The 57,671-nt window shown below is 44.8% G+C and carries 47 protein-coding genes and 1 other RNA gene (1 of these 48 running past the window's edge); 18 read left to right on the forward strand and 30 right to left on the reverse strand.

The window, feature by feature from the left end; genetic code table 11:
• From ribBA to NL645_RS12245, 10 genes are all read right to left on the reverse strand, one after another.
• On the reverse strand, window positions 1-844 hold the 5' portion of the coding sequence (ribBA, locus tag NL645_RS12200) for a bifunctional 3,4-dihydroxy-2-butanone-4-phosphate synthase/GTP cyclohydrolase II (RefSeq protein ID WP_164666669.1). Its footprint begins 266 nt before the window's first position; only the first 844 of its 1,110 coding nucleotides appear in the window; it begins with the start codon at window positions 842-844; its stop codon lies off the left edge, out of view.
• Between the two features lie 174 nt (window positions 845-1,018).
• Window positions 1,019-1,672 carry a riboflavin synthase gene (locus tag NL645_RS12205; protein ID WP_253651762.1) on the reverse strand — a complete coding sequence of 218 codons (654 nt, stop codon included), beginning with the start codon at window positions 1,670-1,672 and terminating at the stop codon, window positions 1,019-1,021.
• Window positions 1,673-1,680: 8 nt separating this feature from the next.
• Window positions 1,681-2,808 (reverse strand): bifunctional diaminohydroxyphosphoribosylaminopyrimidine deaminase/5-amino-6-(5-phosphoribosylamino)uracil reductase RibD, encoded by a 1,128-nt coding sequence (ribD, locus tag NL645_RS12210; RefSeq protein ID WP_253651763.1) that lies wholly within the window; start codon window positions 2,806-2,808, stop codon window positions 1,681-1,683.
• Window positions 2,809-2,815: 7 nt separating this feature from the next.
• On the reverse strand, window positions 2,816-3,265 hold the full coding sequence (nrdR, locus tag NL645_RS12215) for a transcriptional regulator NrdR (RefSeq protein ID WP_005381578.1): 450 nt from the start codon (window positions 3,263-3,265) through the stop codon (window positions 2,816-2,818).
• A 206-nt stretch (window positions 3,266-3,471) separates the two neighbouring features.
• Window positions 3,472-4,722, reverse strand: coding sequence for a glutamate-5-semialdehyde dehydrogenase (locus NL645_RS12220; RefSeq protein ID WP_253651764.1), 1,251 nt, complete (start codon window positions 4,720-4,722; stop codon window positions 3,472-3,474).
• Between the two features lie 17 nt (window positions 4,723-4,739).
• A complete protein-coding gene (gene proB / locus NL645_RS12225) occupies window positions 4,740-5,879 on the reverse strand; it encodes a glutamate 5-kinase (RefSeq protein WP_005391413.1) in 1,140 nt (379 codons plus the stop codon).
• A gap of 121 nt (window positions 5,880-6,000) precedes the next feature.
• Window positions 6,001-6,390 (reverse strand): sigma factor-binding protein Crl, encoded by a 390-nt coding sequence (gene crl, locus NL645_RS12230; RefSeq protein ID WP_005391414.1) that lies wholly within the window; start codon window positions 6,388-6,390, stop codon window positions 6,001-6,003.
• Window positions 6,391-6,506: 116 nt separating this feature from the next.
• Window positions 6,507-7,754: an esterase FrsA gene (gene frsA, locus NL645_RS12235; RefSeq protein ID WP_005391416.1), complete on the reverse strand. Its 1,248-nt coding sequence runs from the start codon at window positions 7,752-7,754 to the stop codon at window positions 6,507-6,509.
• A gap of 91 nt (window positions 7,755-7,845) precedes the next feature.
• Window positions 7,846-8,310 (reverse strand): oxytetracycline resistance phosphoribosyltransferase domain-containing protein Tet(34), encoded by a 465-nt coding sequence (tet(34), locus tag NL645_RS12240; RefSeq protein ID WP_005391418.1) that lies wholly within the window; start codon window positions 8,308-8,310, stop codon window positions 7,846-7,848.
• A gap of 264 nt (window positions 8,311-8,574) precedes the next feature.
• Window positions 8,575-9,864, reverse strand: coding sequence for an NCS2 family permease (locus tag NL645_RS12245; RefSeq protein ID WP_253651765.1), 1,290 nt, complete (start codon window positions 9,862-9,864; stop codon window positions 8,575-8,577).
• A 1,025-nt stretch (window positions 9,865-10,889) separates the two neighbouring features.
• Between NL645_RS12245 and NL645_RS12250 the strand changes: the two genes are divergently transcribed.
• Window positions 10,890-12,362: an aminoacyl-histidine dipeptidase gene (locus tag NL645_RS12250; protein WP_253651766.1), complete on the forward strand. Its 1,473-nt coding sequence runs from the start codon at window positions 10,890-10,892 to the stop codon at window positions 12,360-12,362.
• A 62-nt stretch (window positions 12,363-12,424) separates the two neighbouring features.
• On the opposite strand, the gene NL645_RS12255 is transcribed toward NL645_RS12250, so the two are convergent.
• On the reverse strand, window positions 12,425-12,964 hold the full coding sequence (locus tag NL645_RS12255; RefSeq protein ID WP_104969122.1) for a DUF3332 domain-containing protein: 540 nt from the start codon (window positions 12,962-12,964) through the stop codon (window positions 12,425-12,427).
• A 329-nt stretch (window positions 12,965-13,293) separates the two neighbouring features.
• On the opposite strand from NL645_RS12255, the gene NL645_RS12260 reads away from it, so the two are divergent.
• From NL645_RS12260 to NL645_RS12270, 3 genes are all read left to right on the forward strand, one after another.
• Complete coding sequence (locus tag NL645_RS12260; protein WP_005391426.1) at window positions 13,294-14,361, forward strand: succinylglutamate desuccinylase/aspartoacylase family protein; 1,068 nt, start codon at window positions 13,294-13,296, stop codon at window positions 14,359-14,361.
• Window positions 14,362-14,615: 254 nt separating this feature from the next.
• Window positions 14,616-16,808 (forward strand): TonB-dependent receptor, encoded by a 2,193-nt coding sequence (locus NL645_RS12265; protein ID WP_253651767.1) that lies wholly within the window; start codon window positions 14,616-14,618, stop codon window positions 16,806-16,808.
• Window positions 16,809-16,926: 118 nt separating this feature from the next.
• Window positions 16,927-17,370 (forward strand): DNA-directed RNA polymerase subunit beta, encoded by a 444-nt coding sequence (locus NL645_RS12270; RefSeq protein WP_253651768.1) that lies wholly within the window; start codon window positions 16,927-16,929, stop codon window positions 17,368-17,370.
• Between the two features lie 90 nt (window positions 17,371-17,460).
• On the opposite strand, the gene NL645_RS12275 is transcribed toward NL645_RS12270, so the two are convergent.
• Both NL645_RS12275 and purL read right to left on the reverse strand, forming a co-directional pair.
• Window positions 17,461-17,769, reverse strand: a complete 309-nt coding sequence (locus NL645_RS12275) for a DUF3622 domain-containing protein (protein WP_005391432.1) — start codon at window positions 17,767-17,769, stop codon at window positions 17,461-17,463.
• Window positions 17,770-18,063: 294 nt separating this feature from the next.
• On the reverse strand, window positions 18,064-21,957 hold the full coding sequence (gene purL, locus NL645_RS12280) for a phosphoribosylformylglycinamidine synthase (RefSeq protein ID WP_253651769.1): 3,894 nt from the start codon (window positions 21,955-21,957) through the stop codon (window positions 18,064-18,066).
• A gap of 299 nt (window positions 21,958-22,256) precedes the next feature.
• Here purL and mltF point away from each other — a divergent pair, with 299 nt between their 5' ends.
• Window positions 22,257-23,834 carry a membrane-bound lytic murein transglycosylase MltF gene (mltF, locus tag NL645_RS12285; protein ID WP_253651797.1) on the forward strand — a complete coding sequence of 526 codons (1,578 nt, stop codon included), beginning with the start codon at window positions 22,257-22,259 and terminating at the stop codon, window positions 23,832-23,834.
• A 582-nt stretch (window positions 23,835-24,416) separates the two neighbouring features.
• On the opposite strand, the gene tadA is transcribed toward mltF, so the two are convergent.
• The 6 genes from tadA to NL645_RS12315 all read right to left on the reverse strand — a co-directional run bounded on the left by tadA (window position 24,417) and on the right by NL645_RS12315 (window position 29,927).
• Window positions 24,417-24,965 (reverse strand): tRNA adenosine(34) deaminase TadA, encoded by a 549-nt coding sequence (gene tadA, locus NL645_RS12290; RefSeq protein ID WP_182036875.1) that lies wholly within the window; start codon window positions 24,963-24,965, stop codon window positions 24,417-24,419.
• 213 nt (window positions 24,966-25,178) lie between these two features.
• Window positions 25,179-26,738 (reverse strand): AbgT family transporter, encoded by a 1,560-nt coding sequence (locus NL645_RS12295; RefSeq protein ID WP_253651770.1) that lies wholly within the window; start codon window positions 26,736-26,738, stop codon window positions 25,179-25,181.
• Window positions 26,739-27,139: 401 nt separating this feature from the next.
• Window positions 27,140-27,553, reverse strand: a complete 414-nt coding sequence (locus NL645_RS12300; protein WP_012842085.1) for a prepilin-type N-terminal cleavage/methylation domain-containing protein — start codon at window positions 27,551-27,553, stop codon at window positions 27,140-27,142.
• The gene (locus tag NL645_RS12305; protein ID WP_053807643.1) at window positions 27,543-28,853 is read right to left on the reverse strand and encodes a hypothetical protein; all 1,311 of its coding nucleotides are present in this window, start codon (window positions 28,851-28,853) and stop codon (window positions 27,543-27,545) included. The genes NL645_RS12300 and NL645_RS12305 overlap by 11 nt, the downstream gene beginning before the upstream one ends.
• Complete coding sequence (locus tag NL645_RS12310; RefSeq protein WP_005391448.1) at window positions 28,850-29,440, reverse strand: PilW family protein; 591 nt, start codon at window positions 29,438-29,440, stop codon at window positions 28,850-28,852. The genes NL645_RS12305 and NL645_RS12310 overlap by 4 nt, the downstream gene beginning before the upstream one ends.
• A complete protein-coding gene (locus tag NL645_RS12315; protein ID WP_005391449.1) occupies window positions 29,421-29,927 on the reverse strand; it encodes a Tfp pilus assembly protein FimT/FimU in 507 nt (168 codons plus the stop codon). Before NL645_RS12315 ends, NL645_RS12310 begins: the two co-directional genes overlap by 20 nt.
• 103 nt (window positions 29,928-30,030) lie before the next feature.
• On the opposite strand from NL645_RS12315, the gene NL645_RS12320 reads away from it, so the two are divergent.
• The gene (locus tag NL645_RS12320) at window positions 30,031-30,462 is read left to right on the forward strand and encodes a type IV pilin protein (protein WP_047010170.1); all 432 of its coding nucleotides are present in this window, start codon (window positions 30,031-30,033) and stop codon (window positions 30,460-30,462) included.
• 69 nt (window positions 30,463-30,531) lie between these two features.
• Here NL645_RS12320 and dnaJ read toward each other — a convergent pair whose 3' ends face one another.
• The 4 genes from dnaJ to grpE all read right to left on the reverse strand — a co-directional run bounded on the left by dnaJ (window position 30,532) and on the right by grpE (window position 36,434).
• Window positions 30,532-31,680, reverse strand: coding sequence for a molecular chaperone DnaJ (gene dnaJ, locus NL645_RS12325; protein ID WP_017635700.1), 1,149 nt, complete (start codon window positions 31,678-31,680; stop codon window positions 30,532-30,534).
• A gap of 204 nt (window positions 31,681-31,884) precedes the next feature.
• Window positions 31,885-33,798 carry a molecular chaperone DnaK gene (gene dnaK / locus NL645_RS12330; RefSeq protein WP_048626076.1) on the reverse strand — a complete coding sequence of 638 codons (1,914 nt, stop codon included), beginning with the start codon at window positions 33,796-33,798 and terminating at the stop codon, window positions 31,885-31,887.
• A gap of 347 nt (window positions 33,799-34,145) precedes the next feature.
• Window positions 34,146-35,420 carry a dicarboxylate/amino acid:cation symporter gene (locus tag NL645_RS12335; protein ID WP_134647893.1) on the reverse strand — a complete coding sequence of 425 codons (1,275 nt, stop codon included), beginning with the start codon at window positions 35,418-35,420 and terminating at the stop codon, window positions 34,146-34,148.
• 417 nt (window positions 35,421-35,837) lie between these two features.
• The gene (grpE, locus tag NL645_RS12340; protein WP_012842091.1) at window positions 35,838-36,434 is read right to left on the reverse strand and encodes a nucleotide exchange factor GrpE; all 597 of its coding nucleotides are present in this window, start codon (window positions 36,432-36,434) and stop codon (window positions 35,838-35,840) included.
• A 146-nt stretch (window positions 36,435-36,580) separates the two neighbouring features.
• Here grpE and nadK point away from each other — a divergent pair, with 146 nt between their 5' ends.
• The 4 genes from nadK (at window position 36,581) to bamE (ending at window position 41,444) form a co-directional block, all read left to right on the forward strand.
• Complete coding sequence (nadK, locus tag NL645_RS12345) at window positions 36,581-37,465, forward strand: NAD(+) kinase (protein WP_005391462.1); 885 nt, start codon at window positions 36,581-36,583, stop codon at window positions 37,463-37,465.
• A gap of 265 nt (window positions 37,466-37,730) precedes the next feature.
• The gene (locus tag NL645_RS12350; protein WP_253651771.1) at window positions 37,731-38,921 is read left to right on the forward strand and encodes a DUF3103 domain-containing protein; all 1,191 of its coding nucleotides are present in this window, start codon (window positions 37,731-37,733) and stop codon (window positions 38,919-38,921) included.
• A 168-nt stretch (window positions 38,922-39,089) separates the two neighbouring features.
• On the forward strand, window positions 39,090-40,754 hold the full coding sequence (gene recN, locus NL645_RS12355) for a DNA repair protein RecN (protein WP_253651772.1): 1,665 nt from the start codon (window positions 39,090-39,092) through the stop codon (window positions 40,752-40,754).
• Between the two features lie 330 nt (window positions 40,755-41,084).
• The gene (gene bamE / locus NL645_RS12360) at window positions 41,085-41,444 is read left to right on the forward strand and encodes an outer membrane protein assembly factor BamE (protein WP_005391468.1); all 360 of its coding nucleotides are present in this window, start codon (window positions 41,085-41,087) and stop codon (window positions 41,442-41,444) included.
• A 106-nt stretch (window positions 41,445-41,550) separates the two neighbouring features.
• Here the strand turns inward: bamE and NL645_RS12365 are convergent, their stop codons facing one another.
• Window positions 41,551-41,904, reverse strand: coding sequence for an RnfH family protein (locus NL645_RS12365; RefSeq protein WP_005391471.1), 354 nt, complete (start codon window positions 41,902-41,904; stop codon window positions 41,551-41,553).
• Window positions 41,894-42,337, reverse strand: a complete 444-nt coding sequence (locus NL645_RS12370; protein WP_253651773.1) for an SRPBCC family protein — start codon at window positions 42,335-42,337, stop codon at window positions 41,894-41,896. Before NL645_RS12370 ends, NL645_RS12365 begins: the two co-directional genes overlap by 11 nt.
• Before the next feature lie 118 nt (window positions 42,338-42,455).
• On the opposite strand from NL645_RS12370, the gene smpB reads away from it, so the two are divergent.
• Window positions 42,456-42,941: an SsrA-binding protein SmpB gene (gene smpB / locus NL645_RS12375; protein WP_005391476.1), complete on the forward strand. Its 486-nt coding sequence runs from the start codon at window positions 42,456-42,458 to the stop codon at window positions 42,939-42,941.
• 66 nt (window positions 42,942-43,007) lie between these two features.
• Window positions 43,008-43,375, forward strand: a transfer-messenger RNA (tmRNA) gene (gene ssrA, locus NL645_RS12380).
• A 285-nt stretch (window positions 43,376-43,660) separates the two neighbouring features.
• On the opposite strand, the gene NL645_RS12385 is transcribed toward ssrA, so the two are convergent.
• A complete protein-coding gene (locus tag NL645_RS12385) occupies window positions 43,661-44,224 on the reverse strand; it encodes a porin family protein (RefSeq protein WP_012842100.1) in 564 nt (187 codons plus the stop codon).
• 426 nt (window positions 44,225-44,650) lie between these two features.
• On the opposite strand from NL645_RS12385, the gene NL645_RS12390 reads away from it, so the two are divergent.
• The 4 genes from NL645_RS12390 (at window position 44,651) to NL645_RS12405 (ending at window position 49,528) form a co-directional block, all read left to right on the forward strand.
• The gene (locus NL645_RS12390; protein WP_253651774.1) at window positions 44,651-45,532 is read left to right on the forward strand and encodes a LysR family transcriptional regulator; all 882 of its coding nucleotides are present in this window, start codon (window positions 44,651-44,653) and stop codon (window positions 45,530-45,532) included.
• 120 nt (window positions 45,533-45,652) lie between these two features.
• Window positions 45,653-47,188, forward strand: coding sequence for a bifunctional GNAT family N-acetyltransferase/carbon-nitrogen hydrolase family protein (locus tag NL645_RS12395; RefSeq protein WP_005391488.1), 1,536 nt, complete (start codon window positions 45,653-45,655; stop codon window positions 47,186-47,188).
• A 204-nt stretch (window positions 47,189-47,392) separates the two neighbouring features.
• Window positions 47,393-47,980: a DedA family protein gene (locus NL645_RS12400; RefSeq protein ID WP_005391489.1), complete on the forward strand. Its 588-nt coding sequence runs from the start codon at window positions 47,393-47,395 to the stop codon at window positions 47,978-47,980.
• 180 nt (window positions 47,981-48,160) lie between these two features.
• Complete coding sequence (locus NL645_RS12405; RefSeq protein ID WP_253651798.1) at window positions 48,161-49,528, forward strand: Na+/H+ antiporter NhaC family protein; 1,368 nt, start codon at window positions 48,161-48,163, stop codon at window positions 49,526-49,528.
• Window positions 49,529-49,598: 70 nt separating this feature from the next.
• On the opposite strand, the gene NL645_RS12410 is transcribed toward NL645_RS12405, so the two are convergent.
• The 3 genes from NL645_RS12410 to NL645_RS12420 all read right to left on the reverse strand — a co-directional run bounded on the left by NL645_RS12410 (window position 49,599) and on the right by NL645_RS12420 (window position 53,237).
• Window positions 49,599-50,438 (reverse strand): 3-keto-5-aminohexanoate cleavage protein, encoded by an 840-nt coding sequence (locus NL645_RS12410; RefSeq protein ID WP_253651775.1) that lies wholly within the window; start codon window positions 50,436-50,438, stop codon window positions 49,599-49,601.
• Window positions 50,429-51,760, reverse strand: a complete 1,332-nt coding sequence (locus tag NL645_RS12415; protein WP_253651776.1) for an aspartate aminotransferase family protein — start codon at window positions 51,758-51,760, stop codon at window positions 50,429-50,431. The genes NL645_RS12410 and NL645_RS12415 overlap by 10 nt, the downstream gene beginning before the upstream one ends.
• 208 nt (window positions 51,761-51,968) lie before the next feature.
• Complete coding sequence (locus NL645_RS12420) at window positions 51,969-53,237, reverse strand: O-acetylhomoserine aminocarboxypropyltransferase/cysteine synthase family protein (RefSeq protein WP_253651777.1); 1,269 nt, start codon at window positions 53,235-53,237, stop codon at window positions 51,969-51,971.
• A gap of 289 nt (window positions 53,238-53,526) precedes the next feature.
• On the opposite strand from NL645_RS12420, the gene NL645_RS12425 reads away from it, so the two are divergent.
• Entirely contained in the window at window positions 53,527-55,272 is a 1,746-nt protein-coding gene (locus NL645_RS12425; protein ID WP_253651778.1) for an amidohydrolase, read from the forward strand.
• A 63-nt stretch (window positions 55,273-55,335) separates the two neighbouring features.
• Here the strand turns inward: NL645_RS12425 and NL645_RS12430 are convergent, their stop codons facing one another.
• On the reverse strand, window positions 55,336-56,253 hold the full coding sequence (locus NL645_RS12430) for a LysR substrate-binding domain-containing protein (RefSeq protein WP_253651779.1): 918 nt from the start codon (window positions 56,251-56,253) through the stop codon (window positions 55,336-55,338).
• Between the two features lie 106 nt (window positions 56,254-56,359).
• Between NL645_RS12430 and NL645_RS12435 the strand changes: the two genes are divergently transcribed.
• Complete coding sequence (locus tag NL645_RS12435) at window positions 56,360-57,616, forward strand: D-amino acid dehydrogenase (protein ID WP_048626052.1); 1,257 nt, start codon at window positions 56,360-56,362, stop codon at window positions 57,614-57,616.
• Window positions 57,617-57,671: the final 55 nt, after the last annotated feature.

Genomic DNA, 57,671 nt, shown 5'->3' on the forward strand with positions numbered 1-57,671 from the left:
CAATGCGTTTCATTGCCTTATCTAGTGTCCAGCTGCGCTCTGCATTACGGTCGCTACGTAGTAAGTCGGTAAAAACGTCTTGAAGATGTACGCGAACCAGTGGCGCTTTTTCTTTCAAATCGCCCTTGCACATTGCGTAGTGCACTTGGTTATCAATGGTGTCCTTGTACGTGACTAACGTGAACTCGCCAAACTCTGTCGGTAACTTGCACTCTGCCACACGTTCAATCGTTGTCTCAGTGTTATTGCGGTACTCAATTAGGTCGGCAATAGTGCCCAATTTAATACCGTGCTTCTCTGCAAAGACCTCTAGATCAGGGCGACGAGCCATGGTGCCGTCGTCATTTAAGATCTCAACAATCACCGATGCAGGCTCTAAACCAGCAAGGCGAGCCAAATCACAGCCAGCTTCAGTGTGACCAGCGCGAGTCAGTACGCCGCCATCTTGGGCCGCGAGCGGGAAGATATGACCAGGCTGCACCAAATCCGCAGCTTTGGCGTTTGGCGCGACTGCCGCTTGAACCGTACGTGCGCGATCCGCGGCTGAAATACCCGTCGTTACTCCTTCTGCCGCCTCAATAGAAACGGTAAAGTTGGTTGTGTATTGCGCATTATTGTCTTGCACCATTGGTGGCAGACCTAGGCTTTCGCAACGATCTTTGGTCATGGTTAAACAAATCAGGCCACGGCCATAGGTTGCCATAAAGTTGATGGCTTCCGGCGTAATATGCTCGGCAGCCATGATCAAGTCACCTTCATTCTCGCGGTCTTCATCATCCATTAGGATGACCATTTTGCCTGCGCGAATATCATCAATAATTTCTTGTGGCGTACTGATTGGCATAGTCTGTTTTCCCGTTATTCTAAATTTGTTATTGCGGCAGCAATGAAAAAATCATGTTGCAGTGAATGCTGGTGAGGTCAATAGTTTGAGCTTTGCACCAAGCAAGTCAATGAATCTCGCGGTGTTCTGTGAGTCTGCTCTTTATCGCACGCCTCACGCAGCCACTCCCAAGACTTATGCAAAACCGTTTTGCTGTAAAAAGTCCATCGAAATACGAGACTCGGCCTTATCTTCTTGCTGCCCTTGCAGTAAACGCTCCATATAACGCGCAAGTACATCAACTTCTAAGTTGACTTTGCGCCCCACTTGAAACTGGTCAATCGTAGTTTCTTCACTCGTATGAGGAACGATCGTCAGCTTAAAAGCATTTTTACGTAAGTCGTTGACGGTTAGGCTAATACCATCAACAGTAATCGAGCCTTTCTCTGCAACGTACTTGCTAATTTCCGCTGGCATTGCAACCCAAAACTCTATCGCACGGCCAACTGAATTGCGTTCGACAATTTCACCAACCCCATCGACATGGCCAGAAACGATATGTCCACCCAATCGCGTTGTTGGTAACATGGCTTTTTCTAGATTCACCTTATCGCCCACTTGGTACTCGGCAAACCCAGTTTTCTTCAAGGTTTCTAATGACAGATCAGCACTGTAATAGTGGCTTCCGAAGTCAACTACCGTTAAGCAAACACCATTGGTCGCAATGCTATCGCCTAACTTAACGTCTGACATATCAAGCGTACCCGTTTCAATCGTGACAGTGATATCTTCGCCCTTCGGCGTAATCGCAGCTAACTTGCCAACTGCTTCTACTATTCCTGTAAACATACTATTTCTTATCTAAGTTCATTACGTTTTATGGTGGCGGTGATGCGAATGTCTACCCCAACCATACGAACGTCTGTAATGTTTAAATCTATGACGTCAGCCATAGCGCTTAACCCTAAAGCACCGATAAGCCCCCGACCATCGCTGCCCATGAGTTTTGGCGCAAGGTAAACAATGAGCTCATCTACAAGGTTAGCCTTTATCATCGCACTCGCTAGCGTAGCTCCAGCTTCAACCCATAAGTGATTGATGTGGTGCTCATCCGAGATACGCTTTAATGTTGTTGATAAGTCAATCTGGTCAGCGCTGTCCAATAGAGGGATACAGTCTCCATCTGGGCTAACAATAACTCGCTCTCCATCGGTATGGAACAGCTTGAGCGCATCCGTTAAATGGTTCTGACGGTCTAAGATTACACGTACTGGTTGACGAAGTTCTTCTCGTAAATACTGCGCTTGAACACTGGTAGGTAAGTCATCCCAACGCACATTGAGTGACGCATTATCATCAATCACCGTTTTGCTGGTAGAGAGAATGCCACCACTCATCGCTCGATAATGCTGCACATCTTGGCGGGCCGCTGGGGAGGTGATCCATTGGCTCTGCCCATTGCTGAGCGCGCTTTGCCCATCCAAACTGGCAGCCATTTTTAATTGAACAAACGGCATGCCTGTACGCATGTACTTTATAAACCCTGGATTAAGGGCAAGAGCATCTCGCTCTAACAAGCCGATTTGTACTTCAACTCCGGCATCACGCAACATCTGGATGCCCCGCCCCGCAACTTTAGGGTTTGGGTCTACCATTGCGCAAACCACACGTGCCACTTTGGCTTTGATTAGCCCTTCAGCACATGGCGGTGTACGGCCGTAATGAGAGCAAGGTTCGAGCGTCACATAAGCGGTTGCACCAACTGCTTTTTCACCCGCCATGCGCATCGCGTGCACTTCCGCATGCGGCTCACCAGCGCGGTGGTGATAGCCCTCACCAACAATTTCTTCATCACGAACGATGACGCACCCCACATTTGGATTTGGGGCGGTGGTATAAATGCCACATCTCGCTAACTTAATAGCTCGTGACATCATGGCGAAATCTAAATCAGAAAACGCTCTTTCAGGAGTGTGTTGAGTCATGAGCTACTCAGTCTTCTAGGCGGGCAATCTCTTCGCCAAACTCGCGAATGTCTTCAAAGCTGCGGTAAACTGAGGCGAAACGGATATAAGCGACCTTGTCGAGCTCTTTGAGTTGGTCCATGACTAAATTACCAATCATTTCACTCGGAACCTCTCGTTCACCCGTCGCACGCAGTTGTGATTTGATCATACTGATCGCTAACTCTATAGAATCGGCACTCACTGGGCGTTTCTCTAATGCGCGCTGAATACCGCCAACCATTTTATCTTCATCAAATGGTTCACGGTTGCCATTCGATTTGATCACTTTAGGCATCACTAACTCTGCGCTTTCAAACGTAGTAAAACGCTCGCTACACGCCAAGCACTGACGACGACGTCGAACTTGATGGCCATCAGCCACTAAGCGGGAATCAATAACTTTGGTATCGTTCTCGGAACAAAAAGGACAATGCATATCACCTCCATATCTATACCAAAATAACCTCATGAGCAATCACGAATAACCACGCGTTCATGGTTATACGGACTCTATTAAAGCTATTTGGGTATAACGCTTTCAAACCGAAATAAAAGCTCATGTAGTGTAGCGGAATTGGTATGTTAGACAAAACAAAAAGGGGCCCAAAGGCCCCTTTTTCACTCAAGATCTCGTCGAATGTGTTAACTGCGTGCTAAGTAGTTCGCTTTACCAACCCACTTGTAGCTAGTTAGCTCTTCTAAGCCCATTGGACCACGGGCATGTAGCTTTTGCGTGGATACTGCGACTTCTGCGCCAAGGCCAAATTGCGCACCGTCTGTAAAGCGCGTTGAAGCATTCACATAAACCGCCGCGGAACCAGCAGAATTGATGAACAGTTCTGAGTTTTCCAAACTATTGGTCATGATCGCATCTGAGTGGCTCGCGTTATGAACACGCATATGATCAATTGCATCTTTCACATCAGACACGACTTTTACACCAAGGGTGTAGCTCAACCATTCCGTATCAAAGTCACCTTCAACAGCATCGCGAACTTGTTTCGCTTGCTCCATGAGTTCTTTTGCTTTTGGCTCTGCCACGAACGTCACTTTTTCGTCCATACGCTCAACGATCATTGGCAGAAACTGTGCTGCAATTTTTTCATGCACGAGCAGCGTATCTAGTGAGTTACACGCAGATGGACGTTGAACTTTAGAGTTCTCAACCACATTCAGAGCTTTCTCTAGATCAGCGGATTCGTCGACAAAGATATGGCTGATACCAAAGCCGCCAATAATCACCGGAATCGTGCTGTTTTCTTTACACATTTTGTGTAGGCCAGCACCACCGCGTGGAATGATCATGTCGACGTAATCGTCCAGTTTAAGCAGTTGAGAGACTAGCTCACGATCTGGCTTTTCAATGTACTGAACCGAAGCGGCAGGAAGGTTCGCCTTTGCTAGCGCAGACTGAATAACCTTTACCAATTCCATATTCGAGAAAAATGTCTCTTTGCCGCCACGCAAAATGCTTGCGTTGCCGGTTTTCAAGCACAGCGCCGCAATATCAATAGTCACGTTAGGACGCGCTTCATAAATTACGCCTACAACACCCAGTGGTACGCGGCGACGGGACAGTGACATCCCATTTTCCAGTACCTTACTGTCGATTTCGCTGCCTACAGGATCGTTCAAGCTAATAACGTTGCGGACATCATTCGCAATTGCAGTCAATCGTTCTTCATTCAGCAAAAGGCGATCAAGCAGTGCATCGGTTAAACCCGCTTCACGGCCAAGTTCGATGTCTTTAGCGTTTGCCGCCAAAATAGCAACGGAGTTTGCTTCTAGCTCATCAGCAATGAGCGCTAAAGCTTGGTTCTTTTGCGCAGTTGACGCTGTCGCTAATTCGAAAGCTGCATCTTTAGCAGCTTTACCCATATTCGTTAAATCCACTTTGCTTCCCTCTAATTCTATTCCTGAATGACAACCAAATCATCGCGATGAATCACCTCAGAGCCATAATCATGCCCCAAAATAGAGATGATATCTTTACTGTGCTTACCAGTAATTTTAGTTAGGTCATCACTTGAGTAGGCGCTGATGCCACGAGCCACCAACTTACCGTGAGAATTTGTTACACGCGCCACTTCGCCTCGAGCAAAGTCACCACTTACTTTGATTACCCCTTTAGCAAGTAGGCTACTGCCCTTACCGACCACAGCATTTACCGCACCGTCATCAATAATGATGTCGCCCGATGCCGCAGGTCCCGCCAGAATCCAGCGTTTACGGTTTTCTAAAGCTTCAGCGCAAGGTAGGAAGCGTGTGCCTTGTGGCTCTGCACTCAAAGAGTCAAAGATAACATTCGGTGCACTACCGGCAGCAATAATAACCTCGATACCAGCGCGGCGAGCGATGTCTGCGGCTTGCAGCTTCGTTGCCATACCGCCTGTACCCAATGTTGTACCACTTCCTCCTGCGATTTTACGCAGCGTATCGTCGATGGTTTTTACTTCCTTGATCAGCTCTGCGTTCGGGTCTTTACGAGGGTCAGCAGTAAACAGACCTTTTTGGTCAGTTAAAAGCAAGAGCTTATCTGCGCCACACAAAATGCCCACCAAAGCGGAAAGGTTGTCGTTATCGCCCACTTTAATCTCACTGGTCGCAACGGCATCATTTTCGTTTACGATAGGAATAATATCGTTCGCAACGAGCGCATTGATGGTGTCACGTGCGTTTAGGAATCGCTCGCGATCTTCTAAATCAGCACGAGTTAGTAGCATTTGGCCGATCTTGATACCGTAAATACCAAACAAAGACTCCCATGTTTGAATCAAGCGACTTTGCCCCACCGCCGCAAGTAATTGTTTACTCGCCATCTCGTTGGGCAATGCGGGGTAACCAAGATGCTCACGGCCTGCTGCAATAGCACCAGACGAAACCATTACCACTGAATGGCCTTGTTTTTTAAGCTCAGCACACTGGCGCGCTAACTCAACCATGTGAGCACGGTCGAGTGCCAGAGTGCCGCCTGTCAGCACACTTGTACCCAGTTTCACAACGACAGTTTGTGGTTGTGAAACAACTGCATTTTGTTGATTCGTTGTCATGATGTCTTCTGAAGTGAAAAACAAATAAAGAGAGGATGTTTTAACAATCAAAGAGGGAATTAACAAGAGAAAAGGTGCGTTTTCGCACCTTTTTGTTTGGTATTAAATGAAAACAACCAAATTAAGCGAAATCGAAAGACTCCGTGTGATATTCGACTTCTAATTTGAAGTGTTCTTCTAAAGTATCAACCAGCTTTTGATGGAATGTGCTCTGCGTCAGATACACTTCCTCTACCGCTTTTTTAGGCAGGGCTTCAGATACCCATTGCCCTTCTTTGTTGTACTTGCCGATATGATATTTGGCAGTAAAGCCTCCTTCGATGGATTCTAAATCCATCCACCAGCCCCAAAATTCACGCTTCTCAGGCGATTTTTTGTCGTCTACACAAACAGATAGACAATCAAAATAATAGCGCCCTTCTTGCGATTGTGGTTCGCGCAGGTAAGGCCCTATCGCCTTCAACTTTGACATCAAGCGAAAGTGAGTCGGGCCCTGAGTCGTCTCTGACATATGAATCTCCGTTTTCATAGTTAAAAGTAAACACCCAAGAATGATTATTATTTTTAATTATCATGAGCTTATTTTTTTGCTCAGATATATCACTTTTAACTAATTTAGGAGAATTGTCACCCTAATAATTCATCTTCTAGCCACTTTATGGCTAAATCGAGGGATTGCTCATATCCTTTTGTAATCGTTTTGGAACTGATTTTTTTCGCTCTGCCATACTGGCTAAACAGCGCGACGAGTTGGTTATCACTGTGTGGAGACACCGGATCGCCTTCAAGGCTCAAAGCTAAAATAGGTACTTTGGTTTTTCTACTGCTCAAGAAGCCCTGAACCTTCAATGACCAGGCCATCATCTGGCCCGCCATGCTATTAATATCAACCGCGCTTTTCCCTAAGCGAGAAGCCAAAAGATCTAAGTACATCTTCGGCATTTTTTGCAGCTTCTCAGGGGAAGTAAAAATATCATGTACGGGTGCGCCGAGGGCTACACAAGCTTTGATCTTCTCTTGCTCAACAAAAGAGAGTCGGATCATGGCATTACCACCAAAACGAAATCCAACTAACCCCACTTTGTGATGATCCACCCAAGGCAATGAATACAGCTCATTTAGTACCGCTTGGTGCAGACAGCTTGAGTTCTCAGTCAAAGGCCAGTGAGAACTGTGCCCCACCGAAGGCATGTCGACCGTCAACATTGCAATATCTCGTGGTGCAAGATGATTGCGGAACAAACGCCACATGTCGGTTTGTAACGTATCGAGACCAGCGCTCACCATCACCACAGGCAGTTGTTTGTCGGTTCTTGGCAAATGAAGGTTCGCGATGATTTTGCGATTTTGGTAAGGCACTTCAATTTGCTTGATAGTGTACTTGGTCTTCTCTGCGCCGTCAGAGTACGCTTTGTTTGCCAGCACTTGAGCCTGCAAGGCCAAATTATCATTCTTCAGATGTGGGTAGCCTGCGATACTAAAACATAGAGATGCAGTGAAGAGTTCATCGGCGGCCTCCTCACCTTGCATTTCATTTGAACGCTTCTGATGCTCCATGCCGAGCTTAATCCACTCAAATGTCCAGTTGCCGTTGTGGTATCCCATTACGGTGTCTAACCAATCATCATTGGTTCGAGAGTGGGAAGAAGAAGCGATTTTAGAAAGCACACCTTCCATCTCTATCGGAGACAACCCTTGCCAAGCCCATTGCAAGCGGCGCAAATGACGATACCAAGCACGATCACCCTGCGCTTCTCGCTCATCAAGTATTTTTTGACTGGTCGGCATGTACTGGGTAAGCGCAGAGGTTTCTTTTGCTTGCTTATGTTTCACGAACAAAGTTTCGGAAAGATTTTTACTGACGTCTTCAGACATAGGAAGAACCTTAGGCTATTAGCATGAGTTGTTATGATAATAAAAAAAATGCCCCTATACAGGGGCATTTCTCAATATTCTTTAATAGCGTTTATTTTTGCTTGCGGTTTACAGGCTCAGCGTACTGGATTGACATATCCCAAGGTTGTTCAATCCAAGTGTCTTGCGCGATATCTACCACATAATCATCTAGCAACGCTTTGCCTGAAGGTTTTGCACACACAGCGATCATCTTCGCTTTTGGATACATCTCACGTAGTTTGCGCGCCGTATCACCACTGTCTACTAGGTCTTCAACGATTAGGTAACCTTCACCATCGCCTTCAGGTGCTTTTAGTACCGTCATATCGCGCTGATGATCATGGTCGTAGCTTGAAATACAGATTGTATCAACGTAACGAATACCCAGTTCACGAGCCAAGATAGCGCCGGGAACTAAACCACCGCGGCTTACCGCCCAAATTCCTTTCCATTGCTCAGCTGGCATTTGTTTTTCAGCCAGTTCACGGCAGTAAGTCTGCATTGCATCCCAAGTGATAATGAATTTTTTACTCATTGTAATAACCTAATAATTTGAAAATATGCATCCTCAAAATCTAGCGAACTCACTCAAAAGCGGAATGCTCACTGACCTCTCCAAAACGTATGGAGATGAGGATTTCAAGCTGCGCAAACGATTATTCTACCGAAACACACCGCTAATACCAACGGTGATATCAAAATTCTCTGCCTATTCCGCAGAAAAACCGTCTGAAGTGAACAACGTGAAAAAAGAAAAAGCCAGCGTGAATAAATCCACACTGGCTTTTTGCTCGAGAAATTAACCGACGAGGTATTTGACGATGAAGATGGCAGACATCACCCACACACTCATCGACACTTCACGGCCCTTGCCGCTGAATAATTTGATCGCCGCGTACGCGATAAAGCCTAACGTAATACCCTCTGCAATCGAGAACGTTAATGGCATCACCAAACAAGTCACAACAACTGGTGATGCTTCCGTTAGGTCACGCCAATCAATGCTTACCAGTCCAGACAGCATCAAAATCGCGACATAGAACAGAGCGCCCGATGTTGCGTAAGCTGGGATCATTCCTGCTAGTGGTGAGAACAACAGAGCAAGTAGGAAGAGCACGCCAACAACCACTGCTGTTAGACCAGTACGACCACCAGCCGCCACACCAGAAACACTCTCAATGTAAGATGTGGTGTTTGAGGTACCAAGTAATGCACCTACTGACGTTGCCGTTGAGTCTGCAAGTAACGCTTTGTTTAGACGCGGGATGTTGCCATTCTCATCCGTGAGGCCTGCTTTTTGAGAAACACCAACTAGCGTACCTGCGGTATCAAACAAATCGACAAATAGGAAAGCGAACACAACGGAAATCATGCCAACTTCAAACAAACCAGAGAAATCCAGTTGCATGAAAGTGGGTGCAATGCTTGGTGGCGTTGACATAATACCGCTCCACTGTACATCACCAAATAGAAGGCCAAGCGCTGTAACACCAAGAATGGCGATCATCACCGCACCTTTCACACCACGGTGAACAAGCGCGATAGTAAGGAAGAAACCAATCGCAGCCAATACAGATGGCAATGATGTGATCTCTCCCATAGAAACTAATGTCGCAGGGTTATCAACGACGATGCCTGCATTTTTTAATGCGATAAATGCTAAGAAAAGACCGATACCGGCTGAAATACCAGTTCGAAGAGAATGCGGGATCGAGTTAATAATCCACTCACGGATCTTAAATATACTCAAAAGAATAAACAGCAGGCCTGAAACAAACACCGCCGCTAACGCAACTTGCCACGTATAGCCCATTCCCAACACAACAGAGTAAGTGAAAAATGCGTTCAGCCCCATTCCTGGTGCTTGTGCAATTGGGTAGTTGGCAACAAATCCCATGATGAAACAGCCGATAGCGGCCGCAAGACAAGTTGCAACAAAAATGGCACCACGGTCCATACCGGTATCCGACAGGATCGCTGGGTTTACAAAAATAATGTAAGCCATGGTTAGGAAGGTGGTAACACCTGCAATGATCTCAGTGCGCACATTTGTGCCATTGTCACTGAGCTTAAAAAGCCTCTCGAGCATGATCGAATCCTGTAAAGGTAAAAAGTAAACGGTTGCGTAATCGATTGGCGGGAATTATAAAGTTATCAAATAGCAAATTCTAGATAGAATCTTCACTCTAATGCGATTTTTTTCTTTGGATATGAAACCCATTCGCTAATTCTTAAAAGCAAAACAGGAAATATATTATTATAAAACAACAATTAATAATTATCGTTCAGAACCCAACAACAGAATAAAAACTGAACAATGTACTAAACTTTCAAATAGAAACTAGGCGTTTTAAGCGTCATATCTAGGTGGATTTGACGGGGAAGTCGATAAAACTGAAGAACGGAGAATAGAATCCAGCCTTGATGGCAGAAAATGTGTCAGAAAGAGAAAGTGGAGATAAAAAAACGCCACCCAATTTGGGTGGCGGTGAATCATGTCAGCAATATCACTGAAAAAAAATTCCAATTTATAGGGGTGAACAAACTGTTCGAGTCACATGCGTTGACTTCACTTAGTAGCCAAAGCTTGTTGGGTATACAAAGTTGCCGGTGTAAACAGACTTGCTATTCCAGAACATTGTACTTGGTAAACCTTTCATAACTATCACCTTTTAAATCAATTAAACATTCGTTGATTTCTCGGTTCCTTGGAGGCGATAAAACGGACTCATCCTTTGAGCATTTCATTCTTCTCTCAGAAGCTGGTTACAAATATACCACCAAGAAATTTAATTACAAGCATTTTAGTGACTGGAATCACAAAAAATATATAAATTGATCTTCATCAAAGTTTAACTGTAATTAAATTACAGTTTTATGAGTTAAAAAATAAAGCCACTTTCAGAAAGTATGACAAAGAACGCATAGTGCCTGTCATTGTGTTCACAAAGTGTGACAGTTCTGAGAGAAATCCTTGTGCACGCGACTACTCGTACTCTTTATCTGGTGGTATGCTAAACGGCAATTTGAAGGCCAAATCGTCTAGCATTTAATGCTATTTCGACAATATTTTTACGGTATATATTTGGCAAAGCACATCAAAAGGAGTCCTCCGTGTCTGAGTTCCATTCTGAGATCAGTACCTTATCACCTGCTCCACTTTGGCAGTTTTTCGATAAGATTTGTTCTATCCCTCACCCATCTAAACATGAAGAAGCATTAGCACAGTACATTATCAACTGGGCAACAGAGCAAGGCTTTGACGTTCGCCGTGATCCAACCGGTAACGTGTTCATCAAAAAGCCCGCGACACCTGGAATGGAAAATAAGAAGGCTGTTGTACTTCAAGCACACATCGACATGGTGCCGCAGAAAAACGAAGACACCGAACACGACTTCACCAAAGATCCAATCCAACCTTACATCGATGGCGAATGGGTAACGGCGAAAGGCACGACGCTTGGTGCAGATAACGGGATTGGTATGGCTTCTTGCCTTGCTGTATTGGCATCTAAAGACATTAAGCACGGTCCACTCGAAGTTCTGCTTACGATTGATGAAGAAGCAGGCATGACTGGCGCATTTGGCCTTGAAGCTGGTTGGTTAGAAGGTGAGATCCTTCTAAACACAGACTCTGAACAAGAAGGCGAAGTCTACATGGGTTGCGCCGGTGGTGTTGATGGCACCATGACTTTCGATATTTCTCGAGAAGCAACACCTGCAGGTTTCGTAACACGCCAACTGACGCTGAAAGGCCTAAAAGGTGGTCACTCAGGTTGTGACATTCACACAGGTCGCGGTAATGCCAACAAATTACTTGGTCGTTTCCTCGCGGGTCATGCGCAAGAGCTTGATTTACGTTTGGTAGAATTCCGTGGTGGTAGCTTACGTAATGCAATCCCTCGCGAAGCGTTTGTCACTGTCGCTCTTCCTGCTGAAAACCAAGACAAACTTTCAGAGTTGTTCGATCACTACACTGATCTGCTTAAAACTGAGCTGGGTAAAATCGAAACAGGTATCGTAACCTTTAATGAATTGCTTGCTAGTGACGCACAAGTATTTTCAATCGCCGATCAGCAACGCTTCATTGCCGCACTTAACGCTTGTCCAAATGGTGTCATGCGCATGAGCGACGAAATTGAAGGTGTGGTCGAAACGTCACTGAACGTTGGCGTGATCACTACTGAAGAAAATAAAGTGACAGTTTTGTGTCTGATTCGCTCTTTGATTGACTCTGGCCGCAGCCAAGTTGAGAGTATGCTACGTTCAATTGCTGAATTAGCAGGCGCACAAATTCAGTTCTCAGGTGCTTACCCTGGCTGGAAGCCAGATGCAGATTCCGAGATCATGGCAATTTTCCGTGATATGTATGAAGGCATTTACGGTCATAAACCGAACATCATGGTCATCCATGCTGGTCTTGAGTGTGGCCTGTTTAAAGAACCATACCCACACATGGATATGGTGTCTTTCGGTCCAACAATTAAATTCCCTCACTCACCAGATGAGAAAGTGAAGATTGATACCGTTCAGCTGTACTGGGACCAAATGGTCGCGCTTCTAGAGGCAATTCCAGAGAAAGCGTAATTCAAGCACGAAAAACGACAAAGGGTGCTTTACGGCACCCTTTTTTGTTTGGCTGGACCAAATTACACGCGATTTTGCGTATAAGCGGCTAATTCATCCATTGAGGTTTGTGCAACGACCTCGCCATCAATGTAGTAAGTGACAAGCTCACCATCGCGCACACCCATGAGTGTCGCCTTCTCGCCGTTATTGTAAGTAATATCCATTTGAACAGTATTCTCATCGATTTGCTGCATTCGACCCTGATCAATAACACGGTTATTCGCTAACGGTGCAATTGGCGCCGTCGTTAACGATTTATCTAACTGGTGGTTTACATCGATGTAAGTATCCATCTTTGTATCGAAGATATGTGGCTTACCATTTAAAGGGTTCTTACCCGTCCAAAACTCTAGAGAGTTAAACACGATGTAGTCCGCTGCGATTGCGACACCATAAACAGGTGCTAAAAGCATGTTTAGACCACCTCGAGCGTAACGGTTATCTACAGCTTTCAAGTTAAACCCCATGACATAACCTGTCACGGCATTACTGCCAACGCAACCTGAAAGTGAAACTGCTACAGCAGTCAATGCACCAATTTTAGCAATTGCCTTTTTCATCAAAACCTCTAGTTAGAAATGTTAGACCTCAAATTCGGCGCGGATATTATCGGATAAAAAGTAGGGTTAAAAGTCCGTTTTTTTGTCCCTCATTATCAGTATTATTTTTAATACAGTCACATTTTTTAAGCCTATGATTGCTCTTCCTTCTGTACCTCTCGTTATGTATTAAACTGATATAAAAGATCATATTGAAAACAAAAACTTCACACATGCTGAGATTTCGCGCATGACGATTAAAGTAATTTGTCGTGTCCTTAATGAGAATGATTAGTGCGATTTTGCAGCAATTGTTACATTGCTGATAACGCATTTGACAGAGATGGTTTATGGCCAGAAGTAAAAAAAGCAAAGTGTTTGAGCTCTTAGGGCATCAAATACAACCAGGACAACGATTAGAGATCGAATTTGAAGCAGCGAAGCTATACACACATTCGCCTTTATCTATTCCTGTGGAAATCATCCATGGGAAACAAGAAGGGCCTGTGTTAATGGTCAATGCTGCTATCCATGGTGATGAGCTTAATGGTGTAGAAATCGTTCGTCAGATCATTAACCAACTGGATCCACAAAAGCTGAAAGGCACTGTCATTGCGGTACCTATTGTTAACGTGTTTGGTTTCATCCATAAATCTCGTTACTTGCCCGACCGACGAGATCTCAACCGTTGCTTTCCTGGCAGTGAAAAAGGCGCGCTTGCATCTCGAATGGCACACGGGTTCTTTAACAACATTGCCAAGCGTTGTGACTACATTTTGGATCTGCACACTGGGGCCATTCACCGCACGAACCTGCCACAGATTCGCGCAAACTTAAGCAACCCAGAAACTCTGCGTATTGCTCAGGCGTTTGCGACGCCAGTGATTGTTGATTCAGCATTGCGTGATGGCTCTTTACGCAGTGAGGCAGAAAAATGTGATATCCCCGTGCTCACCTACGAGGCTGGCGAAGCATTGCGTTTTGATCCACTGTCAATCAGCGCTGGTGTACTAGGGGTTCGGCGTGTAATGCAAGCCATTGGCATGCTGCGCGCTAGCCGAAAAAAGCTGCCTGAGCCTATCATAGCGAAGTCCACCAGCTGGGTTCGTGCGTCAGGTAACGGTATTTTGCGTACTGTCGTTAATCTGGGAGACAAAGTAGAACAAGGTGAAACGCTCGCCTATATCAGCTCTCCTCTTGGACATGATGAGGTAGAGCTCAAAGCGCCTAAGCGTGGCTTGGTGATCGGTCAACAAACTTTGCCACTGGTTAATGAAGGCGATGCGATCTTCCACCTTGCTTACTTCAACCAAGGTGATGATTCGGTAGAACAAGCCGTTGAAAGTTACATTGAAGGACTAACCGAGTTCGATGTCGAGCCACTGACTACCGGACAGATCCCGTTAGAAACTCAGTAACTCCTACCAAGTACGCACTTGATTAGCTAACAGTGCTCGCACCATCTTGTTTAAAAGCCAATGAGCTCAGCGTCCATGATGCTGGGCTTTTTGTTTTCTGTAAGCTACAGATACTCATCGTAGTTTCCACGAATGGATAAAAAACTTTACAAGCCATCGCAAAAACACACTTGATAATTAATCTCATTATCATTTATTAATCGTAATAATGTTCTTATAATCCGAGCTTCATAAAAACACTATAAATCATCAATATGAAACGATTAAAAAGTCATCCATTCAAAGTAAATCTCATTTCACTAACTTTGCTCTTCCCTCTTTATTCATATGCCGAGACAACGCCAAATGAAGAGCTTGAAGTCATCGGTGTGCGTTATGCCAAACCTATTACCATTGCAGAGCCTGCGCAAACCACCATTAATTGGTCAGAGATTGAAGAGCAACAGTACTCCAATTTTGCCTCAATGATCGATGCTGTTCCGGGCGCATCATTAGATGGCGGCGGCCGTTCCGGCGGCGAACGTATTAATATTCGTGGTTTTGATGATCCAAGCGATATCGCCGTATTTGTCGATGGCGCTCCAATTGGCTTTCAACAATACCGCTACGGAACTTTCTTTTTTGATCCGTTCTTGATTGGTGAAGCAGAAATTATCAAGGGCGCGCACGACTATCGAGCACTCAACGGAAAGTTTGGTGGCTCCATTCGCATTAAAACCAAGAGTGTCGATGATCTCCTTTACGGCGACAGAAACTTTGGTGCTCGCATCTCAAGTGCATACAACACCAACGGCAATGAGAATGCCTACACGCTAACACTCTATGGTAAAAACGATACTGGTTTTTATTTTCTAGCGAATGGCTCGGTAAAAGATTCTGATGACATTAAAGTCGGTGGTGGTGAAACGCTGGATTACTCAGGTTATGAGCAAGAAAACATGCTCGTAAAAGTCGGTTATGAAAACAACGATCACGAGTTTGAAATTAGCCACACTCGCTACAAAGATGAAGGTCGTAAACCTTGGGCTAACCGCCGCGGAAAAATGCCTAACATCACTGAGTACAACATCAAGAAATACGGATCATTAGAAAAAGCCAAATACGCATACACCGTCGATAATAAATACACGGATAACACCACGACCATCTCTTACCACTACATGCCGACTAACCCGTATATTGATTTCAATATCAAAATGGCACGTTCTGAAAACGATCGTCACTGGGTTCGCCCTGACGTGGCATTCGAGAAAATCTTCGTTTCTGTTGGCAGTTACGGTCACGAGTCTTGGTTAAGTTACGAGCGTGACTATGCTGATGTGTTTAACCAAGCGCAGTTCGGAGACCACACTCTAGTCACAGGGCTTCAATATCAAAAAACCGATAGAGACTCGTTAGTATTCAACGCATCATACGACAGTAATGAAGCCAAAAACTTCGGTTGGTATACCCCTTACTACGAACCATCTGGCACGCAGTCAATTTATGCGGCTTACATTGCTGATCACTATCAAGCAACAGACCGTCTAACCATCACACCTTCTCTGCGTTACGAATACATCAAGAGTGAAGGAAAAGGGAACGCCGCGCCGGATTATAATGACCCAGCCGCCGGACATGACTACGGTGAAACGACGCATAAAGGCTTTAGCCCACGTTTGGATATCGACTTTGATGCGACCAAAAATACGCGTTTAAACGCCTCCTACGCCTACGCTTTAAAAGCACCAACCGTTGATAACATCTACTCAGTGCAATATGCACGAGCTACCGCTACGGCTACGGCTACTGCTTTGAATCTGGACGTGTCTCGTATCCATGCTTATCAAGCAAGCGTTATCAACTTAACGGAAGGGCTGGTGAATACTCGCGATAACCTCGCAACAGAGTTAACTTTATTCTATAACGATGTTAGCGACACGGTTGATATACGAACGGGCGAAAACCTCGACAAAAATACTACTGAGTTACAAAGCTGGAATACAAACCTAGATGGCTTTAAAAACTACGGCTTTGAGCTAATTTCACAATACCGGATTGAAGATTTCTACAGTAATTTCTCAGCAAGTTACATTCGCGGCAAAAACAAAGGTAGCCTATCTGACTCGACAGGTTCAGATGATGATCACCCTGATGTGCCACCATTAAACATTAATCTGGGTTTAGGTTACGAATGGATTCCTGGTTTACGTACGGGCTGGGAAGTCCGTTGGTATGATGCGCAAACCAAAACCAAGGCAAGCGGTAACAATTTAAAAGTGAAATCACCAAGTGAGCAATACACGCTACAAAACGCTTACGTGGTTTGGGAAATACAACAAGTCGAAGGCATGAGTGTTGGCGCTGTTGTGAAAAACTTAACCGATCGTTACTACGAAGCATACCTATCTAATGGCGTGCCTTCGCCTGGTCGCGAAGTCAAACTGCACCTCACTTATCAATACTAACTATACCCAAAAGATTCAGGGCAGATATTAACTGCCCTGCTGTTTTTTTACGAACAACCATAATTGCACACCGTTTTATTTGTCAGTACTATCATTTCTTTTTGCTTGCATACACACTATGAACAACTTAAAAACACTGTTTCTTCTTGCTTGCTTCGTTCTAGCAAGTCAAAGCCTGGCACAGCCTTATGAGAGCATTGCTGACTACTTACAAGAGCAGAGTCAGCACCAAGTTATTGAGGATCATTACGCACAACCAACAACAAATAATCTGAATCTAGACTCCAAAACAAACGCGTTAACTTGGCATGAAGATGGAAAGCCGGATCACTGTCGTTATGCCAAGCAGCCTAAAGACGTCGCAACGCATTTCGACTACGGTGAAGCAAACGATCTATCTGACGGATTGCAACACTTTGATTTACCAGAGAGGCACTCGGCAAAGGGCAAGTCAACACATCGCACTTATGCTAATAACCCTCACCTTCTTCCTGGCAATAAACAATTTGCAGCCCCTGAAGACGGTACGTTTAGCCTGTCCGTATCTTCGGATTGTTTTTAAGTCGATACAATAAAAAATGCCCTGAGACAAAGCTCAGGGCATTTTCACTTTTTGTTTGATGGGTGACGTCACCATCTAACCGACTTGAATCTATTCTTCGTCAGCGTCTACTTCAGCGTCACGTGCTTTGCGGGCTTCTTCTTTACGAACTTTTGCCGCTAGTTGTTCTGCTTCACGCTCTTGACGTTGCGCTGCTTTACGCTCGTTACGAACCACTTGGTTTTGGATAAAACCAGCCAGTTCTTGTTCAGCCCAAGCTTGTGCTTTCTCTTCGCTGTCAAAGCCAGTTTCACGCTTTGATACTACAGTCTTACGAGATGTCACTTGGCGAGTGATTTCTGCGCTCCAGCCGTTACGTTTTTCAGTGACGCGGATAGCAAATTTTGGATTCTTAGACATTTCTTTCATTTCCTAAGGGATTTAGGGATCAATCAGGGATTCGGTCAACTTGATAACTCCATCTAAGCTGAGCTGTTTAACACCATCCCTTGGTAAGCGCGGTATTAGAGCATAAAAGTAATCTAAACGCTGCAAGTTTTTTACGCGAGATAATAGATGACAAAGAAGAGGCAGAACAAAGCAACGTTTAGCCTAGTCACGAGAAAGAGCGACGAAGAAAAAGAGCAATAAGAAAAAAGAAAGCGCTGGTCTCTCAACCAACGCTTTACTTAAGCTAGATTAACCTTTGGTTAATTAACCGATATTCTTACGTGCATTTTGGAACATACGCATCCAAGCACCATTTTCACCCCAACCTTCCGGAGCCCAAGAGTTTGCAACTGTGCGGAATACACGCTCTGGGTGAGGCATCATGATTGTCACGCGACCGTCTGCTGTTGTTAAGCCAGTAATCGCGTTTGGCGAACCGTTCGGGTTGTTCGGATATTGTTGCGTCGGGTTACCGAGGTTATCCACGTAACGAACCGCAACCGTACCTGATGCTTCAATCGCTGCTAGGTGCTCAGCATCACGTACTTCTACACGCCCTTCTCCGTGGGAAACCGCGATTGGCATGCGCGAACCTGCCATACCGTCGAAGAATACAGAATCAGATTTCTGAACTTCAACTAGGCTAAAGCGCGCTTCAAAACGCTCAGATTCGTTACGAACAAAACGTGGCCACAAGTCTGCACCCGGGATCAGCTCTTTCAGGTTAGAAAGCATCTGACAACCGTTACATACACCTAAAGAGAACGTCTCTTTACGGTTAAAGAAGGCTTGGAACTGTTCACGAGCTTGTGCGTTAAACAGGATAGACTTAGCCCAACCCTCACCCGCACCTAGTACGTCGCCGTAAGAGAAGCCACCACAAGCTACTAGGCCATGGTATTCATCCAGTACCGCTTGACCCGTTAGGATATCGCTCATATGGATGTCGGTTGCTTCAAAACCTGCGCGGTCAAACGCTGCAGCCATTTCAACGTGGGAGTTAACACCCTGCTCACGTAGAATCGCCATCTTAGGTTTAGCACCTTTCGCAATGTACGGTGCTGCAACGTCTTCATTTACGTCGAAGCTGAGCTTAACGTTTAGACCCGGGTCAGAGTTGTCTTTCTTAGCTTCGTGCTCTTGGTCAGCACACGCTGGGTTATCACGTAGACCTTGCATCTTATGCGTTGTTTCAGCCCAGATAACGCGTAGTTCGGTACGTGAACGTTCAAGCACAACTGCATCACCAGAAGAGATAATAAAGTCGTCTGAAGCGTTAACTGAACCAATCACATGTGAACATGCCTCTAAGCCGTTTGCCGCCAGAGTAGATAGAACTGAATCCAGATCATCATTCTTAACTTGAACAACCGCACCTAGCTCTTCGTTAAATAGAACGGCTAGCGCATCATCACCCAGCTCTGCGATGTTCGCTTTTACGCCACAGTGACCCGCGAACGCCATCTCAGCCAGTGTAACAAATAGACCGCCGTCGCCCTTATCGTGGTAAGCCACTAGCTTGTCATCACGTACTAACGCTTGCATTGCATCAAAGAAGCCTTTTAGCTGCTCAGCGTTATCTACGTCAGCAGGTTTGTCACCCAGCTGCTTGTATACTTGTGCCAATGCTGTCGCACCTAAGCGGTTTTTGCCGTTACCCAAGTCAACAAGAACTAGAGAAGTATCGCCTTTGTCAGTGCGTAGTTGTGGAGTCACGGTCTTACGTACGTCTTCCACACGACCAAATGCCGTGATAACTAGCGACAGTGGAGAAGTGACTTCTTTACTCTCGCCGTTCTCCTCCCACTTGGTTTTCATCGACATGGAGTCTTTACCAACTGGGATCGTCAAACCTAATGCAGGACAGAGCTCTTCACCCACCGCTTTGACTGCTTCATAAAGACCGGCATCTTCACCTGGGTGACCCGCTGGCGACATCCAGTTCGCAGACAGTTTAATGTGTTTAATATCACCGATTTCTGTTGCCGCAATGTTCGTTAGTGACTCACCAACCGCTAGGCGAGCCGATGCACCAAAGTCTAGTAATGCCACTGGCGTGCGCTCACCCATCGACATTGCTTCGCCGTGGTAAGTGTCATAGCTTGCCGCTGTTACTGCACAGTTTGCTACTGGTACCTGCCAAGGGCCAACCATTTGATCACGAGCAACCAGACCCGTTACTGTTCGGTCACCGATAGTAATTAGGAATGTTTTTTCTGCAACCGCTGGAAGACGAAGTACGCGATCCACCGCTTCATTAAGCTCAATACCTTCACGAACAATGGCAGGGCTTTCCACTTTTAGTGTGGTTGCGTCACGGTGCATCTTCGGTGGCTTACCAAGCAGGATATCCATTGGCATATCGATTGGTGTATTGTCGAAGTGAGAATCTTCTAGCGTTAGATGACGCTCTTCTGTCGCCACACCCACCACTGCATATGGTGCACGTTCACGCTTACAGATTGCGTCGAATGCTTCCATGTTTTCTGGCGCTACCGCAAGAACGTAACGTTCCTGTGATTCATTACACCAGATTTCCAGTGGGCTCATGCCCGGCTCATCGTTTGGTACATCGCGTAATTGGAACTTACCGCCACGCTCACCGTCGTCGACAAGTTCAGGCAATGCGTTAGAGATACCGCCCGCACCCACATCGTGGATAAATGCAATTGGATTGTCGTCGCCTAGCTGCCAACAACGGTCGATCACTTCCTGACAGCGACGCTCCATCTCTGGGTTTTCACGCTGTACTGACGCGAAGTCCAGATCTGCTGCTGACTGACCAGACGCCATTGAAGACGCCGCGCCACCACCAAGACCGATGTTCATTGCAGGACCACCAAGTACGATTAAGCTCGCACCCACTGGAATTTCTTTCTTCTGCACGTGTTTGTCACGAATGTTACCCATACCACCAGCAATCATGATTGGTTTGTGGTAACCACGGATTTCTTCACCCGCGTGAGAGGTCACTTTTTCTTCGTAAGTACGGAAGTAACCCAATAGATTTGGACGACCAAATTCATTGTTGAATGCCGCGCCGCCTAGAGGACCTTCAAGCATGATGTCTAGCGCGTTAACAATACGACCTGGCTTGCCAAAGTCGGTTTCCCATGGCTGTTCAAAACCAGGAATACGTAAGTTAGAGGTTGTAAAACCAACCAGACCCGCTTTTGGCTTACCACCGATACCCGTCGCGCCTTCGTCACGGATCTCACCGCCTGAACCAGTCGATGCGCCCGGCCATGGAGAGATTGCCGTTGGGTGGTTGTGCGTCTCTACCTTCATTAAGATGTGCGCATCTTCATGGTGGTAAGTGTATTGACGAGATTTAGGGTCTGGGAAGAAACGACCCGCTTTAGAGCCCGTCATAACGGCCGCGTTGTCTTTGTATGCAGACAGCACATAGTCAGGTGTCGTTTCGAACGTGTTTTTGATCATTTTGAACAAAGACTTAGGTTGATCTACCCCGTCGATAGTCCAATCTGCGTTAAAAATTTTGTGGCGACAGTGCTCTGAGTTCGCCTGAGCAAACATCATCAATTCAATGTCGTTTGGGTTACGCCCAAGCTTAGTAAAGTTCTCTACCAAGTAATCAATTTCATCTTCTGCGAGTGCCAAGCCAAGGGAAACGTTTGCTTCTTCAAGCGCAAGACGACCGCCCGCTAAGATATCAACATGCGCCACAGGCTTAGGCTCTGCGACTGTAAACAGCGCTGACGCAGCTTCAAATTCTGTAAATACCGTTTCCATCATGCGGTCATGAATTAACGCTTTGACAGCGTCAACTTGAGCTTCTGATAGAACAACTGAAGATTCGACATAATAAGCCGTACCGCGCTCTAGACGTTTCACTTTATCCAAGCCACAGTTAACAGCGATATCGGTAGATTTAGAAGACCAAGGCGAGATAGTGCCTGGACGAGGCGTAACAAGAAGTAGAAGACCTTCTGGCTCATGCTCTTCGATGGTTGGGCCGTAAGTTAGTAACTTTTCAAGTTTTTCTAACTCTTGGTCATCAAGGTCAGACTTTAGATCGGCAAAGTGCATAAACTCGGCATAAATGCCAGTTACAGGCAGATCTTGTTCACGACAAAGTTCCAGTAGTTTATTAACACGAAACTCAGAAAGAGCTGGGGAGCCACGCAAAATTCTCATGTGCTTAGGTCTCTTATGCAATTGATTAAGGTGATATTGGAATAAATTCAGACACTTAAAATAAGCCCTGTCGAACCTATGCCGATTCCACCTCGTCATTGCGAGCGCATTATATAGCAATTGTTTTTGTGATGTAACACCAAAAGCAACCGTTTGCGTCATTTTTTTTGCCAAATTTGAATTACGACTAAAATGTCGATAAAACACACAATGTCACGCTATAAGTGTGTGATTCACTTTGCCCCATGAGCTCGCTTTGATATAAAGGCAAATAGAAATTTCCTAAGATGTACCTATTAATGCAAATAAGCCAGCTCAACCGACTCAAGCGCAGCGCCCTAATTTTTGTTTCTGTGCTACTGCTCTCTGCCTGCCAGATTGAGTCGGAACCCAAAAGTGAATTCGAAAAAATTCAGGAACGTGGCGTGCTTCGTGTTGGCACGCTAAACAATCAGCTTTCCTATTATATTGGTCCCGATGGTCCCGCTGGGTTGGATTACGAATTGGCGCGTCAGTTTGCGGAGCAGCTCGGCGTCAAGCTCGAGATTAAACCTGCCTTTCGCCAAGCTGAGCTTTTTCCTGCTCTTAAGAAAGGAGATATTGATCTCATCGCTACGGGCTTAAATCAAACGTCACAAGCGGTAAAACGCTTTAGACCTGGCCCTGCTTATTATTATGTAAGCCAACAAGTTGTGTATAAAAAGGGGCAACTTCGACCACGTGATATCGAACAGCTGATTGAATACCAAGCATCGAAAGACAGCGAATCTGACGAAGATACAAATGCAGGCGCGCAAACATTAAAGATCGTCGAACAATCGCAATATGTTCCGACCCTAACCGCATTAAAGAAGCAATACCCAGAGCTGCAGTTTGAAATTGTTGGCGATGCTGACACGAGAGACTTACTTAAATATGTATCCACTGGTGAGTTGCGTTTTACTGTGACTGACTCTGTGGAACTTTCCCTAGCTCAGCGCCTTTACCCCGATCTTGCGCTCGCGTTTGAACTTACAGAAGATCAACCAGTATCGTGGTTTACTCGACGCTCTGAAGACGAAAGTTTGTATGCGATGCTGATAGAGTTTTTCGGTAACATCAAACAATCAGGAGAACTGTCCACTCTCGAAGAAAAGTACATTGGTCATATTGAAGCATTTGACTACGTTGATACTCGCGCATTCATTCGAGCTCTGGATGACAAATTGCCTAAATGGGCACCTTTATTCCAAAAATACAGCGAAGAGTTCGACTGGCGATTAATTGCAGCATTGGCTTATCAAGAGTCACACTGGAAACCAACAGCAAAATCGCCAACGGGTGTTAGGGGAATGATGATGCTGACTCTGCCAACGGCGAAAAGCGTCGGGGTGACTAACCGTTTGGACCCTGAGCAATCTGTTCGTGGTGGTGTCGAGTACTTACGTCGAATTGTAAGTCGCGTGCCTGATAGCATTAACGAGCATGAAAAAATATGGTTTGCGTTAGCTTCATACAATATTGGTTACGGCCACATGATGGACGCACGCCGACTCACCAAAGCACAAGGTGGCGATCCGAACGCTTGGGCGGATGTAAAAGACAGGCTGCCTTTACTGCGTCAGAAGCGCTATTACAGTCAAACTCGCTATGGATACGCCAGAGGCGATGAAGCGCGTAATTACGTAGAAAATATTCGACGTTACTACCAATCCATCATTGGTCATGTCAGCCAACAGCCAGCGATTGATGAGAATAGCGATGATTTGCAAGTGATTCCGCCGCTCAACCCCGACATTTTGATATCGGGCGCAGTAGAGACCGTCGTAGAACAAGTCTCTGGCGCTTCTGACGTCACGGTTGAAGAAGACACCAAACAAGAAAGCATTGAAGAATAAACCCGCGGTAAACTAAAAAATGACGAGCCCATGAGCTCGTCATTTTTATTGAGTCCTAGCGAAAACTTATCTAGAATCCAAGACTCTGAGTGACACCAACCACACTCAACCATTCCTTTGGTTGGTCGCCTTTTTCACCGTTAGTTAAACTGATTGCTTTGTAACAGATTACTTCGCAACCACATGGTTTAGCTCAGTTGATGAAGCGGCGCTATCGGCTACCTCTGCCGAAATAACGTCACTCATATTATTAAGCACCGTATTGAAATTGTTTGCTGGCTCTGTGCAATGCAGAAGTCAAATGAAGAACGTTTAAACCATACAATGTTTAGTGCGATTATCGAGCCTATTGCCAAGCATCGATGAGCCGCGCTTTAGGTATAAGTCTTGTCTGCAGGAGGTTTTGAATATGAGAAGACGTAGAGTGCAGTCAAAGCGTTTAAATAACACAGTAGCTGCTATCCGACGTAAACGTAAACTGACATGTATGAAAAAGAAAGTAAGTTCACGTAATCGTGTTTTTGTACATTTAGTCAATCACTAGTGCGTCCAAGCAAACATCTACCACGTTGTAGGTGTTTGCTAGCCCTCACTACTCCCACTACCTTGTTCGCTCTCTCCATTTTCTAATGCTTTTTGTGCTTGTTTCTTTGCTTTAATTTCCTTTCGGCGACGCTTAAAAAACGCTTGTAGCTGAGTGCGGCACTCATCTTCTAGCAGCCCCTTTTCAACTAAGGCGTAATGGTAAGCAGCTTGGCTTTCAAACAAATTAAGCACTGTTCCTGCTGCTCCCGCTTTTAAATCTGGCGCTCCAAAAACGACCCGCTTAACGCGGCTATGCAGTAAGGCTCCGGCACACATTGGACATGGCTCAAGTGTTACATACAAAGTCGTATCCAGAAGGCGGTAATTTTCTATCTTTTGGCCTGCTTTACGCAGTGTTTGAATCTCAGCATGTGCGGTAGCGTCATTAGTACCAATAGAGCGATTCCACCCCTCAGCGATAATTTCACCATCTTTGACAAGCACTGCGCCGACAGGTACTTCCCCCTCAGCTTCTGCTTGCTCAGCAAGCACCATCGCTCTGCGCATAAACAATTCATCTTGAGGGGTAAACGGATGGTTAGACAAAGGAGGCTCCAAAGAAACAAAAAACGATTGAATTCAGGAATTTTAGCACCAACTTCGGTTTCACTACAGCAACACATCACGGGACAAAGTTTGCAACTCCAAAAAACCTAGTTACAAGACCTATCGATGTTCGTTTTGCGAGAACAAAAAAGCGCAGATCGAAGACCTGCGCTTTTTGGCTGCCAATTAGCGGCTTTCACACCCTACACGTTTTTACATTGTGTAAGTGTAAGGAGCTTGAATGCCTAGCGGGATACCTACCATCCAATAAGCAACTAGGAAGATAGACCAACCGATCAGCATTGCGATCGAGAATGGCATCATTAGTGACGCAAGCGTACCGATACCAGCCGACTTCACATAACGCTGACAGTAAACCACTACAAGAGGGAAAAATACCATTAGAGGCGAAATGATGTTCGATACAGAGTCACCCACACGGTAAGCCGCTTGAGATAGCTCAGGCGAGATACCAACCGCCATTAGCATTGGCACTAGGATTGGACCAATTAAAGCCCATTTTGCCGATGCCGAACCAATAAGTAGGTTTACAGACGCGGTTAGAAGGATCATACCGATGATAGTCACTTCACCTGGTAGGTTCATCGCTTTTAAGCCTTCTGCGCCATACAACGCTAGCATCGTACCGATGTTTGACTGAGCAAATGCAGATAGGAACTGAGCACAGAAGAACGACATTACAATGTATGCGCCCATGGTCGACATAGTATCAGCCATCGCTTTGATAATGTCGTTGCTGGTCTTGAACGTTCCAGACACTTTACCGTAAACGTAACCAGGAATGATAAACAGAATAAAGATCAACGGCACGATAGACTTCATGATCGGTGCTGAGAAGGCAGTAATTTCACCTTCAGGCGAGCGAAGTGCTGATGTTTCTGGAATTAACGCTGTAACAAGTAAAGCAATACCCGCCATCATTGCCCAACCTGCATAACGGAATGCTTTTGATTCCAGTTCAGTAAATGAACCTAGGTTTGGCGCGGTTTCCGCATCGTCATCAATTGGCATTTTTGACAAACGAGGCTCGATGATTTTCTCTGTCACGTACCAACCAATCGCTACAATAATGATGGAAGATAGGCCAGTAAAGAAGATGTTTGCTAATGGGTTAACCACGTATTCAGGATCAAGAACCTGCGCCGCGGTTTGCGTAAAGCCTGCAAGTAGTGGATCGATACCAGAAGGGATAAAGTTTGCAGAGAAGCCACCAGATACACCTGCAAATGCTGCCGCAATACCCGCTAGAGGGTGACGACCTGCCGCATGGAAGATAATACCGCCCAGAGGAATAACCAGAACATAGCCTGCATCTGCCGCAGTATGCGACACAATAGCAACCAAAATAAGCATTGGAGTAAGAAGCTTAGCTGGCGTGAAGTTCAGCATCTTCTTAAGGCCCGTCGTAATAAAGCCCGAAGAGTCTGCAACGCCCACACCTAGCATCGCGACAAGTACGATACCCAGTGGCGCAAAACCAGTAAACGTCGTCACCATGTTCGCAAGGAAACTTGCTAGCGCTTCGCCCGTAAGTAAATTAGTGATGGTAAGAGCTTCGCCCGTTCGAGGGTTTGGAAGATCGAATGATACATTCGACAAAAGTGCTGACGCCGCCCAAGTAATGATCAATGCCCAGAAGAACAAAATCGCAGGATCAGGAATTTTGTTACCTGTCCTCTCGATAAAGTTTAAAAAGCGCTCCATCCCGCTCGGCTTCGATGATGGTGCCTTATTTACAGCTTGGTTACTCATGGTAACTCCATAGTGAATGATGTTGGTGCCAAGGCCTATTTGAGTAATTATGACGGCCTACTATCCAACGAGTATTCTAGTAAACACTAATGGAGAAAGCACAAGGTTCTATATTTTTTTTCATAATTGGAGACATATTTTGCAAAAAAACAAAACCAAAGATACAAGCCTGAAACATTATGGAAAAATCAACATATACATTTAGTAAACGAGCTGGCAAAAACAGAGGTTGCATAGAGCGATGAGATGAATAGATAGTTTTAAGAAAAGAAACTATACGTGATGAGAAGCAAGAAATAATTCTCTTCAATATAAAAAGGGCAACGCGGACAGTGAACACCTTATCCAAAGAACTCCAATCGGTTTTGATTGAATCGGCGTAAAACAGGAACCTAGACTATTTAATCAAATTCGCTATGTTTAGAGATCATGGTTTTCAGCTCTACCGATTGTATTTTACCGTGGCGATCTTGCCATAGAGCTTCCATATGTATCGTTTTAAGTGCGCCCGACAGAGTTGCCGTTGGCACAGACCAAGATAAAGTATACAAGGGGTGCGTAGTATCTTCCCCAGAGACAATATTTGTATCAAAATTAGCGGCGGGCATCGAGGGGACTGCAGAAAGAGCCCCACGCGTACGAAACCACTCTAATTTCTGCTCAGCAAGATTTAGCGCTTCAATGCTATGCATCGCGTAATCTGCCCGCAGCTCAATGTAAGCTTGCAACTTAACCAATCCAAGAGCACCGACACCAATTAAAATAAAAGAAATCATTATTTCAATTAAACTAAAACCATGTTGTTTACTTGGCATTCCAACTTCCCTCTTGCCAACGAACATCATTTCTCCTTGTTGTAGGTCTTTTGCTGGAATCAAATAGTAACTCCATTGAGCCCGCAATTGAGGTTTTTAACCCATCAGTATCAAAACCATAACCACCCGTTGCGTGAAATGCCCCTGCATCAACATAAACAGTTTGTGTAAGATCAGTATATTGTTTACCAATGGTAAAATTAGTCGGTGAGCCATCAGCATTCGAGAACAAACTTTCCCAATAGCTTTTTAACTCATCAGGAGCAAACTGTGGTTTAGTTTTATCGACTAAATGAAAAAGCGAACCCTGAAATGTTGTTGAACCAGTATTGATAAAAATACCATCTTGAATAACTAACGTATATTTCTCATGGTTGCCTTGAAGTGCTAAATTCCCGTGAATGGCGCAGTCACCAGTAATCCAAACCTTATCTACTTCCTTAAAAGCATTTTCGATAGCTGATTTACACTGTGTCGCATTTGACAAATTGATTTTCCCAGCTTTCGGAAATGAAGCTTTGACTTTATCAATATTTTCCGGTGTTTTTTTGTAATCAAAAAAGGTTTGGAATGGATCGACTTCCGAGTCATAAACAAAGTCGCCTTTTAGCTGCGGATCAGAAGTTTCAGGTTTATTAGTTTTCGTAATTGCATTCCCAGCTTTTACTGTAACACTGGTTGTCGTTGCAGCGGTACACCCTCCAGCAGGAGAACCATCATATAAGCTATTCGCTCTTATTGATGCAGTGTTATATTTTGATCCTGTGCTTCCGCCTTCCATGGTATAACTATACCGATAAGTCAGTGATATGCATTCATACAAATTGTCAGAATTAAGATCACCTTTCGCATCTGGATGAACCTTTAAATCACCATAAGTAGTTAACTTGGATGTGGTTTGTATCGCTCCTTTTCCACGATTACTTAGTGTACTGAAAGTTTTATTGAGCTGGGCCCAACCATTGTGAGATATAGAATTAATACGATAGACTCCTGCCCCTATATCAGTAACGTTCAGCTGGCTAAGGTTTAATTCCCTCTTACATAAGGTATTTAAATTATTGTGATTAATTGGGATGAGCTCGTTTACTATGGATACATCATCTGTGACATAAGCAAATAGACACTCAAGCCCTCCTTCCGCTTCCCAGTGCTGTTGCCGAGAACTAACTTCATTCTGCGCACGCTTAATTTGATAAAATAGATTCTTATATGAGCCTAACGTCACAACCAAAGCGACAGAGAGCAGTATGGAAGTAATAAGTAACGTGGCCACTCCTTGTTGATGCTTACGTATCATTGCCAATTCCTTTGCTGAACTTGTAATAAAATGGCGTGAGAAATTGCCGGATCATTTTTTAATTCAGCGGCCATTGAAATAGAAATAAACGCACTATCTATTGACGAACCTGATAGTAATATTCGACTAACATCAAATTGAGTTACTTTAATTTGCTTTGGATCAAAAAGATCAAAACATCCACTAGCAGCAGACACGACACTTAAAGGTGATGGTGAATCATCCTGGCAATATTCCAACATATTATCCTTTAACCGATATATCGTATTACTCACAGAGCTTGCTGTATTTCGATAAACATAACCGATTTTTTCGGATTGTTGATATAGAACGCTAGGAGAACCGGAAAGCATCATTGATTTTGTCGTAATACCATCAAATCCTGCTCGCTGAATATCCTCTTTCACTTGTTGAATTACACTACTCATCTGCTGAAGTAGCATTATTTCCTTGCTTCGCTGCACAGCTGTTTTTTGGTTAGAAAGAAACACTGCGCCAACAATGCCCAAAGCGACAACTCCTAACAACGCAGCAATCATAAACTCAACAAGTGTACTACCTTGCTGTTTAGCATTGTTCAAAGCCATATTTTGCCTCATTCATAGCGCACACTTTTACTCGCCCTGCTCCGTTATGAACAGTTACTTTTATCGGACTGGTATCCGCTTGAGATTTCTTTAGGTGAATACTTCCCGCATTTTTGGGATTCCCCATAACACGATCAAACTTGACGCTAGTTATATTACTCGACACCACCAGACCCCGATATAGATGACCTTGCAGCTCAGCAACAGTATTCATTGAAGTAATGTCAGTGACATTCGATACACTCGAGAGTGTGAGCTTCCAGCTTCCAGTGGATGAAGGTAAGTCTTGAATATGAACCCACAAATCTTGATTTCTCATCACCGATTCCGATTTCGCTTGGATCAAAAAACCCTGTAATTCGTTGGCTAAATTCACTATTTTCATGTGTTGGCTAACTTTTGAAAAACTTGGGGCGACAAAAAGTAGTAGTACTGACAAGACAGCCACAGTAATAAGAAGCTCCAACAACGTAAACCCGCGAGGCATTTCCCAAATTCCTATGTAAACGGCAAAAGGGCCGTAATTCATCTTGCACAGATGCTATCACCTGCCAAAAATAGGCGGAAAAGTGAAAAGGAAACTACTCGTGATGATTCGAATTTCTCGCTGTAACAGCTACAAAAAAAGATTGGGAGGGATGACATTGATCGAATTACTGATAGCCGTAGTGATTGTCGGGATCATTGCGGCTGTCGCCTACCCTTCTTACACCAATCATGTAATCAAGTCTCATAGGACGGTTGCCTTGAGCGATCTTAGTCGAATTCAGCTAGAGCTAGAGACATCTTATGATGGTGGGTACGACTGGAGTCATATTATCTCTGGAGGCACATGCACTCTATGTGATTCAGACACAGATAGATTTTCTTTCAATATTGCGAGCTCTGCAAGTACGGCCTATACCATTACAGCAACAGCAAAATCGGCTCTTGGACAAGACGACGACGAGTGCTTGACTGGCGCTAAAACGATTACTTTAACGTCAACAAATGTCGAAGAACCAAGTGATTGCTGGAATTAGAAAGAACACCGAGATGCAAAAAGGCCTGCATTTTAGCAGGCCTTTGTATTTGTGCTTTTCACTAACGTCTTAGCTGGTTAAATCATCAAAGAACTTTTTCACACCGTTGAAAAAGCCTTCTGATTTAGGCTTGTGCTTTGTCGCCGCTTCACCACCACAAGACTCTTCAAACTCTTTGAGCAGTTCTTTTTGGCGTGAGCTTAGGTTTACTGGTGTTTCAACAACCAACTTAACAATCAAGTCACCGATACCGCCACCGCGAACGCCTTTCACACCTTTACCACGCATGCGGAACATACGACCTGTTTGCGTTTCTGAAGGCACTTTTAGGCTTACGCGACCATCTAGAGTTGGCACTTCAACTTCACCACCTAGAGCCGCCATCGCAAAGCTTACAGGCACTTCACAGTATAGGTTGTTACCATCACGTTCGAAGATATGGTGCTCTTTCACGTGCACTTGTACATACAAGTCACCCGCTGGAGCTCCCATTTCTCCCGCTTCACCTTCGCCAGATAGACGAATACGGTCGCCAGTATCAACACCTGCTGGGATCTTAACGTTAAGTGTTTTAGTTTTCTGCTTACGACCTTGACCATGACACTCATTACAAGGGTCTTTAATGATCTTGCCTTTACCGTGACAGGTTGGGCAGGTTTGTTGCACTGCGAAGAAGCCTTGGCGCATCTGTACTTGACCATGACCATGACAGGTACCACATGTTTCAGCAGATGAGCCTTTCTTCGCGCCACTACCATCGCAGGTATCACAGTGTACGAGTGTTGGTACTTCGATCTCTTTCGTTACACCACGAACCGCTTCTTCTAGCGTCAATTCCATGTTGTAACGTAGGTCTGCGCCTCGCTGGGCACGGTGGCCACCACCGCCACGACGACCACCACCAAAGATGTCACCGAATACATCGCCAAAGATGTCGCCGAAATCAGCACCGCCGCCGCCAAAGCCGCCGCCACCGAAACCACCGCCGCCTTGTTCAAAAGCAGCATGACCGTATTGGTCGTACGCCGCTTTCTTTTGAGGGTCGGTCAGAACTTCGTACGCTTCTTTTACTTCTTTAAACTTGTCCGCCGCAGAATCATCACCCTGGTTTCGGTCTGGGTGGAATTTCATCGCTAGACGCTTATACGCCTTTTTGATATCGCGCTCTGAGGCATCACGGCTTACGCCTAATACTTCGTAAAAATCACGTTTTGACATGTTCTTCGTCACCAGTTAATTACTACAAACGGCATCGATTCACCGCTTGGTGTTTGTATCGTTCTAGGTAAGTGCACTTGTCTGCAACATACTTAACTAGAAAGACAGCGTTTACAAACAGACGGGCGTAAGAGTTGCCCCAAACGCCCGCACACGAAGTCTTATCGACCCCAGATGGCTATGCAGCCATCTGGTTAAGAAATATTATTTCTTGTCGTCTTTAACTTCTTCGAACTCAGCATCTACAACGTCGTCTTCTTTAGACTGTGCACCTGCGTCAGCACCTTGTGCTTGCTGCGCTTGAGCTTGTTGTTGAGCGATTTCCATCAGCTTTTGAGAAGCAGTCATTAGTGCTTGAACTTTAGCATCGATAGCTTCTTTGTCTTCGCCTTTACGTGCTGTTTCTAGCTCAGAAATTGCTGCTTCAATCTTCTCTTTCTCTTCTGCAGGTAGCGCTTCACCAGCTTCTTCTACTTGCTTACGAGTACCGTGAATCATTTGGTCAGCTTGGTTACGTGCAGTCGCTAGCTCTTCGAACTTCTTGTCCGCTTCTTTGTTAGCTTCTGCTTCTTGAACCATTTTCTCGATGTCTTCATCGCTTAGACCGCCAGAAGCTTGGATAGTGATCTTCTGCTCTTTACCAGTCTGCTTGTCTTTCGCAGATACGTGTAGGATACCATCCGCATCAAGGTCAAAAGTAACCTCGATTTGTGGCATACCACGTGGTGCAGGCTGGATGCCTTCTAGGTTAAATTGGCCTAGAGACTTGTTGTACATCGCTTGCTTACGCTCACCTTGTAGAACGTGGATAGTTACCGCGCTCTGGTTGTCTTCCGCTGTAGAGAAAACTTGGTTCGCTTTAGTTGGGATAGTTGTGTTCTTCTCAACTAACTTAGTCATCACGCCACCCATTGTCTCGATACCTAGAGACAGTGGAGTTACGTCTAGTAGTAGTACGTCTTTAACGTCACCAGCAAGTACACCACCTTGAACTGCAGCACCCATTGCTACTGCTTCGTCAGGGTTTACGTCACGGCGCGCTTCTTTACCAAAGAACTCAGCAACTTTCGCTTGAACCATTGGCATACGAGTCTGACCACCAACTAGGATTACGTCAGTGATGTCGTTTACTGATAGATCAGCGTCAGCTAGAGCTACTTTTAGTGGCTCAAGAGAGCGTTGTACTAGGTCTTCAACTAGAGATTCTAGTTTTGCACGAGTCACTTTAATGTTCATGTGCTTAGGACCAGTTGCATCTGCAGTAACGTAAGGTAGGTTTACGTCAGTTTGAGAAGTAGAAGAAAGCTCGATTTTCGCTTTTTCTGCTGCTTCTTTAACACGCTGCATTGCTAGTGGATCGTTCTTAAGATCGATACCTTGCTCTTTCTTAAACTCGTCTACTAAGTAGTTGATTAGGCGGTTATCAAAGTCTTCACCACCAAGGTGAGTATCACCGTTAGTCGCTAGAACTTCGAATGTTTTCTCGCCTTCAACTTCATCGATTTCGATGATAGAGATATCGAATGTACCACCACCAAGGTCGTATACCGCGATAGTGCGATCGCCGCCTTTCTTATCAAGACCGTAAGCTAGCGCTGCTGCTGTTGGCTCGTTGATGATACGTTTAACTTCTAGACCTGCGATACGACCAGCATCTTTTGTAGCTTGACGCTGAGCATCGTTAAAGTAAGCAGGTACTGTGATAACTGCGCCAGTTACTTCCTCACCAAGGAAATCTTCAGCAGTTTTCTTCATTTTCTTAAGAACTTCAGCAGAAACCTGAGGAGCCGCCATTTTTTGGCCTTTTGCTTCTACCCAAGCGTCACCGTTGTCAGCCTTAACAATTTTGTAAGGCATGATTTGGATGTCACGCTGAACTTCTTCGTCTTCAAAACGACGACCGATTAGACGCTTAATTGCAAATAGCGTGTTTTCTGGGTTAGTTACTGCTTGACGTTTCGCAGGTTGACCTACTAGCGTCTCACCGTCAGTGTAAGCAATAACCGATGCAGTAGTACGTTCGCCCTCTGCGTTTTCAATTACACGTGGTTTGTCGCCGTCTAATACAGCAACACATGAGTTAGTAGTACCTAAGTCAATACCAATGATTTTACCCATCTGGCTATCTCCGAATAAATTCTATTTTCGTTTGGTTATAACCCCAATGTGGGGGGAGGAGAATCGGGTTTCAACCCTTGCTCACAAACAAAAATAATCAATGTTTGCTTCTCTATGCCACATAGATAAGGGCGGCAAAATGCTTTTCAAGGGCAGAATTAAAAAAAAGCGTCTTTTTTCGAAATTTATGTGTTTCTTTCTGATTAGTTGGGAACTCGTCACACTGCTGTAGCGCAACAAAACGCCATTTCCCAGATGAATTTATTTATGCCCGACTCTTCCTAAACAAAAAACGAGCTCATAAGAGCTCGCTTCAATATTAGGGTTAAAATAAATGATTCAAGACATTATGCGTTCGCTTGAGCAGGCTCAGCGTCAACGCCTTCTTCTTTACCAATCTCACCTTCTGTTTTTGCAACAATGGTGTTTACCGCCGTGTCGCCCACAACATTTGAAGACGTACAGAACATGTCATTAATACGGTCAACCGCAGCAATAATTGCCAAGCCTTCAGGTGGTAAGCCTAGTTGGTGAAGCAAAACGCCTACCATTACCACGCCGCCTCCAGGAACGCCACCAGCACCAATAGATAATAGAAGAATAGTTAAACCAAGCGTGAAGATGTCTGCGGTGTTAATTGGCTGGCCAAAAGCGTTCGCAACAAACATCGTTGCTAGAGCAATATAGATAGACACACCAGACATGTTCATCGTTGCGCCCAGTGGTACACCGAAGCCAGCAACCGATTTAGAGACCTGAAGCTTTTCTGTCAGTGTTCGCATCGTTACCGGGATAGTCGCGTTTGAGCTCGCGGTAGATAGAGAGAACAGAATCTGCTCACGAGTTGCACGTAGGAAAGTCTTTGGAGAGGTCCCTGTCGCAAGACTTACTGCCATTGGATAGAAGAAGAAGATCCAGAACACCAACATCGCAACCACCAAGGCCACATAACCAGCCACGGACATCAATGTATTGGCGTTTAGTGTTGCACCCAATTGAATCATTAGCGCGAACACACCATATGGCGCAAGACTCATCACTAACCCAACCAGTTTCATCATGATTTCATTTGCCATTTTGAACGTGCGGATGGCAGGACCACCACGAGAATCCAAAGCTTGAATTGCAAGACCTGTCAGAATTGCCATGAAGATGATTTGCAGCATGTCGCCGTTAGCAAACGCTTGTACTGGGTTGCTAGGAACAATGTTAACAACTAGAGAGAAAATGTCCGGCGTTTCTGTCGTCGTCAGCTGTACGGCCTCAGATACCGTTCCTGCCAGATTAGCACCAGCTCCTGGCTGGAAAACCAAACCAACAGTCAAAGCCGCCGTAATCGCAATGATGGTGTTAAGAATGTAGAGGGTAAAAGTTTTTCCACCAAGACGACCAAATGCACTGATGTCTTTCAAGTCAACAATGCCGCATACGATTGAAACGTAAACTAAAGGAACAACAAGCAATTTGATCAGCGAGACAAACATGCCGCCAACGCCTTCTGCTGCTCCAAGTAGGTATGTATCAAAAATTGCAATACCGCTAAATAAGTACTGAATTGCTGTTCCGAGCACAAGGCCGGCAAACAAGCCTATAAAAATCTTACTAGAAAGCGATTTATCCATTATAAATCTCCGATATGTTGTGTTTGCTATTTACATCTTTGTAGTTATATATGCTTACTTTTAAAGCATTAGTCGCAAATCATACACACAAAGGTTACAAAATAAAGTGATAATTTACATTTTTGTTAACGGAATTGTTGTGGAAAAAATGACTATCTTTACATTCCTATGCAGGACAAATATTCACACAACGAATGATTACAATTACTTATAGCCCTCTTCGTTCATAAACACGCAGTGAGATGAGAAGAAATCTCCTATAGGAAAATAATTAACCAATAAGAAAAAATATGAAGGGGATCAAACTTCCATTTTATCGATATACAATGAAGCTCATTACAACAACTTACGTTTAAAACAAAAAAGCGCCCATCAAAAAATGATGGGCGCTTTATATTTGAAAACAGGCAGTTAAGGTTATTTAGCAACCATTACCATTGCCGGACGAATCACACGGCCGTTTAGTTCGTAGCCTTTTTGCATAACAAACATAACTGTGTTTGATTCATGATCTGGGCTTTCCTGAATCGACATCGCTTGATGGAACTCTGGGTTAAATGCTTCACCTTCAGGGTTGATTGCTTTCAAGCCAAATTTCGCCACAACGTCGACAAACGTTTTGTGTGTTAACTCAACACCTTCTAGGAACGGCTTAACCGTTTCATTCTCTGTATCTGCCGCTTGAATTGCACGCTCTAGGTTATCAATAACAGGAAGCAACTCTTCGGCAAACTTGTTCAACGCAAACTTACGTGCTTTATCGATTTCTTGCTCAGTACGACGACGCATGTTTTCTACTTCAGCTTTAGAACGCAACACCGCATCTTGCTGCTCTTTTACTTTTGCCTCGCTAGACAATAGTGCCGCTTCTAGTTGAGCAATCTTAGCGTCTGTCTCATCACCAATTTCTTCAAGCTCAGCTTCAACTTCTTGTGCTTCAGCTTCTACTTTTTCAGCCTCTTCGATGATTTGATCAAGCTCTTCTTCTGTAACTTTGTTTTCTTCGTTGCTCATGATATCTCCAGAATTCAACATAATGCCCTTAAAGCCATGCGCGTTTTTGCGGGCTTTAACCACATAAAAATTCGCATATTTAGGTGACTTGCCATTATTATGGGGATGAAGATTCCTGATTCAAGCCTCTTTAATGCGGAAATGCTATGAAAAATCCATGTAACGTGATCGCGATTATCGGAAAACCAAGAGATCAACAAGCAATTCAAACTCATAAAGAGTTGTACCAATGGCTGACCTCTGAAGGCTATAAAGTATTTATTGACGATCGCCTTGCCGCAATACTGGATGATATCCCGCAGAGTCAATTTGCCAGTTTAGTTGAACTGGGAAAAAATGCCGATCTAGCCATTGTGGTTGGTGGGGATGGCAACATGCTAGGTGCAGCAAGAATTTTATCCCGATTTGATGTTCCAGTCATAGGGGTGAACCGTGGAAACCTGGGCTTCTTAACTGACTTAAACCCAGACGAGTTCCAAGCGTCTCTGCAAGCGGTACTCGACGGTGAGTATATTGAAGAAGAGCGCTTTCTCTTAGAAGCGGAAGTACACCGTCACGGGCAAATTAAAAGCCACAACGCTGCGCTAAATGAAGCTGTACTTCACCCAGGGCAAATTGCCCATATGATTGAATTTGAAGTGTACATAGATGAAAGCTTCGCCTTCTCTTTACGAGCCGATGGTTTGATTGTTTCCACACCAACGGGCTCGACCGCATATTCGCTTTCTGGCGGCGGTCCAATTCTTTCTCCTAGCTTGAATGCCATTTCACTCGTGCCAATGTTCCCTCATACCTTGTCGAGTCGACCTTTGGTGGTTGATGGAAAGCGTCGAATTAAATTGGTGGTGTCACCAGAAAACCGAGGAACACAAGAAGTTAGCTGTGATGGACAAGTGTCTCTCCCTGTTTCTCCAGGCGACGAAATCCACATCTATCAAAGTCCAAATGTGCTCAAACTCATCCATCCCAAAGACTACAGCTACTATCACGTTTTACGTAACAAGCTTGGTTGGTCTAGTAAATTGTTCTAACACTTGTTACTCAGGGAAATGACTTCAATAAAAAAGCCAGTAGCTTAATTGCCACTGGCTTTTGGCTTTCTTAGACAAGAAATAGACACAAAGTAGTGAGGCGACACGATATTTGCTGTCATTAAAGAGAAGTTTATAAATTTTGATCCTGTGGGCAAAGTTTACACAAAAGATAGAAAAGCAAATTCAATGATCTATGTCCGGTGATATTCTCACCATGAATAGAGTATTAACTCTATTTCATAAAATCAATAAAGGACATATTATGAAGAAAACCATCATTCTGTCTGTTCTCAGTACATTAGCACTTATTGGCTGCCAATCAGAGGAAACGCAAGTCAACAGTGTATCCAACGCAAAAGCGGAAGATATCACTAAGACGAAGCGTGCCCTCGCTCAACAATTGAGTGAGAACTATGCTGCCATTGAACCCATGTTGAGAAGAGATATTACTCCACAACAGACTAGCGTCTCTGTATCAGCATTTGTTCAACAAACCCCCAACTCCGAGTTTAGCCGTCAGCTTGTACAAGCTGACACTCAAATTCGTAGCTGGAAAGGTATTTCTGAATACTCAGATCAGTTGCTGGAAGTTCGTTTAGCGAATGAGAGCATGATATCAGCATGGCAAAGTGGCGAGGTCGAGCCATTATTTGCATTTGAACCAAGTGGTGATGATGAGAATTGGCAATACATCGAAGCATTTGATGTTTATGGCAACATCCATCAACTCGATGTTTACCAGCTCCCTGATGTACCTGTACTTGTCGTTGATAACAACAGCTCTGCAGAGCTAAAGGCTGGCTTGCAAGCTATGCAAGCTGAGATGAAAAAACTCGGTCAGCCAGCTTTAGTTCAACCATATATTGCTGATGAACAACGCCAAAATGCACCGCTATTGTCAAGTAGCACTGTGGGCGAAGCGACTCCAATTCAAACCACGCAGTTGAAAAAGATCCGTCTAGCCGATGACAAAGAACCTTGGATCTCAGGCAAGGCAGAAATCTACGCTATCGTAACGGGCGTCAATCCAAGTCGTGATGAACCTACTCTCGATTTAGTAGAGCTTCCATACTTAGACTACGATAACCAAGATTACTACCCAAATCAGATCATTATTCACTGGTCTCGTTACCGTTGGGGCGCTGCGGACATCGTGCTCATGGAACAAGATGATGGTACAGACTATAAACAGTTGGCAAAACTCCTTGTTCAAGTTGCTGGAGAAGTGCTGAAAGCGATTCCAGATCCAGAAGTTCAGGCTTACGCGATTATTCCGCAAATCACGAATAAGATCATCGACACGATCCCTGACGGCGTCCTAACGAATGATGATGACTTCGTCGACGTTTACTACACACTAATGCAAGACACATCATACGTGGATCATCCAGGTGCTGGTGTGAATGCAGTAGTCACATTAGAGCCGCTCACGATTAACCCAACTCGTCCGTAACCTGTTCAATTTTAATGAGTCGTTGTAATCACTTCGGCTCATTTTTCCCACTTCATCACAAAAAAGCACCCCACACAGAAATTTTTTCCCACCTGTCTTTACTGTATAAAGAAACAGTATATACTGTTCTCTTATACAGTATTGTTCAGTTATACAGGTAAATAAAAAATGCTGGCTCATCTAAGTGTTAATAATTTTGCGATTGTTAAGTCTTTACAACTCGAGCTGTCTAAGGGCATGACCACCATCACAGGTGAAACAGGCGCGGGTAAATCCATTGCTATCGATGCTTTAGGGCTCTGCTTAGGCGGACGAGCCGATGCTGGCATGGTTCGACAAGGTGAAGAAAAAACCGAAGTTAGTGCCGCTTTTTTACTGGACAACAACATACATGCAACGCGTTGGCTAGAAGATAACGATCTGCTTGATGGCAGTGAATGTATTTTGCGTCGCATCATCACAAAAGAAGGTCGCTCAAGAGCCTTCATTAATGGCAGTCCTGTCCCACTATCACAACTCAAATCTCTAGGGCAACTGCTGATCAATATCCATGGGCAACACGCTCATCATCAATTGATGAAAAGCGAACACCAAATGGCTATGCTCGACCAATATGCAGGTCATCTAAACCTACTAAAAAGCACACGAAGTGCTTACCAGCATTGGCGTCAGGCAGACAATAACCTCAAGCAACTAAAAGAAAATAGCCAGCAAAACCAGGCGCAAAAACAGTTGCTTGAATACCAAATCAAAGAACTAAATGAGTTATCGCTAGGTGAAGAAGAATTTGCAGAGCTCGAGCAAGAGCACAAACGACTATCCAATAGTGGTGAACTCGCCACTACCTGTCAGCAAGCCATCGAACTTATTTACGAAGGTGAAGAAGTCAATGCGCTTGGTATTTTGCAATCGGCCAATCACTCCCTAATTCAACTAGCTGAGTTAGATGAAAAGCTATCTGAGCTACCCAACATGTTGTCAGAAGCGATGATTCAACTGGAAGAAACGAAGAACGAATTACGCAGTTATCTAGATGGCGTCGATGTGGATCCTGCTCGTATGGCTTATGTAGAAGAACGTTTTTCTAAAGTGATGTCTGTTGCTCGCAAACACCACGTAATGCCAGAGGAACTATATCAACATCACCAAGATCTTCTGGCCCAAGTAGAAGCGTTAGATTGCTCTGATGAACGTTTAGATGAACTCGCGCAAGAAGTGGAACAAAAGTACCAAAGCTTCCTAAACCAAGCAGAAAAACTACACAAATCACGCAGCCGTTACGCAAAAGAACTGAACAAACTGATCACACAAAGCATGCACGAATTGAGCATGGAAAAAGCGGTATTCAATATCGATGTAAGCAATGAAAACACGCACCCATCACCACTTGGCATGGACAGTGTGTGCTTCTTAGTATCGACTAACCCAGGGCAACCATTGCAACCTATAGCAAAAGTTGCGTCAGGCGGTGAGCTATCACGCATCTCATTAGCTATCCAAGTGATTACCGCTCAGAAAGTGGATACACCAAGCTTGATCTTCGATGAGGTGGATGTCGGTATTAGTGGTCCAACAGCAGCTGTAGTCGGCAAAATGCTACGCAAGCTTGGCGAGTCTACTCAGGTATTGTGTGTCACTCACCTCCCTCAAGTTGCAGGTTGTGGCCATCAACAAATGTTCGTGGCTAAACAAACAAAAGCTGGCCAAACCGAAACACAAATGCACGCATTAGATGAACAACAACGTGTGGCAGAATTAGCTCGCCTACTTGGAGGTAGCCAAATTACAGATTCTACCCTTGCAAACGCCAAAGAGCTCCTCATCGCCGCTTAGCCATGCTCTTTCAAAGATAGAGTCACGAACACTACTCCGTGACTCTACCTCCCCCATCACCATATCAAAGTGCTTGGGTTCTGATTCCCTTTCGAAATAATGGTCAGTGCCACCCCATAGCTCAATAACTTGGCTATTTGTCATTAGTTACCGCTTAAACTGGATAGAAAATCGCTCATCGACATAAACATACATGTGAGAGAATCAATAAATGCAACTCAACTCAAAATTCGTTGTCAGATTTCCTATCATACGACGCATAGCTTTTTACATCTGCGTCGAGCTTGTTTATTATCAGCGCAGTATTTTAAAGGTTACTAAGAAATTATTATGCAATTAAAGAAGTGGTTAGTTGCCGTACCATTAGCAATGACATTGCTGACAGGATGTTCGGTATTGGAAAAACTGGTTTATCGCATTGATATCAACCAAGGCAACTATGTAGAACAAAGTGCGGTAGATAAATTAAAGTTTGGGATGACTAAAGCACAGGTTCGCTTCGTACTAGGGTCGCCAATGCTTATTGAGAACGGCTACCCAAACACTTGGTACTACATTTATCATCATACTCCTGGTCACGGTGATCCAGTGCAAAAAGACCTGATCGTTAACTTTAACGACCAAGGCACACTCGCAGATATCAGTGGTGACTTCCCAAAAAGTGACGCTTTTTACGAACAGATTCAGTAAACGACTTTTGCAAAAAAACCTCTCACATGAGAGGTTTTTTATTATCTAGATATCGCGCAATCACACTTTGAATCAATGACGCCATCCATTGAGACTGATATTAAGTCTACTTATTCTTACGTACAGAGCTAGGCTTACCACCGGTGACTGGGTCTGCATTCCCCTCGGCTTTAGCCTGCTCCGCCCGTTTACGACGAATCTCTTTCGGGTCTGCGAGTAACGGACGATATATCTCTATTCGATCTCGATCTCGAACGGTCGCATCTAACTTCACATTACGACTAAACACACCCACTTTATTCTTAGATAAATCAATTTCAGGGTATAACTCTAACACGCCAGATTGTCGAATGATCTCTTCTACCGTTGCGTGATTATTCACCACTAAATTAAATACACGCTGTTCATGAGGAAGAGCATAGACAACCTCTACGTGAATCATATCTGACTCAATACTCATAGCACTCGTAGACCTGTTTTGCGCGTTTAGTGAATGCTTTTACCATGTTACTGGTAAGCTCGTTAAAAACCTTACCGAAGGCCATCTCAATCATTTTACTTGAGAATTCAAACTCAAGCTTTAGCTCAACCTTGCAAGCTTGCTCATCTAGCGCGGTAAAAATCCAACCACCACGCAACGTCTTAAACGGGCCATCCACCAAGTTCATCATAATTGCTTGGCCTGGGATCAGCTCATTTGCAGTAGTAAACGTTTTGCTGATACCAGCCTTCGCCACATCGACAGAAGCCACCATACCATTACCCGAAGACTCAATGATTCTAGAGCCCGAGCAACCAGGCAGAAACTCAGGGTATTTAGCAACATCGTTAACCAGATTGAACATCTGTTCAGCACTAAAAGACACAAGCGCAGAACGGCTGACTTGCTTCATACATACTCCTATCGATACATGTACAGATTTAAAGCTCCTGCCAATTTTACTTTTATTCCACGATTGCGCAAATAAAAGGATTTCCTATCCGATATCCAACCCGTATAATGTCGCTATTATGGCAAAGAAAAAAACGAAACAAAAAGCGGGTAGCAATACTATCGCGCTGAATAAAAAAGCTCGCCACGAGTATTTCATCGATGATGAAATCGAAGCTGGCTTGGAGCTCCAAGGTTGGGAAGTGAAAGCCCTTCGCCAAGGTAAAGCCAATATTTCTGAAAGTTACGTATTTATGCGTGACGGTGAAGCCTTTGTGAGTGGCATGACAATCACTCCTTTAAATCAGGCATCGACACACGTTGTGGCGAACCCCACACGTGTGCGTAAACTACTAATGAGTCGTCGTGAACTAGACAACCTATTCGGACGTGTGAACCGTGAAGGTATGACATTAACGGCGCTCTCTCTGTACTGGTCTCGCTCTTGGGTGAAACTAAAAATTGGCGTAGCAAAAGGTAAAAAGCTGCACGATAAACGTACGGATTTAAAAGAAAAAGACTGGGCAAGAGAGAAAGCACGCGTAATGAAGAGTACACTGCGTTAATCTTGACCACTTAAACGCATAGTACTGGACAGCCAATGCTTTTCTGTTACTATGCGAATATTACCTGGGGCTGATTTAGGATTCGACGGGAATTCAGAAGTCTGAGGTGCATGCCGAGGTGCGGTAGGCCTCGTTAACAAACCGCAAAAAAATAGTCGCAAACGACGAAAACTACGCACTAGCAGCTTAATAACCTGCTCAGAGCTCTCTCGCCCTAGCTTCCGCACGTAAGACGGGGAATAACGAGGGATCAAACCCAAACGCGCTAGCCCGGATTCTCCCGCCTGAGAGATGAACGGCGAATTTTAATTCAGGCTAGTCATTCATTAGCGTGTCGGTTCGCAGGTGGGTGGCGAAATTAAAGATCGACTAAGCATGTAGTACCAATGATGAACGGTTTTCGGACGCGGGTTCAACTCCCGCCAGCTCCACCAAACGTTTGGAAAAGGCCCCCTTCGGGTGGCCTTTTTTGTATCTGCTATCCGTACTTATGTTGCAACAGTACACGATCTACTTTTACGATGTTACTTGCTATTAGTGCACGGCTTCTTTTATAGCCTATAGAAAAATAAGCAGACGATCTCTAATAATCAACACTTCCAACTTTATAAATATTTTATTCATTAGTAATTTTATGCAGGTAATTAAATCTCTTAAAAAATAAAAATGCGAAGCCATTTAGCTTCGCAATTTTATTGCGTTAAACATGATTAACAATATTAAAATCTATATTCCACACCTAGCGATGCTTGGTTAAAATCAGTTTTTGTGCTTGCACCATTCGCGACGTTCTCTGCATTCAGTTCTACGTCGTACCACATATATTCTGCGTTAACTAAGAAGTTATCAGTAACTTTAAAACCAACACCGGCACCAGCGAATACACCTTCGTCATCTTTGTTGCCTTGGAAGCCCGCAACGTTGTAATCCGTCGAGTACCACATTTGACCGCCTTTTGCGTAAAGATCGACACGATCAGCAATAGGGGCTGTAACTTTTAGTGCTGCGGTGTAACCGTCCGTTTCGGCATTTGCTAGGTTATTACCATAGCTACCAAAATCAATGTAACCGCCCTCTAACGCTAAGTAAGGGTTAAAACGGTAACCAACCAAGCCTTGAATAGCATCGCTGTCATCATCAAAGTCATCTTGTCCATCAACTTTTAAGTAACCATAATTGGCGCCGACATAAACACCATGATCTTTGGAGTCCGCTGCGTGAGATAAAGTACTAAACGTTGCTAAAGAAAAAAGGCCAATCAAAGTAACAACATTGCTTTTCATTTCGTTCTCCTCATATAAGTGCCATTGAAAGTTCGAATTATACAAAGCAAATGCAATGCCAATTTTAATTTAATAAAAAACACTTTCTACTTTATAAAAAATTGACATTATTTTGAAATTAGAACAACAAAACTAAAAGTTATACTGTTTTATTTACCTTGAGAAAACAATATTAGATTTCTGTAAATACTAATGATGTAAAACATTCTATTTTATTTGTAGTTTTTTCAAAAGATAGGAGAAATCAATAAACAAACCCCAATCATCAATTATTTACATACCCATTATATTTAGGATTCTTAATTTTTGGTCTGGATTCTTTATGAACGAGTAAGGAAGGTAATCACACATCGGCTTTTTCTCTCTTTGCTTCAATAGGTAAATCTCCTACTCTGTGAAGAGGCTATCTCTCCATGGGACTGAAGTATGTTAAAAGGCAGTGAGTACCCTTCTATCCGAGCATTAAGGACGTTTGTCGCGGTTGCAAATTACCTCAGCTTCTCTAAAGCGGCGGATGCCCTATGCATTACACAAAGCGCAGTAAGCAAACAAATCGCCGCGCTTGAACAACTAGTGGGCTTACCTTTAATACAAAGAGGGACGAGTGGTATTGAGTTAACTGAGGAAGGAAAACGCTACCTACCGCAAGTCACAGAAGCACTAGAACTTATTCAGAATGCAACCGCCAACTTAATCCAATCAGATTCAAAGCAAGAATTGCTCACCGTGGATGTTACTCCTTCTTTCGCTAGCCTTTGGTTGGTGCCTCATATTGATGACTTCCACCAACGACATCCCAATATCCGTGTAAGAATCTGTACCGGAGATGGGAACGTCAAAGGTTCAAGCGGTGAAAGCGACTTGCATATTCGTTGTCTTCCATTGTCCACGCATTATGAATACAGCCACTTACTATGCCAAGAAATACTGCTATTGGTCGGTTGCACTAATACTCCTGCACTCAAGAGTGTGCACGCTGTTAGCGACTATCCGTTGATACCTCAAATCACTCGTCCTCAGTTGTGGGAGCAATTTAAGGCGGCACATGCAGTAGAATCAACCGTTACCTATCACTCTGTAGGCTTTGAACATTTTTACCTAGCTTACGAAGCCGTCAAAATGGGAAAAGGACTCGCCTTACTTCCTGATTTTATGGCGCAGAATTCTATTTTAAGAGGGGATATCCAACGTATTCTCAACCTATCTTTACAGAGTGGTTATGGTTATTACGTGATGATCCCGAATTATCGCCTATCGGCTAAGAAAGTGGCGGCGTTTTACGAATGGTTGAAGAGCAAACTAAGCTAATATTGTTTTCTTGAAATGCTTTTGGTAAACCAAAACAACTCAAAGACTTCAGTATCTGTCTGCTCCAAATTGTGGCATTCTCATTAACACTGTTTCAAAAGGATAAATGGATTGAAAGATATGGACAGCAATTCGCCCAAACTCTCATTACGTACCATTGAGCCAACGGATTACCCTGAGCTTGCAGAACTAATGGACTTAGTGTTTCCTGATGTTGGCGGCTCATGGCCACGGCTAACTATTATGGATCTCATTCATCAGTTTCCTGATGGCCAAATCTGTATTGAAGATAACGGCAAAATAGTCGGTGCAGCATTAACCATTAAAGTGGACTACAACCGCTTTTCTCTTCCTCACCTGTATACCGACATCATTACCGAAAACAACGTCATACAGAATCAAGTAACCGGTGATGCAATGTATGGTCTCGATGTATTTGTCCACCCAGACTATCGAGGGCTACGTTTAGGTCGACGTTTATATGATGCACGTAAAGAGCTTTGCCGTAGTAAAAACTTCAAAGCCATTTTAGCCGGTGGTCGCATTCCTAATTACCACCAATACGCAGATGAACTGAGCGTTGCAGAGTACATCGACAAAGTAAAACGCCGTGAGCTTCATGACCCTATTTTGTCTTTTCAGCTTGCTAACGACTTCGATGTAAAACGTATCATGCGTGGATACTTGCCAGAGGACAGTGCTTCTAAAGGTTACGCGACACTGCTGGAGTGGGATAACTTTTTCTACGAAGAGGATATTCAATCCGTACACGATGTAGAAAAGACTCTGATTCGAATTGGTGTTGTACAGTGGCAAATGCGCGCGATGAATGACCTGGAGGATTTGCTCGATCAAGCTGAGTTCTTCATTTCTTCTCTTGCGAATTACAAGGCCGATTTCGCCCTATTCCCTGAGTTCTTTAACGCACCGCTGATGGGCTTGCAAAACGACAAAAATTCCGTTGAAGCAATCCGCTTTTTGGCTAGCTTTACAGAAGAGATCAAAAACCGTTTCTCGCAGATGGCAGTCACCTACAACATCAACATTATTGCAGGCAGTATGCCCGTTATCGAAGATGGCAAACTGTATAATGTGGCCTACTTGCTGCAACGAGATGGTGAAATTAACGCTCAATATAAAATCCACATCACGCCTCATGAACAAAGAGACTGGGTGATCGACGGTGGTGACAATGTTCAAGTGTTCGAAACCGATGCGGGCAAAGTCGGCATACTGATTTGTTATGACAGCGAATTCCCTGAATTGGGAAGAATGTTAGCAGAACAAGGCGCACAAATTGTATTCGTTCCTTTCTGGACGGACACAAAAAATGGCTATCAACGAGTACGAATTTGTTCCCAATCGCGTGCCATTGAAAACGAATGCTATGTTGCAATTGGTGGTAGTGTTGGTAACTTACCTCGTGTTGATAACGTGGACATCCAGTACGCGCAATCTGCCGTATTCTCTCCGTCGGATATCTACTTCCCGCACGATGCGACCTTGACAGAAGCAAGCGCCAACACCGAAATGATGATCTTCGCCGATGTTGATTTGACTAAGTTGAAGCAACTTAATACCGAGGGTTCAGTAACCAACTTACGTCACCGACGTCTTGATTTGTATGGCGCATTTACTAAAGCTAAAGAGTCATAATGGTGTGCCTTATTCGCCGCCACACGGGAGCGTGGCGGCGAATAAAACAAGCAGCAGATTGATTCCGCACAATAATCAGAGGCATGTCAGTTTTTCTCAGCGGTGAGAAACAAGAATTGACCCAGTAGGACATTCGGAGTATCACTCCAACTTCGTTCCGCTTTTATTAGGGGAAAGCTTTTGGAACACATTAACGAACTTCTCATGTCAATGAAGCCTTTGCTCGAGCAATACGGCTACTTGGCGCTGATTGTCAGTATATTTCTAGAAGGGATAGGTGTACCGATGCCTGGTCAATCGCTGATGATCGCGGCATCTTTGCTCTCTTCAGAACAAGTCATGAACCTAAGTATGGTTATGATGGTATCGTGGCTAAGCTGCTTTTTTGGGAATACCTGTGGTTACCTAATCGGGTATTACTTTGAAGGCTGGTTGGATAAAAAAGGCTATATCTCTGGCCCGAAGATGCAAACACTTCAACTGACTATCCAGAAATACGGCCCTACGTGCTTGGTCGTCAGTCGCTTTATTGAAGGAATGAAGCAATTTATGCCTCTTGCGTGCGGTATCGCGAAAATGCCACGTAGAGAGTTTTTGCTCGGTAACGCCCTCGCGGCGACGGTTTGGGTATTGGTATTCAGCTTGTTAACTCACTTTGCATTTGAACATTTAAGCGTGTTGAGCAACCTGTACACCGAATACAAATATCTGGTATGGGCATTTGCTGCTGTCTTATTTACGTGGATGGTTTTAGGTATTGTTAAACGCAAAAAAGCCAAATCAATGCAATAACGACAGCCTCTTCATTGGCGCATAACTAAAGCTCGTGGTATCAGTGAGATACGTAATACGAGCTTTTATTTTTTTCTTTACGCGCAAAATTTAAACAGCCATTTAGACGTCTAGACGTTGACAATGCGTAAATGTGATATTAGTCTGCTCTTCTCTCTTATTATTAACATTGTCGTTTACATGTCCGGTTCCCAACAAACAACTAAAACAGTTGCACCTTCTGCGGTCGCACTGATCCCATTGATTGTATTCCTTGCGCTGTTTATTGGCGTAGGCACTTACTTATCTTTGCAAGGCGTTGAATTTGCCTTCTACCAGCTGCCTGCACCCATCGCGGTATTACCAGCCATCATCATTGCGTTTCTTTTAAGTAAAGAGAAACTTAACCGCTCAATCGAACACTTCATGCGTGGTGTTGGCCACCCAGACATCATCGCAATGTGTATGATCTATCTGCTTGCTGGTGCCTTTGCTGCGGTAGCAAAAGCCTCTGGCGGTGTTGATGCAACGGTGAACCTTGGTTTATCCGCAATTCCAACCAGTATGATTTTACCGGGCATTTTCCTGATTTCTGCTTTTATCGCAACAGCAATGGGCACTTCGATGGGTACCATCGCAGCCGTTGCACCCGTAGCGTTAGGCATTGCTGAATCAGCAGGAATGAGCTTACCGTTAACCGCAGGCGTTGTGCTGAGCGGCGCTATGTTTGGTGATAACCTTTCTATCATCTCTGACACCACCATCGCGGCGACACGCTCTCAAGGTTGTGAGATGAAAGACAAGTTTAAAGAGAACATTCGTATTGCTTTGCCTGCGGCGTTGATCGCGATTGCAGTGTTCGCTTTCAACAGTACAGCGACTCAAGTGCCTGCAACTGGCGATATTGAGTGGCTAAAAGTCTTGCCGTACATCACTATTTTGATCCTAGCGGTATCTGGTGTGAATGTGTTTGTGGTTCTGTCGATTGGTATCCTTTTGGCTGGCGGCGTGAGCTTGGCATCGATTGACAATTACGGACTGACTAATCTAGCCCAAGACGTATACAAAGGCTTTGGCAACATGCAAGAGATCTTCTTGTTGTCCATGCTAATTGGAGGTTTGAGTGAACTGATGCGTCGTCAAGGCGGTCTTGCTTTCCTAACCAATTTCGTTAGCAGCCTTATCCACGCGTTTGGCTCTAGCCATTCAAAACACGCGAACAGCCGCGCAAGTGAGCTAGGTATCGCGGGCTTGGTTTCTATGGTGAATGGTTGCACGGCAAATAATACGGTCGCCATCATCGTATCGGGTAGCGTGGCGCGCCAGTTGGCGGAAGAGAACAATGTCTCTCCTCGTCGCTCAGCAAGCTTGTTGGATATTTTCTCGTGCGTGGTACAAGGCATTTTGCCCTACGGCGCGCAAGTATTGTTGCTAGGCTCAGTATTTAACCTTTCTCCATTAGAAGTGGTTGCCAACTCTTACTACTGTTTCGCGCTGGCAATTGCAGCCGTTGTGGCGGTGTTTATCAAACACCCAGCACGCCAACCCGCAGTGCAAACCGAAAACTAACGACAAATACCGAAAAGGCTCCGATGGAGCCTTTTTACTTTCTTCTTTATTTCCCTTGCCGCGAACAGATTTACTTCAAAACTGAACGCAAACTTTGCGCACTGTGTAAAGGAATCGCAAAGTGTCTAGCCACATCGCGTAGAGCTTCCACCTGAGCCGCATTACTGATTGCTAATTCGCCTGCCACATCGACGTGGTTGTTCTCAAACCCCACTCTCACATCGAATCCAAGTAACATCGCACTCGCTAAACAGTCTTGCTCTCGCGCGCCAAAAGCACAAATGGCACATCGAATTTCTTCCTCGACAAAACGCGCCAAATTCAAGCCTCGTAAATCCCATGGCGAAGACTGTTGAGCTTGGTGATAACGCCCTAACACCACTAATGCATGCTGATGCGTTTTAGGTAACACACCCGCATCACGCAGTTGGAAATAACGTTCAATGTCGTTTGCATCGTAGAGAATAATTTGGCTCACGATGTTGTTTTCAGCCACCCAATGGAAAAAGGCATGCCCTTCTTTCTCACTTGCTCGATCAGGGATTAACTCCCTCAATGCGAAAGAAGCCGCTTCAGGTTTCACAGCTTTGACTAACGCCCTCTGTTGTGGCGGAGAATATAAACCCACCGCTTCTGTGGTGAGCTGAACCATCATGGTTTCTCCCACCGCTTCTTTCACGGCATGGTAAATTTCCATGTTGTCATCGATGTCTAATGAATGACGTCCCTTGGCGTCTCTAGCATGCAAATGGATCATGGCAGACCCTGCTGTTTGACAAGCGATACCCTCTGCAACCAGTTCGTCCGTTGTCATGGGTAAGTTGGCGTGATCATGCTTGGTTTTTCTTGCGCCGTTTGGAGCCACGATAATGGCGATAGATTCTCGCAAATATTGGTTTGCTACTTCCATGTCTCCGCCACCTCTTTTAACGTCAGTGAGAGTTTGCCGACTAGTTCATCAATATGGTGAGGCTGAACAATGAAAGGCGGTGCGAGCAAAATATGGTGCCCATTAACGCCATCAATCGTTCCGCCCATTGGGTAGCACATTAAGCCATTTTCCATTGCTCGCTGTTTGATACGTTTGTCTGCCAATGTGGCTTTACTCAGAGGCGACTTGCTTTCTTTATCCGCCACCAGCTCAATACCAAAAAACAAGCCTTTACCACGAATGTCGCCAATGTATGGTAAATGGGCCAATACAGAAGTAAGCTCATTACGCAGCAAAGCACTTTGCTGATTCACCGCCGTTAATAAATCATCTTGGAAGATGGTTTCAATGGTTGCCACGGCGGCAGCGCACGCCACAGGGTGCGCCATAAAAGTATGACCATGTTGGAAAAAACCGCTTCCATCAGCAATAGCTTGATAGACTCGATCATTCGCAACCACCGCGCCAATAGGTTGATAACCCGCACCAAGCCCTTTAGCCATACAAACCAGATCGGGCTCTGCCTCTTCTTGCTCAAACGCAAAAAAACTGCCACTGCGTCCAACGCCACACATGACTTCATCCAAGATCAATAACACATCGTATTGGTCGCATATTTCGCGAATACGCTTGAAATAGCCTTGCGTTGCAGGCACAGCTCCAGCGGTGGCACCCACAATGGGCTCGGCGACAAAAGCCATGACATTATCAGCCCCCAACTCAAGAATTTTTGCCTCTAGCTCATTCGCCGCTCGCAATGAGTAATCCAATTCCGACTCATGACTCTGCTGATAACGATAAGCATAGCAAGGGGCGATATGATGGCTCGGGTGTAAGATGGGTTTGAACGGTTCACGTCGCCATTCATTACCTCCGACAGCCAAAGCCCCCAAGGTATTGCCGTGATAACTTTGCTGACGCGCGATGAATTGCTTTTTCTCTGGCTTACCTGATTCCACGAAATACTGCCGCGCCATTTTTAGTGCCGACTCCACCGCTTCTGATCCGCCACTGACTAAATACACATGGTTGAACTGTTCAGGCATGTGCTGACAAATCAATTCTGCTAGGCGCTCACTGTTGTCACTAGTAAAAAATCCAGTATGAGCAAATGGCACTCGCTCGATCTGTTCCAACATGGCTTTTTTAACGGCGTGATGACTGTGGCCAAGGTTTGATACCGCAGCACCACCACAAGCATCGAGATACTGCTTTCCATGCTTATCGAATAGATAAACACCTTCACCTCTATCGATGATTGGTAGCGTGGCATGGCAATGACGGTGAAATACGTAAGACATTTGAGTCCCTTCCAATGTGTAATACTTGCACACATCATCAGGAACAAACCCAAACGTGACAAGAGAATAAACCTCACCCTCTATGAGCTTTTGGAATACCACAAACCAAAAACACCAAAACCCTTGATATTTAAACAATAAAATAAAAATAGGCCAGCTTTTTTAAAGGCTGGCCTATGGGTAACCCAAAGCTAAAAACAGAATCGTTTTACGCGTTTAGTGCCTGTTCTAAATCGGCTAGAATATCGTCAATATGTTCAATACCCACCGATAAACGAATCATCTCTGGAGACACACCAGCTTGTTTTTGTTCTGCTTCGCTCAATTGACGATGAGTCGTCGATGCAGGATGGCAAGCCAATGATTTTGCATCGCCAATGTTCACCAAACGCTTAAAGATTTTCAAAGCATCATAAAAACGCACACCAGCGTCATAACCGTCTTTTAAACCAAACGACAAAATCGCAGAAGGCTTACCTTTCATGTATTTTTCGGCGAGATGGAAGTGTTCAGAACTTGGTAATCCGGCATAACTTACCCAACTGACTTTGTCATTCTGTTCCAAGAATTCAGCCACTTTGAGTGTGTTCTCGGTATGGCGCTCCATACGCAGCGGTAACGTTTCTAGCCCTTGAATAAGCATAAATGCATTCATCGGTGATAATGCCGAACCGGTATTACGCAATGGTACGGTACGCGCGCGCCCGATAAATACCGCCTCACCAAACGCTTCGGTATACACCACGCCGTGGTAAGAAGGTTCTGGTTGGTTGAAAACTGGAAAGCGGCCTTTGTGCTGCGCCCAAGGGAATTTACCGGAATCTACAATCACGCCACCCAATGTGGTGCCATGCCCACCAACGTATTTAGTGAGGGAGTGAACGACGATATCCGCACCGAACTCGATGGGTTTGCACAGCACTGGTGTCGCGACGGTGTTATCCACAATCACAGGTACGCCTTGTGCGTGAGCAAGCTCTGCTACGCGTTCTAAATCAATGATATTACCGGCTGGATTACCAATGCTCTCGCAGTACACCGCTTTGGTATTTTCATCAATTAACTCAGCCAAACTTTCTGGTTTGTCATCTTTGGCAAACTTCACCTGAATCCCCTGATTTGGCAACATGTGCGCAAACAAGGTGTAAGTACCGCCATAAAGTTGCGGCGTAGAGACGATGTTATCGCCCGCTTGTGCTAACGTCAGAATCGCATAGTTAATCGCTGCACTCCCCGCACTCACGACCAACCCGGCAATGCCGCCTTCTAACGCCGCCATGCGCTTTTCCAGAACGTCGTTAGTCGGATTCATGATGCGAGTGTAGATATTCCCCGGTACTTCCAAGTTAAACAGATCAGCGCCGTGCTGCGCGTTATCAAACTCGTACGCGACCGTTTGATAAATCGGTGTCGCGACAGATTTAGTGGTAGGGTCAGTTTCGTAACCAAAATGGATGGATAGCGTTTCGTCTTTCATGTTCTTCCTTGAGCGTCATCGAGATAAATCGTGGACTTATCATGCCGACTTTTTAACCACAGAACCTCGTTATGGGTCACATTGCCCAAGTCCTGAAACGTTTATGAAATGGGAAAAGGTAACATTTTTGATATTCATCGATAGGTATAACTTGCGCTTGATTGAAAGTCTTTAATCTTGTTGATAATCATCCTTCAATATGAACTAAAGTGAATGTGACCTATTGAGTTCTCAAACTCATTGAGATGGGGGCAATAGGCAAAAACCTTACTCTGTATGGAGATGACCGATGAACAAAAACTGGATCCCTATTGCCCTCTCTGGGCTTGCTTTAACGGGGTGTTTTTCTGAAGAAGCGAAAGAAGTAGAAGCCGTCGCCGAGCCGCTAAAAGTAACCGCCGCAGACAAAATTTATTATGGTGGCGACATCCTAACCATGGCAGGCGATAAGCCAGAGTACGCCGAAGCCGTCGCCACATTAGGCGAGAAAATCATTTATGTCGGCAGCAAAGATGGAGCGATGGAACACAAGTTCGGTAAAACACAGTTGATCGACTTAAAAGGCAGAACTATGTTGCCTGGCTTTGTTGATCCGCACAGTCATGTGTATGGTGTTGGTCTGCAAGCCATGGTCGCAAACGTGCTGCCATCTCCTGATGGCGAAGCCGATACCGTGGCGAGAATCATCGAAACTCTGAAAAATGCCGCGAACAATGATACGCAACGCCTATTCATTGAGAAAACGGGTTGGATTTTAGGTTTTGGTTACGACGACGCCCAACTGGATTACTACCCTACCAAAGCGGATCTCGATAAAGTCAGCACAGATAAGCCTGTATTAATCATCCATACTTCGGGGCATTTGAGTGTCGCGAACAGTAAAGCGTTAGAGCTAGCAGGTATCACATCAGAATCGGAAGATCCAAAAGGTGGCATTATCCGCCGAATGGAAAACAGCCAAGAACCAAATGGTGTTCTAGAAGAAAACGCGCACTTTGCAATGCTGTTCAACCTCAATAAGTTGATTGATTCTGAACTTCAAGATCGCATGTTAGAAGCCTCGCAAGGTATGTACGCGAAATATGGCTATACCACGGCTCAAGAAGGACGAGCAACATCGGAAGGTTATGAAGCGATGAAACGCGCGTCGAAAAACGACAAACTGATGATCGACTTGGTTGCGTACGCCGATATGGTATCGAGCAGTGATTTTATGGACTCGGAATACAACACGCCAGAGTACACCAACCATTTCCGCATCGGTGGCGTAAAGCTGAACTTTGATGGCTCTCCACAAGGTAAAACGGCATGGCTAAGTCAGCCTTACTTCCACCCACCACATGGACAAGATAAAGACTACGCTGGCTACCCAACTTTCGAAGATCAACAAGCTTACGATTACGTAGAAACAGCCTTTAAAAATGAATGGCAAGTGCTGACGCATGCCAATGGTGACGCGGCGATCGAGCAATTTATCAACGCAGTGACCAAAGCAAATGAAAAGCTAGGAAAGCAAGACCGCCGACCTGTACTCATTCACGGCCAAACCATGCGCCAAGACCAAGTGGATCGCTTAGCGGCGCAAGGCATCTTCCCTTCCTTGTTCCCAATGCATACTTTCTATTGGGGTGACTGGCATGTGGACTCGGTACTCGGCCATCCTCGTGCCGATTTCATTTCACCAACTCAAGCGGTGAGAAAAGCGGGGTTAAAATTCAGTACACACCATGACGCACCTGTGGCGCTGCCAAGCTCATTCCGAGTATTGGATGCGACCGTCAATCGCACCACCAGAACCGATAAAGTACTGGGGCCAGATCAGCGCGTTGACACGTATACCGCACTGCAAGCCATGACGATTTGGCCGGCTTACCAACACTTTGAGGAGTCGTATAAAGGTTCTATCGAGGTGGGTAAGAATGCGGATTTAATCATCCTCGATAACAACCCGATGAAGATTGAACCTAAGGCGCTAAAAGACCTAAACGTGGAAGAAACCATCAGCCGAGGCGAATCGGTTTATCAACGACAGTAATCCAAAATAAAACACCGCCGTTATCGAGGCGGTGTTTTCTATCTGACTCACCAAGCACTTTATCTATTTGTTCGCCACTTGCTGTAATAACCAAGTACGAAACTTGTTTGTGGACTGGCTTCGTGTGTTCATGATCAAGTAGTACCCTGCATTGGCTGGAACCGGCTGAAAGGGAGAAACTAAACGCTCTGTCGTCAATTCATCCTCAATCAGTGCCATTCGTGCCATCGCAATCCCAACTCCTGCTTCCGCCGCAGACATCGCCATATCCGTTCTATTGAAAAAGTGTCCAACATCGGTTTTAAAGTCTAATCCCATTGCTGACGCCCAATATAGCCACTCATAGTCACGCGTCGCTTTTTCCCATGGCATCGCATCGTGTAGTAGCGTCGCCTCCTGCCATTTCTTCACTGACATTGAGGACTCTTGTTCATCAAAAGGCACTTTTAGCCAACCATGATCCTCAAGGTACTTCGGACTCATTACGGGCAGCAGTTGCTCATCCAAAATCAACTCCGCGTTAGCATTTCGGTAAGGATGAAGACCATAGTCTATCGCGACGTCATAATCTTTTATCTCACTATTCACTAACGCCCCTTCCGCGAAGATTTGCACTTGGATATCCGGGTTCTCGTGATGAAAACTTTCCAGCTTTGGGACTAACCATTTAAAAGCAAAAGAAGGCGTTAATTTTAAGCGAATCTCATTGGTGTGCTTTTCTACTTTGAGCTCATCAAGCAGTTTGCTCAGCTCGGAAAAGTGAAACTGCGTCGCTTGGTGTAACTGAGTGCCTTTAGCGGTTAAACGAATACCGCGGGAATGGCGTTCAAATAAAGTAAAACCTAATAACGCTTCCAAATGAATAATTTGTTGGCTCACGGCTCCCGTAGTGAGGTGCAAAAACTTAGCCGCGCCAGTAAAGCTGCTGTGCTCCGCGACTTGGCTAAACAGACACAAGCCACTTATTAAATTACTTCTCATCCTTGAGCCTATAGTTTTTCTAAACGCTGTATGTAATTTATATCGATTGTTAACAAAAGGTAAAGAAAAGAAACTAACCACTCAGATAAATGTGTGGAGTACATCAATGGAAGTCATCGTATTAGGCAGCGGCGTCATCGGCTTAACCTCTGCTTGGTATTTATCTCAAGCAGGCTATCAAGTTACCGTTATTGACCGTCAACCAAGCAGTGCAATGGAAACAAGTTTCGCCAATGCTGGGCAGATCTCGTATGGCTATTCTTCGCCTTGGGCTGCGCCTGGTGTTCCTGTTAAAGCCATAAAGTGGTTAATGGAAGAGCATGCTCCACTCAAAATCAAACCAACCCTCAATGCCGATATGATCAGTTGGGCAAGTAAGATGGTGGCCAATTGCACCCTGTCTCGCTATCAAGTCAACAAAGCTCGCATGCTTTCTATTGCTAACCACAGCCGCATGTGTCTGGAACAATTACGTCAAGAACATGCCATTGAATATCAAGGTCGCCAGTTCGGCACCTTGCAAGTATTTCGAACGCCTCAACAGCTGCAAGCCATTGAAAAGGATATGCAGCTTCTAGAGCAAAGCGGGACTCGGTTTGAGTTGATGGACGTAGAACGCTGCATTGAACAAGAACCTGGACTGGATCTTGTGAAAGATAAGCTGGTTGGTGGCTTGCACCTGCCAGATGACGAAACAGGCGATTGCTATCAGTTTTGCCAACAACTCACAGAGCTCGCTAAGGCCCATGGCGTCAGGTTCGAGTTCGATACCGAAGTAAGCAATTGGGTTACAGTAGGTAAAAAGATCATGGGTGTCCAAACGAACCGAGGACAGTTTAAAGCGGACCAATATGTAGTTGCCTCTGGCAGCTATTCTACAGCGCTACTCAAGCAAATCGACATTGAGATTCCTGTCTATCCAGTAAAAGGCTATTCGCTCACCATCCCAATGGAAGATGAGCACTTCTCTCCTCGCTCTACTGTGATGGATGAAACCTATAAAGTCGCCATGACTCGGTTTGATGACAGAATTCGCGTAGCGGGCACCGCAGAATTAGCAGGGTTTGATGCCTCCCTTCCGCAAAAACGAAAAAATACCATCGAAATGGTCATCCGTGATCTTTTCCCTCGCTGCGGCGACTTTAACCAAGCCGAGTTTTGGAGTGGCTTTAGACCAATGACGCCTGATGGCACACCGATTATTGGCGCAACTAAATACGATAACCTTTTTACTAACACCGGACACGGCACTCTGGGTTGGACTATGGCTTGTGGTTCTGGCCAATTGCTAGCGAGCATTATGGCTGGCGAAAAAGCGAAAGTGATGGATGACACAGAGCTTAACCTTTGCCGTTATGCATAAGGACATATCTGCATAAAAAAAACAAACAGGCCTTTACTCTACAAAATGCATAACA

This window comes from Vibrio sp. Y51_MX_L26, from assembly GCF_024181935.1.
Lineage (GTDB): Bacteria > Pseudomonadota > Gammaproteobacteria > Enterobacterales > Vibrionaceae > Vibrio > Vibrio diabolicus.

What these genes read in the sequence shown, in the direction of transcription:
- proB (WP_005391413.1), bottom strand. Translation starts at nt 5,879, where the DNA reads ATGACAACGAATCAACAAAATGCAGTTGTTTCACAACCACAAACTGTC.
- bamE (WP_005391468.1), top strand. Translation starts at nt 41,085, where the DNA reads ATGCAATTAAAGAAGTGGTTAGTTGCCGTACCATTAGCAATGACATTG.
- NL645_RS12310 (WP_005391448.1), bottom strand. Translation starts at nt 29,440, where the DNA reads ATGGCTTTGAACAATGCTAAACAGCAAGGTAGTACACTTGTTGAGTTT.
- recN (WP_253651772.1), top strand. Translation starts at nt 39,090, where the DNA reads ATGCTGGCTCATCTAAGTGTTAATAATTTTGCGATTGTTAAGTCTTTA.
- NL645_RS12400 (WP_005391489.1), top strand. Translation starts at nt 47,393, where the DNA reads ATGTCAATGAAGCCTTTGCTCGAGCAATACGGCTACTTGGCGCTGATT.
- NL645_RS12395 (WP_005391488.1), top strand. Translation starts at nt 45,653, where the DNA reads ATGGACAGCAATTCGCCCAAACTCTCATTACGTACCATTGAGCCAACG.
- NL645_RS12260 (WP_005391426.1), top strand. Translation starts at nt 13,294, where the DNA reads ATGGCCAGAAGTAAAAAAAGCAAAGTGTTTGAGCTCTTAGGGCATCAA.
- NL645_RS12255 (WP_104969122.1), bottom strand. Translation starts at nt 12,964, where the DNA reads ATGAAAAAGGCAATTGCTAAAATTGGTGCATTGACTGCTGTAGCAGTT.
- NL645_RS12315 (WP_005391449.1), bottom strand. Translation starts at nt 29,927, where the DNA reads ATGCCTCGCGGGTTTACGTTGTTGGAGCTTCTTATTACTGTGGCTGTC.
- NL645_RS12245 (WP_253651765.1), bottom strand. Translation starts at nt 9,864, where the DNA reads ATGCTCGAGAGGCTTTTTAAGCTCAGTGACAATGGCACAAATGTGCGC.
- NL645_RS12365 (WP_005391471.1), bottom strand. Translation starts at nt 41,904, where the DNA reads ATGAGTATTGAGTCAGATATGATTCACGTAGAGGTTGTCTATGCTCTT.
- nrdR (WP_005381578.1), bottom strand. Translation starts at nt 3,265, where the DNA reads ATGCATTGTCCTTTTTGTTCCGAGAACGATACCAAAGTTATTGATTCC.
- frsA (WP_005391416.1), bottom strand. Translation starts at nt 7,754, where the DNA reads ATGTCTGAAGACGTCAGTAAAAATCTTTCCGAAACTTTGTTCGTGAAA.
- NL645_RS12390 (WP_253651774.1), top strand. Translation starts at nt 44,651, where the DNA reads ATGTTAAAAGGCAGTGAGTACCCTTCTATCCGAGCATTAAGGACGTTT.
- NL645_RS12405 (WP_253651798.1), top strand. Translation starts at nt 48,161, where the DNA reads ATGTCCGGTTCCCAACAAACAACTAAAACAGTTGCACCTTCTGCGGTC.
- NL645_RS12270 (WP_253651768.1), top strand. Translation starts at nt 16,927, where the DNA reads ATGAACAACTTAAAAACACTGTTTCTTCTTGCTTGCTTCGTTCTAGCA.
- crl (WP_005391414.1), bottom strand. Translation starts at nt 6,390, where the DNA reads ATGTCAGAGACGACTCAGGGCCCGACTCACTTTCGCTTGATGTCAAAG.
- NL645_RS12300 (WP_012842085.1), bottom strand. Translation starts at nt 27,553, where the DNA reads ATGCCAAGTAAACAACATGGTTTTAGTTTAATTGAAATAATGATTTCT.
- NL645_RS12265 (WP_253651767.1), top strand. Translation starts at nt 14,616, where the DNA reads ATGAAACGATTAAAAAGTCATCCATTCAAAGTAAATCTCATTTCACTA.
- dnaJ (WP_017635700.1), bottom strand. Translation starts at nt 31,680, where the DNA reads ATGTCAAAACGTGATTTTTACGAAGTATTAGGCGTAAGCCGTGATGCC.
- NL645_RS12320 (WP_047010170.1), top strand. Translation starts at nt 30,031, where the DNA reads ATGATTCGAATTTCTCGCTGTAACAGCTACAAAAAAAGATTGGGAGGG.
- NL645_RS12435 (WP_048626052.1), top strand. Translation starts at nt 56,360, where the DNA reads ATGGAAGTCATCGTATTAGGCAGCGGCGTCATCGGCTTAACCTCTGCT.
- NL645_RS12385 (WP_012842100.1), bottom strand. Translation starts at nt 44,224, where the DNA reads ATGAAAAGCAATGTTGTTACTTTGATTGGCCTTTTTTCTTTAGCAACG.
- NL645_RS12410 (WP_253651775.1), bottom strand. Translation starts at nt 50,438, where the DNA reads ATGGAAGTAGCAAACCAATATTTGCGAGAATCTATCGCCATTATCGTG.
- grpE (WP_012842091.1), bottom strand. Translation starts at nt 36,434, where the DNA reads ATGAGCAACGAAGAAAACAAAGTTACAGAAGAAGAGCTTGATCAAATC.
- mltF (WP_253651797.1), top strand. Translation starts at nt 22,257, where the DNA reads ATGCAAATAAGCCAGCTCAACCGACTCAAGCGCAGCGCCCTAATTTTT.
- dnaK (WP_048626076.1), bottom strand. Translation starts at nt 33,798, where the DNA reads ATGGGTAAAATCATTGGTATTGACTTAGGTACTACTAACTCATGTGTT.
- ribD (WP_253651763.1), bottom strand. Translation starts at nt 2,808, where the DNA reads ATGACTCAACACACTCCTGAAAGAGCGTTTTCTGATTTAGATTTCGCC.
- NL645_RS12305 (WP_053807643.1), bottom strand. Translation starts at nt 28,853, where the DNA reads ATGATACGTAAGCATCAACAAGGAGTGGCCACGTTACTTATTACTTCC.
- NL645_RS12335 (WP_134647893.1), bottom strand. Translation starts at nt 35,420, where the DNA reads ATGGATAAATCGCTTTCTAGTAAGATTTTTATAGGCTTGTTTGCCGGC.
- NL645_RS12420 (WP_253651777.1), bottom strand. Translation starts at nt 53,237, where the DNA reads ATGAAAGACGAAACGCTATCCATCCATTTTGGTTACGAAACTGACCCT.
- NL645_RS12425 (WP_253651778.1), top strand. Translation starts at nt 53,527, where the DNA reads ATGAACAAAAACTGGATCCCTATTGCCCTCTCTGGGCTTGCTTTAACG.
- NL645_RS12350 (WP_253651771.1), top strand. Translation starts at nt 37,731, where the DNA reads ATGAAGAAAACCATCATTCTGTCTGTTCTCAGTACATTAGCACTTATT.
- smpB (WP_005391476.1), top strand. Translation starts at nt 42,456, where the DNA reads ATGGCAAAGAAAAAAACGAAACAAAAAGCGGGTAGCAATACTATCGCG.
- NL645_RS12295 (WP_253651770.1), bottom strand. Translation starts at nt 26,738, where the DNA reads ATGAGTAACCAAGCTGTAAATAAGGCACCATCATCGAAGCCGAGCGGG.
- NL645_RS12370 (WP_253651773.1), bottom strand. Translation starts at nt 42,337, where the DNA reads ATGAAGCAAGTCAGCCGTTCTGCGCTTGTGTCTTTTAGTGCTGAACAG.
- NL645_RS12430 (WP_253651779.1), bottom strand. Translation starts at nt 56,253, where the DNA reads ATGAGAAGTAATTTAATAAGTGGCTTGTGTCTGTTTAGCCAAGTCGCG.
- purL (WP_253651769.1), bottom strand. Translation starts at nt 21,957, where the DNA reads ATGAGAATTTTGCGTGGCTCCCCAGCTCTTTCTGAGTTTCGTGTTAAT.
- NL645_RS12275 (WP_005391432.1), bottom strand. Translation starts at nt 17,769, where the DNA reads ATGTCTAAGAATCCAAAATTTGCTATCCGCGTCACTGAAAAACGTAAC.
- NL645_RS12205 (WP_253651762.1), bottom strand. Translation starts at nt 1,672, where the DNA reads ATGTTTACAGGAATAGTAGAAGCAGTTGGCAAGTTAGCTGCGATTACG.
- nadK (WP_005391462.1), top strand. Translation starts at nt 36,581, where the DNA reads ATGAAAAATCCATGTAACGTGATCGCGATTATCGGAAAACCAAGAGAT.
- NL645_RS12415 (WP_253651776.1), bottom strand. Translation starts at nt 51,760, where the DNA reads ATGTCTTACGTATTTCACCGTCATTGCCATGCCACGCTACCAATCATC.